This is a genomic window from Methanococcoides burtonii DSM 6242, assembly GCF_000013725.1.
Lineage (GTDB): Archaea > Halobacteriota > Methanosarcinia > Methanosarcinales > Methanosarcinaceae > Methanococcoides > Methanococcoides burtonii.
The window spans coordinates 112,354-169,480 of sequence record NC_007955.1 but is presented as its reverse complement, the minus strand read 5'-3'; the positions used below and the strand labels follow the sequence as shown (position 1 = coordinate 169,480).

Below are 57,127 nucleotides of genomic sequence, written 5' to 3'. Positions count from 1 at the left end.
GCCTGGAACAAGATAATCAAGGACAGTATCCTGCGTTACATGTCAATGAACGACCATGACATTCTTGACAGGGCAGGCTGGGACATGCACGGATTACCTATCGAAGTAAAGGTAGAAGGTGCCCTTGGTTTTGAATCAAAGAAAGACATCGAGACATATGGTGTCGGTAATTTCATTGAGAAATGTAAGGAGTTCGCACTTCGCCAGAAGGATGATATGACCGAACAGTTCCAAACCCTTGGTGTCTGGCTTGACTGGGAAGATCCTTACATGACACTTAAGGATGAGTACATCGAGGCTGCATGGTGGACACTTAAGCAAGCACAGGACAAGAACCTGCTTGAAACCGGAAAGAGAGTGGTCAACTGGTGTCCAAGATGCGAAACTGCGATCGCTGATGCAGAAGTCGAATATGAGGACCGTGAAGACCCTTCAACATATATCAAATTCAAACTAAAGGATGAAGACAACACTTTTGTTGTCATCTGGACTACGACCCCATGGACCATCCCGTCCAACATAGCTGTAGCAGTTCATCCAGAATTCGAGTATTCAAAAGTAAAAGCTATCAGTGAAAATAGTGCAACTGAGATATTGATAATCGCATCAGAGCTTGTTGAGAACGTTCTCAGAATTGGCAGATATTTAGATTATGAAATTCTCAGTACGATGTCAGGCAAAGACCTAGAGGGTACAGTTTACGAGCACCCCCTTGCAGACCTTGTGCCTTTACAGGCAGAGATAGAACACAGGATATGCAATGCAGATTACGTTACAGCAGATAGCACAGGTTGTGTCCACATTGCACCCGGACACGGTGTTGACGATTTTGAAGTTGGCGTAAAGAACGAATTCCCGATCTTCTGCCCCGTAGGCCCTAATGGTAGTTACACCCATGAAGCAGGAAAATATTGTGGAATGAACATCCTTGACGCAAACCGCGTTGTTATGGATGACCTGCTGGAGAGAGGACTTCTCATGGCCGAGAGAATGATCAGCCACAGGTATGGTCATTGCTGGAGATGTAAAACAGCTATCATATACCTTGCAACCGAACAGTGGTTCCTGAAGATAGGCGAGCTAAAGGAAGATATGCTCGAAGAGATCAAGAAGGTGAACTGGACACCAGAATGGGCAGGTTCTGCAAGGTTCAAGGATTGGATAGAGGGTGCACGCGACTGGTGTATCTCAAGGCAGCGCTACTGGGGTATCCCGATCCCTGTATGGAAATGTTCAAGTTGTAACAGCCTGACGGTTGTCGGAACCCGGAAAGAGCTTATAGAACGCTCCGGAGCAGACCCCCATATCGAGCTGCACAGACCTTATGTTGACAAAGTGACAATACCATGTGAGTGTGGCGGAACCATGAAACGTGTCGAAGATGTCTTCGATGTCTGGTTCGATTCTGCTGTTGCCTCCTGGGCAACATTGAGGTTCCCACATCAAAAGGAGAAATTCAATGAATGGTGGCCTGCCGACTTCATCACAGAAGGACATGACCAGACACGTGGATGGTTCTATTCACAGCTTGGAGCCAGTATGGTTGCATTCGGAAAAGCACCATACAAGAATGTACTAATGCACGGTTTCACTCTTGACGGCAGCGGAAAGAAGATGTCAAAGAGCATTGGCAATGTCATACAGCCCGCCGAGGTCATCGATAAGTTCGGTGCAGACACCCTTCGATCATATGTACTGTCAGCCAGTGCACCATGGGAAGACCTGAAGTTCAACTGGGATGAGCTGGCAACAGTGCACAGGACGAACAACATCCTGTGGAATGTATACAGATTCCCGCTTCCATACATGGCACTTGATGATTTCGACCCTCAGAAGGTTTCATACGAATCCGTTGAAGCTTATTTGAGAAGCGAGGACAAATGGATCCTTTCACGCATGCAGACAGTGATCGCTGAGGTCAATAAGGCAATGGATGCGAGATTACTGCACAAGGCAATGCGTTCCATCAATGAATTCGTGCTCGAGGACCTTTCAAGATGGTACATCCAGCTTATCAGACCAAGAACATGGGTCGAAGCAGACAATCCCGACAAACTGGCAGTCTACAGGGTGCTCTACGATGTGTTCGTGACCACTGCAAAGTTGATCGCACCATTCATGCCACACCTTGCAGAAGAAATGTACCAGAACCTTGTGAGGAACATTGATGAGAATGCACCTGTGACCATCCACCTCTGCGATTGGCCAGTTGTCAACGAAGCACTTGTTGACACCAGTCTTGAAGCACAGATGAAGGTCGCACGCTCTATCGTCGAGGCCTCTTCCAACGCTCGTCAGAAGGTAGGACGTAAACTCAGATGGCCGGTTTCCCGTATCGTTGTCAGTCCTACAGATGAGAACACTATTGCAGCTGTCGAAGGACTGCGCTCTGTCCTTATGGACCAGACCAATGCCAAGGATATCGAGACTACCAAGGTCGGCGAAAGCTGGAACGAGCTTGGAGTGGAATCCACACCTAACCCCGGCGCTATCGGACCGGTCTTCAAGGGAAATGCAGGTAATATCAGTGCCGCTATCGGTGCAATGGATGCTTATGACCTGAAGAAAGGACTTGCTGGCGGAGAGATGGAAATTAGCCTCGCAGACGGTACGAACGTAACCATCACCGAGAAAATGGTCAATTTCAGCGAAACAGTTCCGGAAGATGTGGGAAGTGCTGAATTCAATTGTGGAGTTGTCTTCGTTGATGCAAAGCTCACCCATGAAATAGAGTCAGAAGGATATTCAAGAGAGGTCATACGTAGAATACAGGACATGCGTAAGGAACTGGACCTTGATGTCGATGACAGTATCAGAGGTCACATACAGATCAGCGATGAAAGAGTACTCGACCTTGTTCTCGACTTTGAGAACTACATTGCAAAAGAGGTACGTGCAAACGTGCTTGTGATCGGTCTGGATGTCGAGACAACCGGAGAGCTCGCAAAGGAATGGAATGTCGAAGGCATCCCAATGACCATAGCGATCTCAAAGGAAGAATAATACGAGGGTATAAAAATGGATTTTAAAAAGTGGGAGCCAGTCTATGAAGCGATCCTCGAGGACTTCGGTTTCTCAAGGGAAGATGATCAGAATGCTGCCACCATTCTTTCCCATCTTCTGATAGGACCTAACACCGCAAGTACCGATGTACTTGAAGAGCTCATTTCTGGAAAGGATGTGCTGGTTTGTGGGAATGCACCCACACTGGCACAAGAGCTCGATCAGGTCAAGATAGAAGACCACGTTGTCATCACAGCCGATGGTGCCACTGCAACCCTTGTTGACAGAGGTATCATCCCGGCCGTTATCGTGACAGACCTTGACGGCGATGTGGAAAAAGAGATACAGGCAAACAAGGAAGGCTCAATTGCAGTCATACACGCCCACGGCGATAATATTGAACTTATCCTGAAGTATGCTCCAAGGTTCAAAAACATCATCGGCACCACACAGGCAGCACCCTTTGGCAACATATACAACTTCGGTGGTTTCACCGACGGTGACAGATGTGTTTTTCTCGCAGGCGAGTTCAATGCAGCCAGCATAACCCTGGCAGGTTTCGATTTTGACGATGAGAACGTAACTGAGATGAAATATAAGAAGCTTGGCTGGGCGAAGAAGTTGCTCGGTGTCTTGTGAGCATTTCATTCTTTTTTATTCTTTTTTTTATCAAATTAATATTTTAGGAGAATATACGAAGCATTAGTTAAAGTCTAACACAAGAAATAAACAACTTTTTCAGACAGACCCCTTGTTGATATTATTTTATGGGTCACCCATAAATATTGATAGCAATAACAATAATACAGTATATTTTATATTGTTTTAATTGTAATATTCATTAAAAATATAGTCCGATGTCACATTATAAATAAAATGACGTGCATTGTTAACTTCTAAAGAGGTTTTATGCGAACTTTAGTGATCTGCATCGACAGGGATAATGACCTGGGAGAAAAGGCGAATGTCTCCAGCCCGATCATAGGGCGGGAAGATAATATCAAAGCTGCAGTGGAACTTGCAACTGTTGACCCTGAAGACTCCGACTCAAATACGATATTCGGAGGTGTCAATGTCCTCAATGAACTACACTCAAAAGGTATCGATGCAGAAATTGTGACCTTTGCAGGGGACAAGAATGTAGGGATAATATCAGATCAGAAGATAGTTGTCCAGCTTGATGCATTCCTGGAAGAGAATGATATCACTAACGCAATCTTTATTTCAGATGGTGCAGAAGATGAAACCCTTTTACCCATCGTCCAATCACGCATCAAGATAGACTCAGTAAAACGAATAGTGGTCCAGCAGAGTGCAAATCTTGAAAGTACATACTACATCCTCAAGAACGCATTCAATGACCCGAAGATATCACAAACGTTCTTCGTACCAATTGGACTTACAGCATTGATTTATGCGATATTCCTTCTGGCAAACTATCCAGAAGGTGCTATAATTGGCATTTCAGCAGCCATAGGTGCTTACATGCTTTACCGCGGATTCAATCTTGACCAGCCTTTCGCTCTTTTAAGAGAAAGGATGAAGGGCTCCTTCTACGAAGGTCAAATGACATTTGTGACAAATACAATTGCCATAATCCTTGCAGTAATAGCCACAATGATAGGGGCAATCACGTTGTGGAAGTACTTTACCACAGGCGGTGGCTGGTATTATGGACTTATCACGTTATTTACCGTATTCATCAATGTTACCGTCTGGTGGTATGTGATAGCTATACTTTTTGCCAACATCGGAAAAATGGTTGACCTGAAAAGAAACGATCATTTTTCATTAAAAGATGTTTCTCCATCTCTATTCATTACAGCAATGGGATTGCTTTTCTGGGGTGCAAGTACCTACATACTTACAATCGGTGCATTCCCTGGTGCAACAGACTCACCCAACTTTAGCATCCAATATTTCATATATTCAGTAGTAGGAGCAATAATAATTGCTCTTGCAGGCATTAAGATATCCCAGAATGAATCCATTTATGACACAAAACGTAAGATCACGAAGGGTAAAAAGGATAAAAATAAGAACTAAACCGACAAATTACCACCCATGAGCATAGATGTAGCAATACTTGGTGGTGTCGGATCCTCTTCTTTTACAGATGGAGATACAAAGATCATAGCCACACCCTATGGAGATGTGGGTGTATCTATTATCCAGAACAATGGAAAGAGCATTGCAATGATCTCAAGACATTCCGGTGCAGCTGAACATGTACCCCCACATATGATCAATTACCGTGCGATCATCTGGGCTATCCGTGAAATTGGTGTAAAAAGGATAATCGCAACCAATTCAGTAGGCACCATGAAAGATCATCCAATAGGAAGCTTTGTCGTAACTGATGATTTTATCGACCTAAACAAAAGTCGCATATCCACATTCTACGATAAGAATACCGTTCATGTTGACATGACGGAGCCATATTGTCACATAATAAGTAAATGTCTTATGGATTCACTTGATAAAAAAGGTCTCAACTACACCAGAGGCACCTATGTATGTACCGAAGGGCCACGTTTTGAGACACGGGCAGAAATAGCAATGATGAGCACTTTCGGAGATGTTGTGGGGATGACAGGATTACCGGAAGTTGTGTTGGCAAGGGAACTGGAACTTTGCTATGCATCCATTTGTACCATCACCAATCAGGCTTGTGGAATGACCGATAACAAGATAACTGCAGATGAAGTTGTAGAAAAGTTAGCCACAACACAGGATATCCTGCTGGAAATACTATTCGATGCCATCGACAATCTTCCTATGGAAAGAAATTGTGACTGCAAAAATGCGACCAGTGGTGCACGGCTTTAAGACAATACAGACTTAACGTTAAAAGGTAGGCAACCCATAATGCCTACCCCATACATCCTTAAAATAACAGACCTATTGATCAATGATCTACTAGAACTTCAATGAACTTTCTGAACCTTTCATCATTATCTAGAGCTGAAAATTCGAATATTCTCACACAAGGATTGATAATTCCAAGAGCATCTTTTATCAAAATAATTTATTCAATATCATTAGGATCGATCTTGTTTATACCGATGATTTCTGATTCATTGATCTGCTTAATGACGAATTGCGGCAATTTATCTATATCACTGTTAAAAGTGCCTGCATCAATAAGTTATACAAGTAGGAAGGACATGTCTGAAAAAGGCAGATGTTCAAGACTTTCTCTTATCCGGGCTGGAAAAACAGGACCATCAAGCTCTAGGAACACAAATTTAGGTATAAATTCATCAGCCATATACTTTAATGCCTTTTCAACACTGAACCGCAAGCTACAGGGAGACAATCAACAAATAACTCTTGTATAGATACCTTTCGATAGGAAAGGCATCCTTGTCAAGCCTAGCATCACCTTTACCGGCAATAATAATTGCCAGTTTCCTCCCCCTTTCACCCAGATAATCCCAATCTTGCCTATTGAAGTAGTTTTCCCACTCCCCTGCAAACCACATAAAAGAATTGATCTCATGGAATTATTAGATATTTGGACCTGTTGACGTATAAACGTGACCTTCCATCACTAAAAAAGAAATGCATGAATTATGACAATGAAGCATAAATGCAGCCATATCAGATCCAGTTTAATTTATAGAATATAAAAGATATTTTGCTTCTCGGAGGATTCCAAATTAAAACATGACAGCATCTAGACCCCGTTTATGCAATAACATTTCCACCATTCATCATTAAAAGTGATATGACCAGGAAAAAAACAAAGTGAAATATTGCCGAATTATTTTGCTCATCACGCAATATCTTTAGAAGTATCGATCTGCACACCTTCTGAAATGTTGAATTTGAGAACATCTGAGTTAGGCACCATTCCACGTATCTTAGGAATTGTTAGCTTGCTTACTATATGATCAGCATTGTGGTCAACTTTTACATCGAAGATAACATCAGAAGTGTTTAACACTTCATTTTCGATCAGATCATCCTGACTTCCCTTCAATGCATAAAGGTAGGTCATACTATTGGTCTCCTTAGAGTTTTCGTAGATTATATTGGTTAGCCGTTTCAGTAGACCAGGGTTCACATTGAGATTCATGAAGAATGTAAAATTGTCAAAAATGATATTAATGTCTTCGTCACCAGCATCGTTCTGGATGTTTTGTAGATTATATTCAGTGAACTCGATTATCTTAGAGTCGATATGCTCATTGCCTACATTATCGATCATATCACCAAGTGGAGTAAAATAATACTCGCTATAGATATCGACAAATATGATGCGAGAAGGATCAAGATTCTGGTTTATTATATCCCTCTGAATATATTTAGGTCTGCGACCAGTGGTAAAATAGTATGTCTTGCGTGATTGAGTGAATTCGTAAAGGAAAACCTCTGACATTGATCGAGGGTCTGCTGAAAAATAGACCATGGAGCTAAGCGGTAAACCTCCGCCAAGACTTCGGTCCAGAACATAGATACCTGTTGGTGAAATGATAGGAGCCGTATAGACCGGAGTCTGCATTTCAGGTATTTGATTATTAGCGAAAACTTCCGACTTTGGGACAGCACATAATTCAAGTTTCCGCTTGTAAGGCCCCTCTTCCGAGACGGAGAGTTCTTGAACTGCCACTTTTTGTTGTTGAGATACTCTTGGAGTGTTTATTACTTCTACACCCATCGAAAGATTACCTGACATGTTCAATTCCTCCATACCGGCATATTCAATACGATCTTGATAGCCATATTAAAGTATGTATGTACACGCATATAAAGAACATGAGCATATGTTACCAATGTATGCGCATAGAGTGTGCAAACGTTCGAAAAACCATGATTTATATATTAGTAAATCTCTTTGAAATCAGAAAATGACATTGTGGACATTCCTAAAAGCTGAGAAGGCAAAGGTCATCGTAATGGCGATCAAGGACCGTAAAAGAGTGCCACTTCTGACCGGAGAACTTATCCTTCGCCCCTCATCTGCAGGCCCACGTCCGCACAAATTCCGCGTGGTCAAAGATGAGAAAGATGATTTAAGACCACCAGAAGAGTTCATAGAGCTTCTTAGGATCTCAGAACGCATTCTTATCGACATTGAAAGTGAAAAAAGTAGCGAAGCTGCTGTCAGGGAACTCATTACAGATTTCCATCTGGAATCGGAAGATGTGCATGTGTGCAGATTCTGCCTACTGAAAAAACAGTTCAATTTCATTAATAAAAAGTCGATCAAATATCATCACGAACTTATTTGCGAAGATTGTGCAAAGGAAGAACTTGAGATGGCACTTCGTAATGCACATAGTTATATTGGTGATGAAGCTGCAGATCGCATCCTACATATCATGCTCACCACGCGTGATCTTGACCGCACCATAGGTATGCTCAGCCCGGAAGAACTTGACCTTGAATATACACGATTCGATACGATAGAGCAACAGACACATGCCAATAAGATAAAGATAAAGGATGTCCCGCTCTCAAAAAAGCTTAAAGATATACTGCTTCAAAAATCCGATACATTCCTGCCGGTACAATCACTATCCATCGAAAAGGGATTGCTGGAGAGAAGGAATCAGCTTGTTACATCAGTTACTGCTACCGGAAAGACCCTTATTGGAGAGATCGCAGGTATTGAGAACATCTTGCATGGACATGGAAAGATGCTCTATCTGGTCCCTCTTGTGGCACTGGCGAACCAGAAATATGATCAGTTCAACAAACGTTATTCAGGGATAGGACTCAATACCTCGATAAGGGTAGGAAGTTCGAAGATAAGGACATCGAAGACAAAGAAGATGAAAAGGGGACTTGATGCCGACATTATAGTGGGTACATATGAAGGTCTTGACGTTATACTTCGTACAGGGGATGCCGATCTTCTGGGACAGATTGGTACTGTGGTCATCGATGAAGTGCATATGATAGAAGACTCTGAGCGTGGTCACCGCCTAGATGGAGTTATCGGGAGGCTCAAGTACGTTGCATCAGGTGCTCAGTTCATTTACCTTTCAGCAACTGTAGCAAAACCAAAGTTGCTCGCAAAAAGACTCAATACCGAGCTTGTGGAATATGAATACCGGCCGGTACCCATTGAAAGACATCTGCTTTTCTGCCCGGATAGCAGCAAGATAAGACTGATGACAAAGCTTGCCAAGGACGAGTATGCCAAGGTCTCTTCGAAGGGACACCGGGGACAGACGATCATATTCACAAATTCACGCCGGAACTGCCACAGTATAGCACAGGCAATATCGATACCTGCATCCCCATACCATGCAGGTCTTTCAATGGAGGAAAGAAAGAAGGTCGAAAGACGGTTTGAGAAGGGAGATATACCGGTCGTGGTAACTACAGCAGCCCTTGCTGCCGGAGTGGATTTCCCGGCATCACAGGTCATCTTTGAATCCCTGGCCATGGGCATAGAATGGCTGAACATGCAGGAGTTCCTTCAGATGCTTGGTCGTGCAGGAAGACCTGATTTCCATGACCGGGGTATTGTGGTCTTGCTTGCCACCCCTCAGAAACATTATACCAGTGAACAGACCGGTACTGAAGAGGAAGTTGCCATCAAGCTCCTGAATGGTGAAATGGAACATACGGATGTGAAGTATGGTGAAGAGGAACAGATAGAGGAAATACTGGCAACCGCTGCCGTTACTAACTCTAAAAGAGATCTGGAGACCATACACAAAAACATGCTGGCAGACTTTGAATTTAGTTCACTGCTTGCTAAATTGAAAAAGAAGAAGTTTATTACGATAAAGGATGATTCCATCGCACTTACGAAGTTCGGAAGTATTGCAGCCGGACATTTCCTTTCGATCTCAAAGGCATTCTTGATACGTGATGCAGTCCTTTCAGATCATAGAGCCATAGAGATCGTCACAAATCTCGAGTTCTTTGAGGCTGTTTATTTCAAGTATGCAGCCCAGATATCAACTGCCCTGAAGATAAATATGCCTTCGAGGGTATTTCAGGGAGCTTCAATGGATATTGTTATGGAAGGTGAGAACCTTTCGAAACTTGAAACCAAGATGCAGGATCAGATACTGGACTTTGCTGCGGATTTCCTGACGTGCGGATGCAAGGACAGCCCATTTTGCGGATGTCCTGAACATTTGTTCTCCGAGAAGATCATCAACATGAGGATGGATGGTTATGATCCTATACAGATTGTCAGGCAGCTTGAGGATAAGTATGGAATTACTGCTTATCCTGGTGATATGCTCGGTTATCTTGATGATACCATAAGGAACCTTGATGCTGTTGAGAGGATCGCGACAGTATATTCAAAGAAGGATATCGCATATTCTGCAAGGGATTTGAAAAAGCTCATTGAAGGCTGAGAAGAAGTTTGTTCTGAATGGGACAAACCCTTTTAAGCGATGTTGACAATTACTTTTCAAATAAGGCATGCTTTTGAAGGATATATTAATATGACAGAAGAAAAGACCACTCCTGAAGGGAATGTTACAAAGAAATTGAAGATAGAGGTCATTAAGCCGGAGGACTTCAAACAGACCTATGCTATTGGTGCATTAGGTGGCCACAGTCCATACGATTTTAGGATCGGTTTCTATAATGATAGTCCTAAGGGGTTTGAAAAATCTTCGAATTCACAGGTCATACAGAGGTCCATCGAGACAGAAGTGATAATGTCGCCTCTTGCCGCACTGGAACTGTCCCAGTGGCTTGAGCAGCACATTCGTGACTTTGAAGCTATGTTCGGACCCATCACGAAAGTGAAGAACCATCTACTTCCGGTAGAACAGCCAGAAGATACAGCCGAAATACAGGGATATATCTAAGAGATTACCTACTATCTACAATTTGTGGGAACGATGTTTTACTTCTAATCGGTAACCATAAATAGTAGGCAGAACACTTTACTTTTTCCGATATATAGTATTGATTATTATCTATGAATAATGATGTGAGGATACGATCTTGTTCCCAAATAAGAAAGTTCAGAAAATGATTGGATCTAAAGTACAGGTAGAGATGAAGGGCGACCAGCACATCCTTGAAGGTACGTTACAAAGTGCTGATGACTACCTTAACCTGCATCTGGTGGATACTACAGAAATTGCTGATGGACAGCGCCTACGATCTCTTGGTTCCGTTGTATTAAGAGGAAACAACATAATTTTGATCGTGCCTGTAGAGAACTAAGCTTTTATTTTCCGGAAAGAAACATGGAAATAGAAGAGAAGACTCTAAAGATCATACAGGATAGCAAGGACGGCGTTTTTCAGAACGAGCTCTGGAAGCTACTGGAGATCGATAGCCGTAAGTGCTCAAGGATACTTAACAAGTTGATCAAAGCGGAGCTTATTTCCCGCGAATCATCTGTTAATAATGGAGCTAGCACATATCTTATCAAGATAGTTGCTCCGGAAGAGGAATCTTTCGATCTGCTCCTTGCAGGAGAGATGTTCTCCCCTTGTGCAGGCTGCAGACTTGCCTGCCAACCCGAAGAATGCGAACTGTTGTCAGCATGGGTCAGCCAGCTGAACGCAGAACCCGTAGAGACAGAAGAAGAATAAATCAATCCAACCAAAAGGTATATATCCTTAATACCCCTTATTGGGGTCGCTCCAATGCGAGCGAAAAACAGCGTGCTCCGGTAGTGTAGTCCGGCCAATCATTCCAGCCTTTCGAGCTGAAAACTCGGGTTCGAATCCCGGCCGGAGCACCAAACAATCTTTTTTAAAATGTTATTAACAATACATAAACATTCTACCATTACAATTAAGCATCTTTTCTGAAAATTCCGTTAACACAGAGCCAACGGCTACAAGCATGGAAAGACACACATAACCTGAGCCTAGAGCCTCGGATAACTTATTCACTGCTTGTTCGCTATCAATACGACCTTTTTAAGACACAACCGGAAGTGTGACTGGGATGTGAACTTTCAGATCATATAGATTCATGCATGTAAGGTCCATGAGACCATATTGAACTGTCTCACAATTTGTTTTATATCGCATGTCAAACAACATTGATATGGGTAAATGAGGGGGATTTGAAAAAACCTGTAAGGTAGGACTTGAGCTTGTATTCCTCCGATCAATGGGAGTGATCACATGAAGAAAATAGTCTCTATGAATCCGGCAACAGGGGAAGTAAATGAGGAAATTGAACTTTATTCCGAAGAGAGGATCAACCGGACCATAACAAAGGCAAGAACTACTTTTCTTGAATGGAAGAACCTTGACATTTCCGAAAGAGCACATTATCTAAAAACGGCGGCAACGCAACTAAGAAAAGACAAGGATGAACTGGGCCGTATCATAACGATCGAGATGGGTAAACCCATCAAGGAGTCAGTTCCCGAAGTGGAGAAGTGTGCGTGGGCTCTCGAATACTACGCAGAAAATGCGGAGAATTTCCTTGCGCCGGAAGCTGTGGAAACCGATGCCCTGGAATCCGGGGTCTCATTTGAGCCAAAGGGAGTGATACTCAGCATAATGCCCTGGAATTTCCCGTTCTGGCAGGCCCTTCGTTTCGCTGCACCGGCACTTGTAGGAGGTAATACAGTCATACTGAAGCATGCCAGCTCCGTGCCCATGTGTGCTCTTGCAATTGAAAAGGTGTTTGCTGATGCAGGTCTTCCGGAAGGAGCATTCCAGACCCTGATTATCGACGGCAGGACCGCCTCGGAACTCATCGCAAGGGATGAGATCGCAGCAGTCACTTTCACAGGCAGTCTTACTGCAGGCAGGAAGGTGGCGGAAGCTGCAGGCAGGAATATGAAAAAGGCCGTGCTTGAGCTTGGAGGCAGTGATCCGTTCATCGTTCTTGATGATGCCAATGTAGAGATGGCCGCAAAGGCAGGAGTGAACAGTCGCTTCCAGAACGGCGGCCAGAGTTGCATTGCAGCCAAGCGTTTCATAGTTACAGAAGCTGTGGCCGATGAGTTCCTGCGTATCTTTATTGGATCCGCACGAAAGCTACAGGTCGGAGACCCAATGGACCCACAAACAGATGTTGGCCCCTTGGTCAATGCGCAACAGGTGGACATCATTGATGCACAAGTAAAGGATTCTGTGGACAAAGGTGCCGAACTCCTGCTTGAGGGGGGAAGACTTGACAGGCTAGGGTCATTTTATGCACCTGTTATCCTCAGTAATGTCAACGAGAACATGCGTGTGTTGAAGGAAGAGACATTCGGACCCGTTGCACCTGTTATCATTGTCAAGGATGAAGAGGAGGCCATACGGGTTGCAGGCAACAGCGATTTCGGGCTTGGTGCCAGCCTGTGGACCGAAGATCGGGAACATGCAATGGAAATTGAAAAACATATTGAATCCGGCATATTGTCGGTGAACTCAATGGTTGCTTCGGACCCCCGCCTTCCATTTGGCGGTGTTAAGAAGAGCGGCATAGGACGAGAACTGTATAAGTATGGACTTTATGAGTTCATGAACATCAAGTCGATAAAGGTGTATTGATATGAAAGGAAGCGAACTGTTTGTCAAGTGCCTGGAAAACGAGGGAGTGAAATATATTTTTGGTATCCCGGGAGAAGAAACACTGGATCTCATGGAGTCCCTTTCGAGATCGGACATTGAATTCATTGTGGTAAGGCATGAACAATCCGCAGCATTCATGGCGGATGTGTGCGGACGGCTAACAGGCAGACCCGGCGTATGCCTGCCCACTCTGGGTCCGGGAGCTACCAACCTCATGACCGGAGTGGCGGATGCCCATCTTGACAGAGCACCCCTTGTGGCCATTACCGGCCAGGGTTCCCTTGACAGGGCATATAAGGAATCCCACCAATTTCTGGATGTTGCAGGAATGTTCAGCAGGATAACTTCCTGGAATGCGACTGTGACCGCTGCCAACCAGATCCCGGAACTGATAGGGAAAGCCTTTGATATCGCCACGGATGTACCCGGAGCTGCTCATATTGAACTGCCTGAGGATGTATCCACTCAGGAGACCGATGCACTGCCCCTTGAGAAAAAAGAATACTCCCATTCGTGCAGCTTTGATGAGAAGGAATTGCATAAGGCCATCGAACTTATCTCGGGTGCGACCAAGCCTTTAATCATTGCCGGAAACGGCGTGATTCGCGAGAATGCTTCCCTTGAGCTGGAACAGTTTGTGGATGCAGCCAATATCGGCGTTGTTACCACTTTCATGGGGAAAGGTGCAATTCCCGCAGACAATGATCATTTTATAGGTTCCATGGGAATGTCCGAAAAGGATTACATCATATGCGGTCTGAACGCTGCAGACGTGGTAATTGCCATTGGATTCGATTCCGTGGAATACAGCCCGGACCACTGGAACATGGACCATTCAAAGAGTATCATTCATGTTCAGAACAGGCATCCTGAAATAGAGACCAGCTATATCCCGGAATGTGCACTCCTGGGCACACTTAAGACAACCCTCCGTGCAATGACCTCTGCAGTTACCCCGCAGGAGTTCCCTGACCATTATAGGAATATCAAGGCTTCCATGGAAGACGAATTACTTCGCTACAAGGATGACCCCACATTCCCGGTAAAACCCCAGCGCATTCTCTGGGAGGTCAGAAAGAAACTGGATCGCGAGGATATACTGGTCAGCGACGTGGGTGCTCACAAGCTCTGGATAGGAAGACTGTATCTAGCACTTGCCCCTAACACCGTACTGATGTCGAACGGCCTAGCTTCCATGGGATTTGGCCTACCTGCCGGCATAGCAGCCTGCCTTATACATCCTGAAAAGAAAGTCGTAACGATTGCAGGAGATGCCGGCATCCTTATGAATATCCAGGACCTGGAAACCGCTGTGAGACTGAACTGCGATCTTGTGATCATTATTTTTGACGATGCATCCTACGGTCTTATCGAATGGGAAAGCAATACTAAATTCGGAGAGTCTTTCGGCACCTCTTTCAAGAACCCGGACTTCGTGGGACTAGCAAACAGTTTTGGTGCCAAAGGAATACGCATAAACAGCGCTGACGGACTTGGTGATGCCCTGCAATCCGCCTTTAAGGAAGGAGGCGTCTGGTTGATCGACGTTCCAGTTGATTATTCAGAGAATATGAAACTTACAACAATACTGGAAGGCAAGTATTGTACTGTTTAAGCGGTTGGCGCCATGCATTTTCAGGATGAGTCATGGGCTTTTAGATTTGTAGCGGTAGCTTTGGTCGGTATGCTGGAAGTCATACTCTCTTTTGAGGGACAGTTCATATTTGAGCTTGGGGGATTTAGCCCCCTGCTTCACAATTGATACTACCTTTCTCAACTTCAGTTAAATTTTGATCTGCTTTTGACATAGGACATCATTTTAGAGAGATATTCCATGAATTATAATAGTTCCAAAATTGCCGGTAATGTCGCCATTACCAGAACGGAGAGGAGAGAATGAATAAATGGACATTTTAGGCAACATGGTTAACTTTTAATATTGTTTATTGAAGTATGTACAGACTAACAGAAGAAAGGGGGAAGAGGGAAAAAAGCCTTGTTTTTTATTGGATATCTGGGGGAGGGAGGGTTAAGGAAAGTTAAGAAAAAAATTAATGGAGACGATCATGTCCTGAAGTTGAATTAAAACTAATAAAAGTCTTTATGCCCAACTCTTCCACATAATGCATTCTTCTCCCACCAGAAATCCTAAGCCTATAAACTCCCCTAATAAGCTCTTCTTGTAGACCACCATCTAGAGCAGCTTCACTATGGTTTAAAGTTAATACTTTTGTCAATTTGCGTATGATTGTTCTTTTATAAATAGCATCATTTAGATCCAAAAAATCAGATATGAATTTATTTTTGAACTTTATATTATCGATTGAAATTTTAAATTCATTGGAGAAGAATTCCTGTTTATGACATAGCGATATTGCAACCTTAATCTTAGAATACCAGTTATCAACACTAGAAGGACACAGATCCATAAAATCAACCTTAGTATACCAGTCATCAGGATTCGAGACAAGCAAATACTCATTAGAATAACACTTAGAAGAGCAATCACAGGAACAAGTAATTGATTCGTTATTACTCGAACCAAATTTAACTGGAATTAATGTATTGCATTGACTATGTAAAATACGATGAATTAGAGTTAACCAAGATGCATGAACGGTATCTGCTAATTGTAGATTTATATCAGATTTTACCTGACATTCACCATCAGGAGGGGATTCAAAAAAATATTCCAATTCCACAATCTGCTGATAGAGGACATCTAATAAAAGATTTTCATAATAACTATCGCCCCTCCAAGGTGCCTCTTCCCAAAAAGCACATGAAAGTTCACTAGACCAACCAAAACGAAATCCAAGAAAATCGATATTATCCAGATGACTAAGCAATTCAGAAATAAAAGAATCTTGAAATATTTCATCATCCCAATCAGACAAATTACAAAATAAAAGGTTTGGATGAAAAACAGAAATCAAAATATCACATCCGCCCTTGTTTTCTTTTTTCAATTCCTTTTTGAATAATGATTCGTTTTTCATCTGCAGATTGATCAAAGAAACCTTTTGGCCAATTTACAATACCACGGTTAGAATCTATTTCAACCGGATTCAACGCAGGATAACCATCTATGTTTTCAAAAAAAAGCAAATTCGTTTTTGAAAGTAACTCATTATTATCACTTTCAAGAATTCTACGTGAAATTCTATTTACAATATGATCACTATGTGTTTCTATCAAAACTCTTTTGCCAGATAGAACCATTGAAACAAAGAAATCAGCAAGTTGCATTTGTAATTTCGGATGCAAATGTATTTCAGGCTGTTCTAAAATTAAAGTTTGACCATCACCAATTCGTAAACCTTCTACTAAAATGGGCAATATTTGACTTACTCCAAAACCAACATCTGCTAAAGTAACTTTTACATCTTTATCTTGAATTGAACTCATATTTAAGCGAATAATATCATCTTTAGCTTCAAGCTCATATTCACTAATACCCATATAGCGCAACCAACGATTGACTGCATCTTCCAGATTATCGTCATCAATGGACTGCCACTCGTTTAAAGGTTCATTATAAAAGCGATAGGGAGATATCTTCTTGTTTCCTTCAATTGATAGGATGAAAGGCGCATTCTCACCACGAATTCCGATATCAATAAATTCAGCTTCGTGAATATACCGTCGAGCTGGCTCTTCCCTTAAAGGTCCAATGTAATATAAATTAGAAAACTCAGTATGTATAAGTTCTTTCAATGAATTAATTGAATGAACAATAGGATAAAGAGCCTTAACAGAATAATCTTGTTGCTTAATAATAGGCATTAAGTTACTAAAAGAAGCTTTCACTTCGGCACCATTGTGTTTATAAAAATGGTAACTATAGTGCTTTTTGCCAATTCCAGAATTAGATCGATGGCTTATACCACACTTTGGACATACATATGATATTATGCTCTTAGGAATTGGAACTGGATCTTCAACGAAATTTAGAAAGTAACCCGATTTAATGTTTTTCCATTTTAGGTTGTATTTATCAGTAGAAATACGAGATAGACTAATGGAAGTACCATCAGAATGATTTTCTTGTAAGTCATTTGATTTTGCCAAAACATTAAAAGTGTTCACATATGGTTCCATAGCATTCGAATCTTTTAAAACTTTCAACCCAAGTTCTATATCCAACAATTTATTAGAATTATTTTCGCTACTAGAACCAAAATTAAAATCATTTAAATGATAATCAATGAATGAATACTTTTTATTCCCTCCATTTATAGCCGGAGTACTAGGAGAAATTTGGAATTTTAGCATTACCTCATTTGATAAAGTCTTGTTGTGAATTATATTAATAAAAGATCCAAGATGGGTAAATTGACCATTTAAAACTACTTTACGATATCGAGATTGACTTTCAAATGTCTGTTTGAGCATTAATAAGCTTTGAATTATAGATGACTTTCCACTACTGTTAGAGCCACAAAGCAAAGTAAGAGGCTTCAAATCAATTTTTTTCGAATCTTTCAACCCTTTGAAATTTTCAAGATGTAGTTGTTTAATCATAATTTGGTCTTGGATTAGTTATAATCGATACTATATCAAATTTTCTACAAACTTAATCACCAACACATTAGCCAAACCGAGACATAATCTTAAAAGTATCAAGTGAATCCGGGCATAAAAAGAATGAAAGAAGCCATACACCAAAAATAAAAGCAAAATAAAAGAACAGGACTGACCTTCATCAGCCCATTTCAACTTTAACAACGGTATATGCAGCTTTTTCCAAGAAGCTCAATTGTCTGTCCCATGAACTGACCGATGGCCTCTGTGGGATCATAGGTCACTTCGATTCCCATTGAATCACACAGGAGATATGTGATATCCTTTTGTTCCCCCGGAAGACTCAGACGTTTCAGGATCTTCGGAGAATTGTTTATAAAAGTTTAAGTTTTATTAAAACATAAACCTGTGAATGATGAACCCATACGATATATTACTCATTGTTAAGTTAGGAATGGGCGGAATAGCAATTGTCGGCTTATTACTATTGCTTTTGTTGATTCGTAGATTTTTCCGGTGAGATCAATGGAACCTATCAAAGTAAAAGGACTTCGAATTTTAGATTATTTCGATTCTGATAAGTTGGTTGCAAATATTGAAAAAGATTAACTTAGGGATATCTTGAGGTTTGTTTCTGGTCAGGTATGCGATACGATTTTAATGATAAAATATATCATAGACGTAATTTGGTTGAAACGATGTTCTCAGTATTGAAAAGAGAATATGGTAAATGTCTTAGAGCAAGGAAATATAGAAACCAGGTGAAAGAAATCAAATTAAAGAACTACTGAATTTAGGTATCTAAATACGATGTTGTTAAATTTATCATATTGTTCAATTGAGCATACGTGTCCACAATGCTCAATTATTTCGACTTGAGAATTGCTTATTTTCTTACTATGCCTCAAAGTGTCTTTCAAAAAAAGATGATCTTCATTTCCTGAAACATATAGGACTTGGATATCTTTGTTTAATTCATCTAACCATGTTAAACTTTTTTTCGTTTGGGGAACAAGATCCACCCATTTACAAAATTCGTCATAGCCTAATTTTTTTGCCTCATTTACAAAGATAGCTCTTGAACGTTTATGATTTTGTTTGGGCATAATTATGTAAGCAAAAAATTTGTAAAGAATCATATAATTGATAATTTTTTTAAATTTTATTGCTAAAAAAAGTAAAAATCTTGTTCTTATGTTGAATTTGATGATACCCCCACCCATTATCAATGAATTTATTTTTTCAGGATAGAGTACAGCAAATCGCAGGCATATCAGTGAACTAAAAGAAAAGCCTACAAAATGAGATGTTTTAATTTTGTAGTGATCTAATGTATTATTTATAAAGATGCATACATTATCAAGGTTAAGTTCTTCATTTATTTTATTTTTGTGCATTTCCAGCACAAGCAGATTATAATGTTTTGAAAAGAATTCTATTTGTTTCTTCCAGGTTCTTGCACTGCCTCCAAAACCATGAATAAAAGTAATCCACTCAACAGAATCACCCGTATAGTAAACTTCGGCATCAAACCTTTTTTCTTCTGCCATCGGTTATTCCTTTCTTAAATGCAAGGTACTTCAAAAATTTAGGGAAGTTTTTTTGGTTATGCTCTGGCATTTTTTTGAATAGTTCATCGGCCTTTTCCCCCCATTCTTCAGCCCTTTCAAAACTTTTCTTTGCAAGATCCTCAGGTGATTCCGGATTGGACAAATGGGTCGATCTCGCATCCCCTTCATTAACCACATCAATAATTGCCTGAGGATTATCTATTAACGGACAGGGTCTTAATGGGTTTTGTGAAAATGGTTGTGCAGCCCTGAATGCAGTGAAAAATTTAGACCTGAGAGCTTCAGCAAGTGATACTTCGTGTATGTTTGAATCTGAATAGTGACAAAATGCACAGGGTTCAACGTCCCCTTTAGCATTAATGTGAACAAAACCAATGCCTGCAGCAAGGCAACCAAACGCTAAGTGACCATTATTCCAAAAATCAATAATTACATAGTCGTGTTTTACGCAGTAATCCCTGATCTTTTCCTGGACATATGCTCTTTGTTCGGCAGTACATACCAAAGAAGTATCCGCAGTACTTCCCACTGGAATATATTGAAATAACCACCCAAACCAGGCACCTTTTTCGCGCATATAATCAAGAAATTCATCACTAGCTATGGTTTTGTAGTTTTTAGAATGATAGCAAGCTGAAAAAGCAAATGCAATCTCTCTGGACTTCAAAATATCCATAGATCTGATCGCTTTATCATAAACACCCGCCCCTCTTCTAAAATCATTCTCTTCTTTCGTCCCTTCAATACTTATAAAAACATTTAAATTCCCTAATTTAGCCATTTCATCGGCAAATTCTTCATCGATCAAAGTGGCATTCGTAAATGCTCCGAATGTCATTTTGTCATGTTTTTTGCATAATTTAAGGATATCTTCTTTCCTTAGTAGAGGTTCGCCACCTGTCATTAAGCAATCCATTATCCCTAAATTTTCAGCTTGATCTAATATATCATCAAACTTTTTATATGAAATATTATGGCCACTTTCGTAATCTTGGGACCAGCAACCCTTACACTTCAAATTGCAGTCACTGGTTGGATCAACAAGAAGAACTCTTGGAATAGAACTTTTATTTTTAAATCCATTATATAGCTCTTTTAAGGTAACGAAATTGCCCATGGTCAAATGAGTCGTTAGCCTTTTCGCTAAAAAGAATTGCTTACACCTATAGATGTAAGCTTTGTGATGCGGAAATGGAGGAATTTCTTCCTTTTTTCCATTTACCATTAAATGTTTCAGTTGCACTCCTCCAATCCTTACTTTTCAGTTACAGAGACTTTCTGAGGAATAACTCCATCAAAAACAAATTCACCATTTGAATTCGATGTTAAACTATTGATCTCAAGACCCGGAACAACCGTATAAATTCTAGGGAAGTAATCTTCCATTACACTTACGCTTTCGTCAGACATGTATTTAGTTGGAAGCGAAGCAGGTCCAAGCTTGAATGATTCCGGTTGTGCACTCAATTGGTTATTTGTAATGCTAATCTGTCCTTTGCTATAGATATTTAAGGTATTTGGTAACGGAATAGGGACATCATCTACAACATCTGAATATAGATCAGCTTTAAGCCTTTTTATATCAGCCGTACTCGATCCTTCCATAGTCCCATCAGGTGAAACTTTTACTTGCAGATCATCAAACCACCAAAATGCAGGTGCGATCTCATTTAGCAGAGCTGTTGATTCCTCTGCAGTTAAAGTAAATTCTTTTCTTTCATATTCTGAGAATTCAAAATTATAATCATGAAATGATTCTTTTGGCGCATCCTTTTTATATTCTTCTAATGCTTCGCCAGTTAGCCCTTTGTATTCGATTTCCATGCCCGTTTTTTCCAAAGCACTCAGATAATCCTCATGGGTATATTCAACCCCCAGATCTTTAGGCCCGAGTAATGAAAAACTTGCATAAGCAGAAAATACACCACCTATGATCAATAGAAAAGCTATCATAAATACATACTTAAGTTTACCCTTTTCTTCGCTCATTGTATCACCTACACATTATTCCATATCAGTCATAATAATCTACATTCTATTCTATTTAAATTAATGTCCTAATAGAGACTCGCTTAAAAGTATCAGGAGTATCCAAGAGATCATCGAGATATGATATTCTTATTTTAGAAGAGAGATAATGATATTCTTTAATCTCACAGTATCATTCAATCCAAAAAATGAAAAAATAGAAGTAATAAATTGAATTTATTAATTATTTTTGGTTTTGTTCCCAAAAAGTAAATATAAACACTTATTTTATTTGTAATGTTGCCATATTATTTTCTTGATTAATACTAGATGGAGAATAAGTATGGACTTGAAGAAAATAAACAAAACAAAGTTTATATGTACGATTGGCTTTTTGCTAATTATTTGTACAATATCTGCATCAGCAACACCTGATGCAATAATTGATAGAAGTAGAACACAATTTCCAGACATAAGTGCATCAACGATAAGTTATATTAATTCGAAATGCAACGATGTCAAATCGGACTTATTTTTGATCTCAGACATCAGTTCGATTACAGATTATCAAACAGGAGCATCAAGTGACACTGCTTTTGTTGATAATATTGATTTATTAGATGATACAACAACTACAAACGTAGTTCTTATTCATTCACATGGTGATACATTTTTGCTTAGTAGCTTTATTAAATTTAAAGATGATAGCAAACTTTACGATAACGAAGTTACAAGTGGTATGGATTCAAGAAATAGTGGATTTATTTTTGCAGGAGCATGCTCATCCGCGAAATATACAGATTTAGGAAATTCTTTTATAAATAAAGGGTTTGACACTTATTTTGGATATAAAGAAACCGTTTATACACTCCACAATGCCTTGTTTTATTCAGAATTTTTTGATTTAGGAACCTTTACAAACGTTCCAGTTTCTACAGCTGCAAGTTATGCTGCCGATGAAACTAAAGAAGAGTATGGTGATGATACATCAGTAGCAAACTATCGATTAATTGGTGATTCAACACTTTGTTTAAGGACTTAAAATAGGTGATCGTATATGAAATATTCAAATGTGTTAATAGTACTTAGTGTCATCTTATTAACGGTAGCAATGTCATTTGCCGCCGAATCATTTGGTACAATATATGAAGATAACAACGTAAAAAACTCAAAATATGTTGATGCATCAGACAAAGCATTGACTCTCACTCTGGAAAAAGCAAAAGAACAAATGAAATCTGAAAATCCCGATGTTTTAGAAAACTCAATTACCGGAGGATTAGTAGAAGATGATATTTTTGGATATATTTGGATGTTCACATCAAAAAATTTAGATGGGGGAGCAGTTCTTTCAGGAATCGATCCTTATAATGGAGATACCATTTATGTCTATAAAGAGTTAAAGAGCAGACTAAATATTGAGACTCCAACCCCTATTTCTTCAAAAGAGGCAAACGAAATTGCAAATGATTATCTCGAGAAGAAAAGCAACATTGATGGAACTATATTTTCAAGTGTAATATTCCATTCATCTACTGGAGAGAATTTACCTGCAACATATGCAGTCCATTATGATCGAGTTATTAACGGAATAAATTCATTATCCGATGGAATAATTCTAAACCTTGATGCAGAAACGGGGGAAGTTGTAAGCTATAGAAAAAGATGGAAAATGCCAGAATCTCAAGTCATGAAGATTGATACAAAACCTTCATTATCTGAAGAGGAAATCGGAAAAATATTGAACAAGCATATGAGTTCCTGGACACCTTTGTCCAAAAACGATGATGTGGAAATTCAGTCAATGGATCTGTTTTGGATAGATTACAACTATCGTGAAAACCAAGTTCACGATATTCACCTTATCCAGCGTGTTAAATTTATAGACAGCATCCGAAATGAGGAACCAATTCCAATAGCTTGGATTGATGTTCATTCTGGAGAAGTGCTATCCGTACAATATGAACTTGGTTAATTAAGAGCCAACTTCTGGCTCTTTCTTTTTTTAAAAATATATTTCCAGAATATGAGCAGAGAAACGAATCCAAAAAAGAAGAAGAAATAAACATAAAAAGTAGGATTAATTGCTGCAGGGAGAGAATCTATACTATCTGATGAATTAGAAACTGGTTTTAATATTAAATTTAATAACGCGATTATTCCAAATGATAAAGATACTATTGATGAAAAACCAAGAACTATCATAATTTTAAATTGGTTTGTTTTTTCAGGATAATTTGATTGTAATAATGCTTTTCCATCATGGGTTAATTTGTAATAGACCCATTTATTTTCATTTCTTTTAACTTCAATAAACCCAGCGTCTTCCATAATTTTGAGATTTTTTAGTAACGTTGACTTTGCACAATCCATACAACGAGACAATTCCGAAATGGTCATTTGCCGGGACACTAGAGTTTTTAATATCTTGATACGAGTATTTGTTGAAATCGCAGCAAGTTTTTTTTGATCTAAAATTATTGTATCATCATTCATAACATACGAAAATAGTGCATAAACCAGCAATATACTTTACGCAAAATTAAGATCTAGATGATTGTATTTTCCGATAGTTTGCCAGATGTATTATTTAAGAGAAATGCGATTTACTGCCGATTCGTGTAATAATTAATATGTAAAAATAGTAGACTAAATTGTAATTTTAGCAAAATTTTTAGCCCAACCTTGTTAGAAGTTGTTATGATTATTCCATTTGTTATAAGAATGATGACATGGAACTGATCTTTAGGGAGACTTCGAAGATAATTACCTTTGTTTTGATGTTTTGTAACTCTATATTGTCATTTTATAATATAATTGAAACTTTTAGACTAAATTAGTACTTTTTCACTATATATCGAAGTGTGTACATACTGAAAAATGAAAGTGTCGAAGTTAGAAGGAAGCCTGGTGTTAAACAATTAATTCACTCTTCTTTAAAATTATAAAAGCAAAAATTATGATTAAAATAACAAAGAATAATGTCAAACCGGGAGATTTTTTACTATGTACAGTGGTTTCATCAACAAGCTCACCGTCAGGATAGCCCACTCCTCGTACGATGTCTTCACTTGCTATGAGAGAAATGTTACTTTCGTTTGTCTTAATTTTTAAATCAAGTAAATAAGGATACAGATGAAAATTTTGGGTGGCAGTTGAATATTAATTTGCAACAATTTGTGCATCTTCATACGAAACATCATCATAGAAAGATAGCCATATTAATGACCATCATTTGTTATGAAATATTAGAATCTTAAACTTTTTTACCAACACCAAGAACATACCCCACATACTTCGAAGTAGATCTCTTATTCAACAGTATCCTTTTACCCCTGCTGATCTGCTTGAACCTGTTCCTTATCTTCTTGCTCGACAAAGCATATCTGGCCATTCCACTCATCAAACCCAGGGACAGCTGAGTAAATTTCCCGAGCCCGCCCATTGCCCTGATCACCAGTTTTAGTTCCTTCAGGCTCACAGACAGATGATGCCTATATACATGAACCTCGCTCAATCCCGCTCTTTCGAGTCGCTGTTCCCACTCTTCAGGAGAAGAGATGGAAAAAGGTAACTGTGTGAGCTCACCAAAGATGCGTTCAGCCTCCTGGATATCTTCCTCTATGGCTGGAGGGATATCCGCATCCCTGTACATCTCATTGATCCCCACCATGCCTCCGGGCTTCAATACACGTACGAATTCCCGGAACGCTTTATCCATATCAAGGAACTGTGCCACGAACTCAGTGATCACCACATCATAAGTACCAGGCTCAAAGGGCAGGTCATAGGCATCACCTATATGGAATTCCACTCCATCCCCAAGACCTAAGCTCTTTGCCCTCCCCTTTGCTTTTCTGATGGAGATCTCTGCAATATCGACACCAACAACAGAACAACCGAACCTTTCAGCTACAAAACATGCACTGAACCCCGTGCTACACCCAACCATCAGCACCTTGCTGGCTTTGTTGATCTGGCACAGCTCAGCCAATCTTTTCGTTGATGTCAAGCCACCCACATGAAAATATGGCACTCCAAGATAGCTCATGAAATCATAGTAGCCCAGATCTTCGATCTCTTCCATTGAAAGGTCGTTCCCTTGCATGATAGCCCCACTTTGACAGTCAACCTTCTTCAAAATAAATAAATCTAACGATATCGATACGAAATAGAGATCAATTAAAAAAAGAAAGAGTAATTGGCTTTACTGTCAGTACCCTGATAATTTAATTGTTAGCCTCCCTCAAGCTCTTAATTCTCTCAAGCTCAGCCTCAAGTTCTTGGATCTTCATTTCATCGATCTTATCTGAAAGTTCTACAAGCTCCTTATCAGCCATCTTGATCGTGCTGTGCACCTTTTCAATGATGTTCTTTTCCAGATCAAACTTCTGCTTTTTTACTTCACTCACGATGTCTTCAACAAGCATTTTGCCTTCTTCTTTGCTCATTGTTCCTGCTTCAATCTTATCTTTGACATACTCCCTGATCCTCTCTTCAGATAGTGCTGCCAGTCCTGCACCGATCAAAGCAGTTGCTCCCAATATACCTATTTTCTTCATCTTGTCCATTGATTGTCACTCCCAGTGTATTTACAAAATGTATTGAAGCAGTTTTAATATTCTATTAAAGTTGCTCATTCGGGTTGCTTGTAGGGTGTAATATGCCAGCATAGTGCAAGAGTCAATATTGCATTGATCCAGAAGCCCTGGAACACCCCGAATTACATTTCCCCACTAAAAAAAGGTGTTTTACTTAATATATACTTATTGAGAGATGCCAAGATCGTTCGATCTAACTTGGCACTGATGCGAACACGCAAATTTCAAGCCCCATTAGAGCTTTGGGAAATTTATTCTTTACTTTTTCACGGTCGATAACCTTTCTCAGGTACTCCAGTAGATTTTGATTTGCTTTTGACATAGGACATCATTTTAGAGAGATATTCCATGAATTATAATAGTTCCAAAATTGCCGGTAATGTCACCATTACCAGAACGGATAGGAGAGAATAAATAAAGGAAAGTTTTAGGTGACATTGTCACCTTTTAATATTGTTTATTGAAGTATGTACATACTAACATAAGAGAGGGGAGAAGTGGGGAAGGAAGCCTGGTGTTTTTGTTGGAGATCCGGGCTGGAGGAAGGGAGAAGAAGAAACAATGATGATATCTGTGAATGTGTAAGATATATTGAGAACACGAAAAAAATAAAACCGGAATTTGAAACACCACAGGTATACTATTCACCCCACACTCATTTGCCTGATTTTTTACAACATCATAGATCTCATTAATTGCTGCTTCAGAATATATTATCTGCCCATCATTACTATAAAGGTCAATTGCAAAATACCCTAACATTGTATTGTATCCATAGAGTACAATAGAGCCTTATGAATACAAAAATTGGCTTATTTCATCATAGGATTCATCTCGCACTTTTCTTAGAGATTTAATATATTTATTGTAACTATTCAGCCACCTTTGCGTGCTAAAATCCCCCCACCTCAATCTATTTCATCTTCTGACATGGATTTTTACGAAAAAAGCAAGTAGTAGCATTCTATTTAAGTTCACACCCAAAAAATCAATTGGTTTTGCCAAACAGGAGGTGAATGAACACGAAACGCAAAGAAATCCTAGCAGTTTATGAACAAGGTCCCGAAGCAGTTGTCACTCTTGTCACTACATTGTACGACATCATTGCTGAACAACAAAGGATCATAGAACTACAAGCTGCCAGAATAACCGAACTCGAAGAACGAGTTAAAAAGTTGGAAGAGCAACTCAAAAAAAACAGCCGAAACAGCAGTAAACCACCTTCAACTGATGTTTTTATTAATGAGAAACCAAAAACAAAAAGCAGACGAAAAAAGAGTGGAAAGAAACCAGGTGGTCAGAAAGACCATCCTGGAACTACTCTCAGAATGGTAGATGTTCCTGACGAAGTTATAATTCACAAAGTACACAAATGTAGCAATTGTGAGAGATCGCTTGAAGATTTCGAACAGCAGATCAAGAACTTCTTAATAGAATCTCCTGTGATAAATTGTGATGAAACTGGTATGAGGATAGAAGGAAAACGACAGTGGTTACATGTTGCTTCTACAAACAAAATGACATGTTATTATCCTCATCAAAAAAGAGGCTCTGAAGCAATGAATGCGATGGGAATCTTACCAAATTTCAATGGTACAGTAGTTCATGATTTCTGGAAATCATATTACAAATATGATTGTGATCATTCGATCTGTAATGCTCATCTATTGCGAGAATTAACAAGTGTAAGCGAGAACGATGATCAATTGTGGTCAAAAGCTATGAATATTCTATTATTGATGTCAAAAAATCAGTTGACCATCCGAGAAATGTCTGGTTGTATGAAACCAGAGAGAATTAAAGAGTTTGAAGATTGGTACGGCCAGATAATTCATATTGGGATAGAAGAAAATCCTCAACTTCAAGCCAAATCAAAGAAGCGAGGAAGAACTAAACAAACCACAGCAAAAAATCTGCTGGATCGGTTTATTGGTTATAAAAATGATATTCTCAGGTTTATGCATGATCTAAAAGTTCCATTTGAGAATAATCTTGCAGAAAGGGATGTGAGAATGATGAAAGTACAGCAGAAGATATCGGGTACATTCCGAAGTATGCAAGGAGCATTAATTTTCTTGCGGGTAAGAAGTTACATTTCTACTGTTAAGAAGAATCAGGTTCCTGTGATGGATGCAATTCGAAATGCAATTGCTGGAATGCCATTTATTCCAACAATTGTTTGAGCTTCTAATCTTTTTGTGTAAAGGTTGGTAATACAGGATTGACTCTAGGTAGGCTGAATAGTTACAAAATATTTACTAATGACATCAGGAGAACTCAATTTTTATTGAACTGAGGAGGTTCTGATAGACGTCATGTCTTAACGCAACACTCACTCGTAAAAAGTGGAACAATAGAATGTGCACATGGGACTCTGCCTGTACCAACTCCAGCTACCCTTGAAGTGCTCAGGAAGGGAGATGCTGATAATATCAGTACTTCACTAATATATTCTCCGTCATATAATATCTCCACATTCACCTAAAACACTTAACAATTAACCTAACTTTCAACTTTCTTCTCACCCATTCCACAATTAAATGAACAAACATATCAAACCTAAACATATCAGATTCAATCGTCTTTGGTCCTCTTTTCACTTTTATGAAATGCATTCTCTGTATTGACACCCATGCATTTTTGAAAAGAAACGATATCAGCGCATAAAAATATCTTAACATAGAGTCTTTAGAACACGTTTTATGATTTACCACATTTCGCATCCTATAAGACGATTCTATAGCAAACTTTTTCCTGTAAGTGTCACTGACTTTTCTTGGATCCCAATCAATCCCATAAACAACAAATCCAAGGTTCTCACATCCATTCTTTCCTCGCTTCCCTTTCCTGTATTTGACATCAATAGCAAGGACAAGCTCCACTTTTCCTTTTGTGCTATTCATCGTATATGTGTCACAACGCTTTTTAGTTCCATCAATAATTTCTTTTAACCTTTTTCCCATTTTAACAACAGGAACAATATGTGCAACTTCATTTTCCTGTAAAAAAGAAAAAACATCTCTTGAATAGAATTCCCTATTCAAACAAAGAACATTGATCTTGAGTTTAATCTGTTTGATTTGGTCTATAAAATATTTGAGATAATCTGTCTTAGAGTTTCCTTTTTCCACAGGAAGCACAGAAATTGTTACCCTTTCATCTTTGTCAATAATGCAAAGCGAGATGTAAGAATAGAATGAGTTCGTTGATTTTTTGGCTTGACCTCTAATCACATATCTATTATTGCTATCATCTATGCTTCCATAGTATTGATCATTCGTATAATCAATAGCAAAGTCGTGCTTTTTCTTTTGTTTGAGAGTTTCAAGTGATGATTGTAAGAGTATTTTTGTATTGTGTTCAATGAGTTGATCCAACTCGGTTTTTTGTAAATGGAATCTCATTGATGTTTCACAAGGAATCTTATGATACTGTTTATGAATTGAATGAATTGAACGATTCCATGTTGCCATGCCAAGAACACTGGCAAATAGATCTTTGCAATTGAGAGAACCATTGATTGGAATATGTATATTGTCGAGAAGAGGCTGTAAAACAGTTTTGATGAGTGGGTTGGAGTTAGTTCTAGTCGACGTAACATGGAGGGGAATTTTTAACCGTATATAAATGTGCCGTTTGATGTGGATTTATGGGGTTAAGCAAAAATTAGAGAACTACTGAATTTAGAATAAGTTATACCAATTTCTAACCAAAATCATAACATTCAAGTGTTATTCACTTACCGTAGATTCATCATAAATTTCAATATCATATTCACTTGCTAAAACTTCAATATCAATCCCTATTTTTTTATAAAATGAAACTGATCTTACCTGCATTCTGTTCCAATGGTTTTTCCAAGCTTTATCAAAGTAATCTTTTCCAAAAGATATTATTAAAATTGCTCGAATAATTCCTGCGTATGTTATTTTTTCCTTTTCAATACGTATTTTTCACTACATATTTCTAGGCACTGGTACAATTTATCTAATTGAGTCAAAAGATACTAATTTTGGTAGCTTTCTGCAGAGCCTGAGAGGAATACTTTTATATACAGTCAGATAAGAGATTTGATGTTAATGAATTTAGACTAATAAAATAAGCATATCAAAGAAGGGGGGAGTAGAATGATTGAGATGATACAGGGTTTGCCAGATAAAGTAGTAGCAGTTCGTTTAACTGGAGTGGTAAAAGGAGAGGACTATGACAATATACTGGTTCCTGTTATTGAGGACAAGGTCAAGGAGTATGGAAAGATTCGTGTGCTCTATCAACTAGGTCCAGATTATGAGAAATTTAGCCGGAAGGCGATGTTGGAGGACATGGAGCTTGGTGTGAAAAACATCACTTCATTTGACAGGATTGCAGTTGTATCTGACGTGGAATGGATGAACCATGCCATGGAACTGTTCAAATATATGATTCCCGGACAAGTAAAGACATATAATAACGAAGAATTATCTGAAGCTAAGGCTTGGATTAGTGAATAAGTTCTTTATATGCTTAATATATATAGGAAATTTGGGCTCTGTAGAAATCCTCAAGCAAACTAAGTATAGAGAACATTGAATCTAGTGATGGATTTCGAAGATAAAGGCATCAGGGTCGTTTCATTGAGCCCAAGTGAATCATGGTCTACGATTGAAGATTCTCATTATAGAAGGTTGCTTACATCATTGTTTGGATGGGTGACTGAGAATGAAAAACGGATTTTGCAGGAACGTATCAAGGTCGGTATCGAACGATATAAAAAAGAGAATGATAAGTGTGGGGTAGACCTACCAAAGAGCCTGATAAGAGGGAGGTCATGAAATATAGGAAGAAATGGTTGACATGGGCTGAGATTTCACGGGTGCTGAACATTCCTGCTAGCACGTTGTATAAGTATCGGGATATTTGGGAAGAGCGGAGCAGGGTGGATAAAGTAAGAGGTGTGGAAGGTTGAAGCTGTACATTAGGGTTCATTATAATACTTAAGTATTATGATTTTATTTATACTAATTAAATAAGGTTCTCATTAACATCGAGTGGGTAATTTTAATGTCCTGCAAATAAACATTCGCAATTATAGATAATCTCCCCGTGCAATCTTTTAATCGTGATGTGGTATTTCAATCCATTCGATTGCGATTTGCATTAGTTCTTTGAATTCTATGACGCTTGAAAGGCAGATACAAATAAATTTAGTTACCCACACGATGTTGAAGAGATCCTTAAATAATATAACGGGTGCAAAAATGCTCAAAGTGATTTTTTTTTCAGAGACACTGATAAAGTCGATTAACAAAAATAACTTTCGCCATTTCCGACTTCATACATTTGCTGCAACCCTTGTATTTGGACTGATGCTGCTACAATTGACCATTGACCATCTGTTGAATCTGAGTCCAACATTAATATGATAAACTCATGGTTATGATAGAAGGAAATGCAGTAACTCATCTGCAGGAGTTTGCAACGCCATGGCTCACATACCTTTCAGCCTTTGTCTACCTTATCGGATTCACGGGACTGCTGATTGGTACATTCCTTTTATTCGCATACAAAAAAGATGAAAAGAGCCTGCAGGAGTTCACGATTGCCTTTACACTCATCTACCTGATAGCATACCCATTCTACACATGGTTCCCTGTGTATGTAACCAGCAAAGTGTTACCTAATATGGCACCATTGCTCTATACACTTGATCCATCCATCGTATCTTTTATACACATATGTGCCCCCTCACTTAACAATTGCTTCCCAAGCCTTCATTCAGCACTTTCCTTTATGACAATGTTGATCATCATATCCCGAACATCTCATATCAGTTTTAAGGCAATTGCAGTTGTAGTTACTATTGCAATTCATTTCACGATCCTCTACCTTGGAATCCACTGGATTACAGACATGATAGGAGGAATACTGCTGGCTTTCACAAGCTACTATATTGCAACAAGATATTGTGAGCATATAGTAGAGTGGTCCGAAAAGAGAATCTGGAAGAATGGACTGGAAAGGTGAGCAGGAAGTAAAATAGGGATTAAGGAAAGGATGTCATTGAGAACGATGCCAGGGTTCTTGGCTGTCGGGATCATTGACAGCTACACAGGGGCGGATGACGAGCGGTTGAGCGTCACCTACAGGCTCACCATTGTTGGGTATGCTGAACCGAACGATGTGGTAGTATTGCTGTGCGGGATCAGGTGTGGGTTGAGAGGATGAGCACCGTCTCGGTCTGATATCAATATTGATTTAAACTGTCGGCTACATGGTAACGGAACAATGGACAATGCAGACAGGATCAGGTTGTACTTCTCCATAACCTTCAGAGCACTGCTGGCCGCCGCAGGGGTGATCGCAGTGGTCAGGAATGATTGGCTCAACCTTGTGCTGGCCCTGTTCGCCCTGACATTGACGTTTTTGCCAACGATCATCGAAAAGGAATGGGAGTTTGATTTCCCCTCACTATTCGAGACACTTATACTGATCTTCATCTACCTGTCCATATTTCCCGAAACAATGGGTCCCCTGATCCAGAGGTACTGGTGGTGGTATCTCTTTGTACACGCCCTGTCCGCGTTCGTGATAGGTGCGATAGGGTTTTCACTGGCATATCTACTGTTCAGGGAGAGGCGGACGACCACAGGTCTGACCCCTGCCATTGTTGCCGCGTTCTCGTTCTGCCTTTCATTTACCATAGCAACGATCATGGAGATCTTCATTTTTACAATGGAATTTCTGTTCGAGTTTAATGTGCAGCGGTACGACATGAGGACCACGACCCTCGATCTGATCATCTACCTGGGTATCAATCTCGCAGTAACATTATCGGTGGCGGTAGCTGGATTCGTGTATATACGGCACCACAGGGAGCACCTGCTGGATCAGGCGGTCATAAGGTTCATTGAAATGAATCCTCGGTTCTTCAAACGATACCATGAACAAACAGATCCCTCTGAGAAACTGCTGAAATTAATCAATAAGGGAGAGGGACAAAAACTGGAGTTCAAGTCCACCCTCAGGATGAATCTGCATACGTCAAAACCCGATAAACGGATCGAACACGCGGTCACAAAGACGATCGTAGCATATCTGAATTCCAATGGTGGTCATCTGCTGGTGGGTGTCTGTGATGACAAGACCATCCTGGGTATCGAGGAGGATAACTTCCAGAACAACGATAAGTTCAATCTGCATTTCACAAACCTGATAGGACGCAGTATAGGCAATGAGTTCCTGCCCTATATCGACTCGGAGCTGGTGAACGTCCAAGGTCGGTTTGTACTGAGGGTGGACTGCAGTCCCAGTGACATCCCCGTATTCTTAAAAGAGGGCGATAAGGAGGAATTCTACATACGCTCAGCGGCGGCGACCATCGAGATATCAGGGCGCAAACTCATAGAGTACATTGACCGCCGGTTCAGGACATGATGGACAGGGAAGTGGACCCCAGAAATAACCAAGGAACTTTCTCAAAGGGCTTATTTTCTTCTCCAGTATTTCGTTAGATAGAATAGAACTTGTGACAATAGTAACATATAAAAATCAGATATAAAAGAGATTATATCATTCATGGATTTTCTTTATGTACCTGCCTGTAAATAGGATTTTGCAGAGCCCATTTTCTAAGATATCTATTTGGCATCATTGTGAGGCGGCAATTTGTTCTTATTCGAATCATCGGACCACCGATATTTCAAAAACCCAGTCCAACTATCGGAAAGTTTATGTATTATTCGTGCATTTATCGAATTGTACATTGGCAGAGAACTTTGAGTAGTTTCTTGACAACTGATAAATCACTACCCTAAAATATTACATCATTTTATTGCAGATATGAAGTTTATTGAAAGGCTTTTTGGGAAAAAGCAGGAAAAGAAAGAATCGCATTATGTCGTTTTTGAATTAGTTGAGCTTTCGAGTACTGTCAAGGCTGAAATCAAAAAGCAGGAAGAAATACTCAGACCTGTTATCAAAGACAAATTCGAAGGAATAAGACTGTCCCTCGAAGAGCTGGATGAGTTAAAGAAAGATCTTCTTAAAGCAGATCCGATCGAGGGAGCAGGCAAAAGAGAGGAAAAACTTGGTGATTCGAACAGGGACAATATTGTTTATAACCTGAAGATCATCCACAATAAAGTGAAAATCCCTGGGAACAGTTCCCCTGTTGTGGCTGCTGAGTTTTACATGGATGCAAAATCCACACTAAAGATTGGCCTGGACAATACTCGCAGAAGCCTGATGTACATAAAAGTACTCTATCCGCAGGAGCACCAGAAAATAAACTAGGGACTTGCAGACCTCGAAGATGCACTTGACGAACTATATTCCTCTGTTATGGAAGGAAATGAAAGGATAGAGAATTTAATGAAGATTGCAGAAGAAGTATCAAATGTCAAAAATATCCAGAATGAGATGAAGAAAAGCACAATAAAGTTACTCGAACTGGATGAAAAATACGAATCTGCAAAGAAAGATCTATCCGATTATAATTTGAAGCTGGTGGAACTCGATAACAGTAGGGAGCTCGAGATGACAAAGGATCTTGAAAACAAGATCAGAGACCTGGATACAAAAATAGCTGATATTAGATTGGAAGCACGAAGATTATTCACACCTCTCTCAAAAGCCATTTCCAGAATGGAAAAACAGGATAAAAATGAAATATACGTGCTTTCTCTGGAGAACAGGGAGATTCTTAAGGCAATTAATGAAGATCCAGCTTATGCTATCGAATATGATCTCGGTCCATTTCTTTCAGAACTTACCAACAGGGTAGAGAGTGGAGAACTTGGCTTGAAGGATCAGATTTGTAATAAAGTTCTAAAACAGAAACAGGTACTGAATGACAAAATGAACACATCATTACTTGTTGAACAAAAAAAAGACTATCTTTCTGAAAAGGATAAACTGACCTCGGAATTAAATGGTCTCAGCATTTATCGGGAACGAGAAAAAATTGAAAAAGAGATAGAAGCTCACCAGGTCCTGATAAGGTCTGCAAATAGCAATATTCACTCGGAGAGGATGCATCTGAATAATCTCAAAGAAAATCTAGAAAGAATAAGATCGGTGCTTCTTTTAGATGTAAGGCATTTTTTTGGTGATAAGACGGATGTCAAATACTAAAAGTGGGCTCTGTAGAAATCCATTGTTTTAATAAAAATTAATGGGTGTAAAGCTCTGTAGAAAACCTATCAAAACCAACACCTCTAGACTGGAATTGAGATTATAATCAAATATCGTGCAACACATCCAACAATATTTTTAAATTTGATTATTGTCCGAATATTAAGGATTTCTACAGAGCCCAAATGATTATGTGATGGATAAAGGTTACGATTCTGAAGATATACATTCTCTTGCAAGGGAAAAATTAGAAGCAATCGCTATGATTCCTTTGAGACAGAAGAAAAGAAAGAAGATCAAAGGTAAGTACCGTAGAAAAATGAGATGGGAATTTGATGAGGAACTGTAACATAATAGAAATCTGGTAGAAACGATGTTCTCTGTCCTGGAAAGAAAATATGGCGAAGAAATTAGGGCAAAAAAGTACTGGAATCAGCTAAAAGAAATTAAATTCAAATTATTAGTGCATAACCTTGACAGGTATGTCAGGGTTATTTTTATTGTTCAAATGAGGTTTTCTACAGAGCCATAATTTGATCTACGAGTTTTATGACATTGCTTTAGCAATGTCATCGCATGTTTTGAATCGTGTACAGGTTTACCTGATATCTTAAAACCAGTGACAATAAACTTATCAGTATCAACAGAAATACTGGTTTTCAGGAATGATCTGCGTTTCTTTCCTGTTCTCCACGAATAATAGTAACTACAATGACCACTAGTAAATCCACTCGAATCAATGGCAGTAATCTCAATCTTTTCACCATGAGAATAAAAGAGCTTAAGTGTTTGCTGTAGCAATTCACTGAAATAAACAGAATTGAGTCTTGTGACAAATTTATGAAGCGTAGTAAAGTGTGGAACCTGTTAAATTCCTATTCTTGATTTGACCTCATCCATTAAATCTACAAGTTCAACAATATCTCTATAATCTTCATTCAGATATTCTTTCAATAAAACCAATGTCAATAACTGATGTTGAGTATATTTTCTTTTGGAATACTTGCAACTATAGATCTGAAGGTGTGAGTTACCTGATACAGCTAGTGCGGTATCAACAAACTTTAAATATTTGTTAGACAAAACACAATCATCCCCTTTGTGTTTTCTGTGATAAGTAATACTCAGGGGATAATCCTTTTTAAAATTTTATGTGAAAATCAAATGGAAAATAGGTTTTCTACAGAGCCAATATACGATTCAGAGAATATCCATTTTCTGATTAATAAGATCCCTGAAGCAGATTCAATAATTCTCTTAATATATAGAAATCTAAGTATAATAATGGGGATAAAAGAGAAGGTTAAGTAAAAGATTCGACGAATATACTATAAATTAAAATTGCTGAAACAGTTTTCTCAGTCCTGAAAATATATTTTTTTTAAAAAATACTGGTAACAGAGAAGTGATATTATAATGATTCAATTAGTTCTTTTAAGGCATGGAGAAAGTATCTCGAATAAAGAAAATCGTTTTACTGGTTGGGCTGATGTTGATCTATCCAACAGAGGTATTGTCGAAGCCAAAGATGCAGGAAAGATTCTCAGGGAATCCGGATTTGTTTTTGATCTGGCATTTACCTCTGTTCTAAAGAGGACAATTAAAACATTATGGATCGTGCTGGAAAAAATGGATTTGATGTGGATTCCTGTTAGAAAATCGTGGCATCTAAATGAACGACACTATGGAGCACTACAGGGATTAAATAAGGAGGAGTCTCTAAAAATAGATGGGGAAAATCAATTGCTCATTTGGATAAAAAGTTATGATACAAGACCCTCTGGACTCGAAAAAAATGATATGCGATATGCAGGCAACGATCCAAAGTACAAAGATGTGGATGGAAAAAGGATTCCGGTTAGTGAAAGCTTAAAAGACAGTGTTGAACGAGTTTTGCCATACTGGCATCATAATATAGTCCCAATAATAAAGTCAGGCAAAAAAGTACTCATAGTTGCTCATGGAAACAGTTTAAGAGCTCTTATAAAATACCTTGATGACATCCCTGATGAGGAGATTGTAAAACTTGATATCTCTACTAACATTCCACTTGTCTATGAGCTTGATGAAAATCTGAAACCCATAAAACATTATTATTTGGATAATTCAGGAGTTTGCAGATAGTTTCTATAACAACAAAGGTGTACATTTTAATTAACCCAAGCTGCAGCAATTGGTTAGATCAGGGCTAATGCTGCTGCATTTATCTTTTGAGTTTTTACAAAGCTAATATCAGATTGCAATAGATGGGGCAGCTTTACAATGGAAACCAAGGGCTTTGAATATCAGTCGCTAGTAGTATCATTATCTGATTGTATGGTATTAATTCTAGAGAATTCCGATAAACCTCGAAAACAGACGCAATATTTATAATATATTACAATAATTTTGTATTATGTCCTTAACAAACTTTGCTTTTAAAGAAGAGTACAAACGTCTTGAAAATCTCGGTGACAAGCTCTCTGAAATTGAATCTCTCATCGATTGGAAACCATTTCGTCCAATTATAGCAGAGATGTATATCAATAAAACAGAGTTCGGTGGCAGACCAAACGTTGATGAAATCGTCATGCTCAAAATGTTAGTATTGCAACAATGGCATGGACTATCTGACCCTGAACTTGAAAGACAAGCTACTGACAGAATTTCCTTTAGGAAATTCTTGGGTCATGTTAAATCAGAGATTTAACAGGAGTTGCAGATTATCAATCTGCAACAATTTCCTGCAAAAATTCCAGATCATACTACTGTTTGGGCATTTAGAGAACGAATTGCTCAATCAGGAAAAGAAGATGAAATCTGGAATGAAATGCAAAGACAACTTGATAAGAAAGGTTTGAGGATCAAACAAGGTATGATTCAGGATGCAACATTTATACATGCTGATCCAGGACATGCAAATCTTGATACTCCTCGTGGAAATGAAGCAAAGACCAGAAGATGTAAGGACGGTACATGGACAAAAAAGGCATCTAAGTCACATTTTGGATATAAACTACATACCATTGAAGATACCGAATATGATCTGATAAGGAGATATAGGACAACTACTGCCTCAGTTCATGATAGTCAGGTGGATCTTTCTGAAGAAGGCGAAGTTGTTTACAGAGATAGAGGTTACTTTGGTGCAATTTCAAAAGGATATGATGCAACTATGCAAAGGGGCGTGCGAGGTCATCCTATTGGTATTAGGGATAAGATGAGAAACAAAAGAATAAGCAGGAAAAGAGCAAAGGGAGAAAGACCTTATGCTGTTATCAAAAATGTGTTTACGTCAGGATTTGTAAGAGTAACAACGTTGGCAAGAGTAAATGTCAAAATGGCGATTACAGCATTCAGCTATAATCTCTATCAATTGAGGACAATAAGAAGAAAATCATTAGGATGAATAGCGGTAGCTATTCAAAAAAGTTGGAAAGTATATATATGAAGATTAGGACAGTACTGGAAATAGAGAGAAATACTCAAAAAATCAGCCGAAAAAATTTGCTTTGAAAAAATCAGCAGTTAATCGCAATTCTCTCTAATATGTTTTTTACCTATGAAATTTGTGGCCAATGTGACAGAGATAGCCTATCCGGATCGATAAAGAACAGGCCTGCAAGAGCAAATAGTATGAGTATGCCCACTTTTATTGAAACAATAAAAATCTCTGATCTGCCCAAGCTTTTGCACCTATGAAGTTACTGGCTGTAAAAATAAGTATTATCGCTGTAGCAAATATATTCGACCAGATATCAGGCGATCTGGATGGTAGAAAGGTCATCGCATAAAGGGAAAATCCCTTTGCATACAGCGCCAGTCCGAATATATATCCAATCCAGAGAAGAATATTTAGTCCACCGCTTAAATTTCCATCACCAAATCCCCTTATAAGAAACTCTGCAGGTCCACCTGCAGAAGGGTATCTTGCTCCTAATTTTGCATAGGAATCAGTACTTAAAAGGACTACCGTTCCCGCAATAATGAAGGATATATATACAGCATCCCCCGATATCTGAGTTACAACCCCAAATATTGAGAAAATCCCTGCACCAACCATTGCACCAACACCAATAGAAGTAGCTGACCACAACCCCATTGATTTACTTTCAGCCATTAGAAACCCATAATAAATCATGCGCATTAATTATAAAAAGTAATTCACCCAGAATACTAGTATAACATACACATTTTAAAATTTTTTCTTAGAGTATATGCTTATAGCTATTCCAAATAGTCCTACTACAATAAAAAATATAATATGACTAAAGATACCAACTTCAGATATCAGATTTCTGAGATTATTGTGGAAATGGTACCCAAGAAATATCAGAGATGGATAATAGATCAACAAAGCCAGTAGATCATAAAACAGAAATTTTCGCCATGCAACATTTGCAGATCCTGCAACAACAGGGCCAAAAAAACGAAGACCCACGATTAAACGTAATACAAAAACCGTTTTTCCATCATGGGTTTGCATTAAATTTTCATACTTGACAATCTTTTTTTCATTAATATTACGATTAAGATGCAAAAACAATTTACTGCCATTTTTACTAAGCCAGTATAGTAATATGTCCCCGGAACAACCAGCAATCAAGCTAACAACAATAACAATCCCTAGATTACCAAAACCCAGGCTAACAAAGTACCCTATAGTAAGGAGAAGAACTTCTTCTGGTAGCGGTATAAAATGGCCTAGAACAGCAAGAGTAATGAAAATTCCTGCATATGATAAATGCTCTAAATAAGGTATTGAGAACTGCCCATCTATCATTATAACTGAATAAGTAATTGCAGGCTTAATAAGTCTGGCTCTGTATAAGTCCTCAGATATGCCATAAACACAATCTTGACATATCTGTCAAGGGTGTGTATCAATATTTTTAACTTCTCATTTCTGCAGACTGAAAAGGATTAGGAGCCCAGTATATCATCCATTGTGTGGATGCCTGGTCCTGCATTATTTATCCATATGGCTGCTTTTACTGCGCCTGATGCGAATGCATTTCTGGAATGTGCCTGATGCTTGATCTCTATCCTTTCGCCATCCCCGGCAAAGAGGACTGTATGATCGCCCACGATGTCTCCTCCGCGAACTGCATGAATGCCGATCTCTTTATCCCTTGGCGCGAGACCTTCTCGTCCGTAAACAAAGTCCTTACCACCCAGAGTCTCACTGATGACCTCTGCTGCTTTCATAGCAGTTCCGCTTGGTGCATCTTTCTTCTGGTTGTGGTGGGCTTCGATTATCTCTATATCATATTCTGAAAGGTACTTTGCGGTTTCCTGAAGTATCTTGAAAAAGACATTGACACCAACTGAATAATTTGGTGAGATTACTGCTGAGGTGCCGTTTTTGATTATAGCACCTTCGATAGTGGCACGCTGTTCATCGCTGAATCCGGTAGTTCCTATGATCAGGTCAACTCCGGCTCCAGCTACTACTGGTGCGTTCGCAACGGTTGCAGGGGCAATGGTGAAATCAATGACAACATTGGTCTTTGATTCTTTCAGAACGGTTGCCATGTCCGCTACATCAGAGATGTTCACATCGAGCTTCCCGGTTTGTGCAACTTCTCCCACATCCTTGCCGATGTTCATAAGATCGAACGCGGAAGATAACTGAATTCCTTCCATCTTGATGATGTTCTCAATAATGAGCTTCCCCATTCGTCCGGAAGCACCTGTAACTCCTGCGTTTATCATTGTAGACACCCGAGTTCTTTAAGGCAATTTGCAAGAAGCTTATTATTTTCAGCACTGATCGGTGCAAGAGGTGGTCTTAAGTGACCTGCATTGAGGCCGACAAGATTCATTGCACGCTTTATTGGCACTGGGTTAGTTTCTGTGAAAAGAGCACGTATAAGTGGAGCTATTTCATAGTGCAATTGCTGGGCGGTTGCCGTGTCACCTTCGTTGAAGGCATTGACAAGCCTGCTCATCCTGTCCGGCACAATGTTGGCTACCACGGATATAACACCACATCCACCGATACTCATTATGGGCAAGGTAAGTCCATCATCTCCTGATGTGACCTTGAAATCCTCATCCATTGTGTTTTCGATTATCTGTGATGCTTTGTCAAGATTGCCGCTTGCTTCCTTGATCCCTACGATATTATCGATCTTGGCAAGCTCTGTGATAACTTCCAGTGAAATGTCCTGCCCTGTACGTGATGGCACGTTATAGAGCACAATCGGTATTTCCACTGCTTCTGCTATTGTTCTAAAATGGGATATAAGTCCCGCTTTGTTCGGTTTGTTGTAATAAGGAGATATTACAAGAGCACCTGAGGCTCCGGCCTCTTCAGCGTGTTTTGTTAGTTCCACTGCTTCAGCCGTATTGTTCGAGCCAGTGCCGGCAACTACCGGTACGTTCGCACATTCTACTGCGATATCGATGACCTCCATGTGCTCTGCCGTGGATAATGTGGCAGATTCGCCTGTGGTACCACAGACAACTACGCCGGTCACTTTGCCATTCTCAGCAAATTCGATATTCTTTATCAGACCCGTCCTGTCGATGGTGTCATCCTTCGTGAACGGAGTTATAAGCGCCGGTAATACTCCTTCGAACATAGCGTTCCACTTCCCTGACTTAAATTAATTTTGGATATCTGATCTTGCGGGTAACGTAACCTGCTACACGGTTTCTGATTACTTTGCCCTCGATAGTTGTGTATTGGGAGACGAGAAGCTTGTTCTTGTCAAAATCGGTTGTAAAAACGTCTCCATAGTTCTCGACCAGACGGAATGCAATGTTCTTGATATGTGTTTGTCTAATATTTCCCATTTAAGTATCTCCAGTAAATTTAGATAGATATGATTAAGAGTATCGCCTTATAGAAAACCTTTCCATTTATATCTTTTGGATTGGAGGTATCTTCGAGTGCTTTATTTGTAGGTGCATACTCAATTTATATCGCTCTTTCCCAGAAGGCGTTCGGTAGTGTTCGCTTCATTGAATACATTTTCGCGTACTCCTTTGCGGTTTATGTAAAGGCCTATGAACACTATCACCAATCCTATCTCAGCGTTGATCTCTACTACGATGGTGCCTAGTAGTACTACAGTGGATGCAACAATTCCTTTAATTGCTCCTTTTCTGTATGAATCTAATCTTGTGCGGCGAAATATCCTGATATCACGAAGTGTCAGGAAAAGGACTACACAATATGCTGCAATGGCTATGTATCTATACATTGTTCATTTCCTATAGCTCGATACGTTATGAATCCTCAATGTCCTTTATGGATTAAATCCTTTGCTGAATGTCTGCTAATGTGCACAACCATTTTCAATCATGTTGTTTATGATTGGGGCTGGTGAAGCTATTAAAATGATCTTTCATATTGATATGGACAGCTTTTATTCATCCGTGGAAGTAGCTGCAGATCCTAAGCTTAAAGGGTTGCCTGTGGTGGTTGGCTCTGATCCGTTGCAAGGGGTTGGCAGGGGTGTTGTAAGCACTTGTTCCTATGAGGCACGTGAGTTTGGAATAAAGTCAGCAATGGCCATATCAAAAGCATATCATCTCTGTCCTGAAGCTGTATATCTGCGTGTTAACATGCCTTTGTACAAGAAGGTCTCCAACTCCATTATGGAACTGCTTAGAAACTATTCTTCAAAGTTCCAGCAAGTAAGTGTGGATGAAGCTTATCTTGATGTTTCCTATATTGTTTCCGGGTTTGATGAAGCTAAAAAACTGGCTATGCAGATAAAAAAAGATGTCTTCCAAAAGGAGGGCATCACCTGTTCTGTCGGTATCGGTCCTAATAAGTCTATTGCGAAAATAGCATCAGATTTCCAAAAGCCCGATGGGTTGACAATAGTTAGCCCAGAGAATGTCAGGTCTTTCCTTTATCCTCTGGACGTTTCTCGAATCTCGGGTATTGGTAAAAAAACGAGTGTGATGCTGGGGCAGATGGGGATCAGGACGATCGGGGAACTTGCTATACATAATGTCCAGGATTTGCGTGAGAAGTTTGGTAAGTTCGGCCTGGTCATGCATCAGCTTGCCAATGGTGTAGATGGTCGGAAAGTTCAGGAAAGTGGGGAAATAAAATCTATCAGTAAAGAGGACACTTTCGACAAAGATACTTCTGATATGGAATATCTGGAAAGTGTGGTGGATACTCTCTCCGAGCATGTGCATACTTCCCTCTCAAAGAAGAAATACTTGTTCAAGACAGTTACAATAAAGGTCAGACTCGAGGATTTCACAACCTATACAAGAGCGAAAACACTTGCCGCACATTCCGATGACCTTGTCACTATCAGAAAAACAGCAAAAGGGTTGCTTCAGGAATTCAATGGAAAAAATAAATTACGCTTGTTGGGAGTAGGTGTCACAAAATTGGACAAGCTGGATGAAAGGCAGACCCGACTTTCGGATTTCTTCTGATTATCATAATATTTCATGGAATGAACTGGCTTAGGTCTGCAAATCCTGTAATATAAAAGATAGCTATCAATATTGGTTGGTGGAGCAGATAGATTCGCAGTGATCGTTTTCCCATATATGTTAATACCTTTATGTGAGTAAGTTCTGAAATGTCCGAAAGGATAAACTTTCTTTTGTATTGCGGATAAAGCACATTTCCTGTGAAAATACCCATTAGCATGACTCCGAACCATGGAATTAGTGGGAAATAATCGTATGATCTAAATCCTGTTGGCTGGATGCCTATCCATAACAACCACGGTTGTTCGATTGTAATTGTTCGTAATGGTATTCCGGCGATAATTGTTAAAAAAGCTGCTACCAGACTTGCAGACCGTTGCTTTAGAAATGGATATGAAAGTATTATGGCTACTCCTATGAAATGGAGCGCTCCGAATATGATAATGCCTTCTCTCAAAAAAATATAGCTTCCGGCAGTTATTGCCATCCCCCATAAAAATATCTTAGATCCTCTTTTTACATATTTTATAAATTTAGGCTTGGTCTGCTCCATCTCAAGTTGTTTTGAGAAGCTTAACGTGAGTGAGATCCCTGCTACGAATATAAATAAAAATGCTGCTGCTCTTCCTATTAGAAAAACCTCACCTGTTCGTATATCATTGTCATAGTAACCGAAATAATAAAGATCATAGAGCAGATGGAAAAAGACCATCAATGTGATGGCTATTCCTCTTAGGAGGTCGATCTCCCATTTTCTTTCATAGGTTTTTGTCATCCACTCTCCAGACTTCAATAATACCCACTTGAAATGAAATGGTTGTATCAATGATTGATTAATGCAATTGCTGTTTCAATTGTGTTTTTTCTTTTTCTTCCTGAATGCAGATGAGAGATCGACTGCGTATGTTCCATCCTGCTTGATGGCCATGACTATCTCTTCCCTTTCAAAGAGTGAGTTCAGGTTCAGTTCATAGGACCCAGGTCCGAGTATTCTTACGGACTCAACACGTTCTCCTTCTTCTTCAACTGTTTCTCTTTCCTTATGTTCAATACCGATGATGTCATCTATTTCCCTGATGAACTGTTCTGCCGGGATGTCGTCATCGACGCTGTCCACTGTCTCTGGCTGTACTTGGACCTCTTTTTCAGGTTCCATGTCCTTCACATAAAGGAACTTGTTCCAGCCACAGTTAGGGCAGCCGCTTAGAATTACTTCGGCTCCGTCTTCGAATATTTTTTCACATCGGGTACATTTGTGTGGCATCTGTTCACCGATTCCCTATTAGTTGCGATATATTTAAAGATTTATGGCATGGGATAGTTCATTATCCTCTTCTTCTCCTCTGGCGTAGGGCAAAAGTAGTTTCAGGAGGCAGGTTGTACGCAAACTTTATATGCCAGTGCGCAGTAGTAGGGTTGCAAGCGTGATTGACTCACACTGTGCATGAATAACTCACTCTTAGCGGGGTGGGGTAGCCAGGAGATCCCGACGGGCTCATAACCCGTAGACCGATGGTTCGAATCCATCCCCCGCTATTCAATCTACTATTTTTATCTATTATCTTATCTATTATTAATTTGGTTTTATATCTTTGTTCTGGTTCTATAAGTTTAAATATTTTCTGTTTTAATTACTATTGTTTTCAAAAGGTTATTAAATAAAGCTCACCTCTTTGATTCAGGAAATCACACATTATATCATACTTTATTTTATATAAATTTCACAGGATGATTATTATATGGTAATGGATAAACTCGGCAGTTCTCTTCAGGACGCTTTAAAGAAACTGGTCGGCGCTGGGCGCATCGATGAAAAAACGGTCACTGAGGTCGTAAAGGATATTCAAAGAGCATTGTTGCAGGCGGATGTCAATGTCAAGCTTGTAATGCAGATGTCCAGTCACATCAAGGAACGTGCCTTGAAGGAAGAAGTTCCGCCTGGAATGAACCCACGTGAGCATGTCATCAAGATCGTTTATCAGGAACTCATCAGTATCGTAGGCAGAAGCGCTGATATTCCTCTGAAACCTCAGACGATAATGATGATTGGTCTGCAGGGCAGCGGTAAGACCACTACGACTTCCAAACTATCCCGCTATTTCCAGAGAAAAGGACTTAAGCCTGCTGTCATTTGTGCGGACACGTTCCGTCCAGGTGCATATCAACAATTGAAGACCCTTTGTGACAAATTGAACGTTCCATTCTACGGCGAGGTAGGTAATCCCGATGCCGTGGGGATCGTGGAAAGAGGATTGGCAGAACTTGGGAAGAACGATGTCCTTATCGTGGACACGGCAGGTCGTCACTCTCTGGAAGCTGACCTCATCGATGAGATGGAACAGATCCATGAGATTGCACAACCGGATTACAAATTACTGGTCCTTGATGGTGCCATTGGTCAGCAGGCAAGCGAGCAAGCAAGGGCTTTCAATGATTCTGTGGGTATTTCCGGAGTTGTCATCTCCAAACTAGATGGTACTGCAAAAGGTGGTGGGGCATTGTCCGCTGTCTCCGAGACGAATTCCGCCATTGCTTTCATTGGTGTGGGTGAAACCCCGGACGACCTCGAGAAGTTCGAACCGGATCGGTTCATTTCCCGTCTTCTTGGTATGGGTGATATCAAATCACTGATCGAAAAGGCAGAAGAAACTCTTTCTGAAGAGGATATTGACATGGAGGCCATGATGCGGGGCCGTTTCACTCTCAAGGACATGTATTCACAGCTTGAGGCAATGAACAAGATGGGTCCTATGAAACAGATCATGCAAATGCTCCCTCTTGGTGGTATGGGTGCTAAGCTTTCAGATGATGCTTACAAGGTCACCGAGGATAAAATGAAAGGTTATCGTGTTCTCATGGACTCAATGACTGAAGAGGAACTCCTCAATCCAAGACTTCTCGGTAGTTCACGTATCAAGAGGATCTCCTTGGGTTCGGGTAGCAGTCCGGATGCTGTGCGGGAACTTCTAAAATATTATAAGATGATGCAAAACGCCATGAAGGGGCTTCGTGGTGGTAAGTTCAACATACAGAAAATGATGAAAAAGATGGGAATGTAAGTGTTGTAGTAATTAAGTAAGTTCGGAGGGATGTGCCTCCGAAGTTCCTATTTTATTATTAAATAATGATCATGGCTGTTGTTTTCTAAGCTCATTACGTGCCATCATATTCGTACCGAATACATAGACCATAATAATGAATCCGAGCCACATGAAGTGTTTCCCTATCTCGGCTTGATTAAAGAATTTGAGCAAAAGTCCTGTGCCGAGAACCAGCATGTCCGCCGTAGCTATCTTTTTGTTTCTTTTTGTAATTGCATAGTATTCCTGCTTTGCAATATTGTATTCCTTCTTTTCTGTTTTCAGTGGAGACACTTCCCTATCATATTTTTATTATCTCGTCTGCCGCTTTACGTAGTCGATTAAATATGGCAGCTCCTATTCCGTCTGTTTTTAATGTCCCATCGACAAGGATAATATCAATTTCTTTATTATCAAGATGTCGCAGACCCATAAATATACTACGGGCTGCTTGGTTAGGTTCATCTTTTTTGCCAAGTGAATATGTCACATCAGAGTTTATGGAATCCAATATCTCTTCAGTTGCAAGAAGTCCCACTCTTTTCCCTTTTTTGTGGCAATTCGTTATTAGATTCACCATTGTATTTTCAACACTCGCCGAGCTACCTTCTATGAGTATTACTTTTGTCTCAGGTGAATAATGTGTGTACTTCATTCCCGGTGATCTCGCAGTCTCGTTTCCTTCAAGGGTCTTGTCGGTATATCCAATTTCTACGTTCCCTGCACATTCTCTGATATCTTCTGCACTGACTTTTCCTGGACGCAGGATCGCTGGTATATCTCCGGTAATATCCACTACCGTTGATTCCAACCCGATTTCGACCATCCCTCCGTCTATTATTGCATCTATTTTTCCTTCAAGGTCTTGTGTGACGTGTTCAGCACTTGTGGGACTTGGTCGTCCGGAAGTGTTGGCACTAGGTGCCGCCAATGGTGTACCTGACCTTCTGATGAATTCAAGTGCAATCTCATTGGCAGGCATTCTCAAACCAACTGTGTCAAGTCCGCCGGTGGTAATTTCAGGCACTACTTTCTTTGCTTTGAGGATGAGGGTGAGTGGTCCTGGCCAGAATTCATCCATGAGCTTGAACGCAGTTTGTGATATATTCTTTGCCAGGTCGTTGCACTGGTCTTTGCTGGCAACATGGACTATGAGTGGATTATCTGCTGGTCTTCCTTTTGCTTTAAAGATCTTCTTCACGGCATCAGGATCCAAGGCATTTGCTCCAAGACCGTAGACCGTTTCTGTGGGGAATGCAACGATGCCACCTTCTTTGATGATGTCTGCAGCCCTTGTCAATTCTTCTTCGAAATTGTGGCTGTCAGCCCGAATGACCAGTGTTTTGTTACTCATAATTAATTGATGGACCTTTTCGTTTCTATATTTCCATCATTTATTGTATTCTTTGCCGTATTCGTCAATGACGGACTCTTTACAAAGGCCTACTCCGTGCCTGTGAGCGGCTCTACCTATCATATGTGCGGCAACTGGTGCTGTGAGCAGAATGAAAAAGCCAACTGTTATGGCTTTTACTCCTATGGGCTCAAGTCCTAACTTTGCCACAATACTTAACATTACTCCAAATGCACCGAGTGTGCCTATCTTGGTGGTAGCATGTAAACGATTATATACATCAGGCAAGCGGATCAATCCTACCATCCCAAGGAATACGAAGAATGCTCCTACCAAAAGTAGAAATGTGCTGATGATATCCTGAATAAGTCCTATCTCTATCAAAATACAGCCCCCTCATCAAGATATTTGGAAATGGTCACTGTTCCTACAAAGGAAATTATTGCAAGGACCAGAGCTACGTCCATGAAGAACGCAGATTCTTGCATGTATGAGTAGATGCCCAGTATAACAATTATTACGGTCGTCATTGCATCAACTGCGATAACACGGTCAGGGATCGTCGGGCCTTTGATCACTCTGTATATGCATGGTATTATGGCAATGACCATGAATGTGATCGAAATATCAAATATCAGTGAATTCATTCGAATGCCTCCAGTACATATTCTTCAAGATCATCTCTGATAGAATCACAAAGTCCCTGTGGATCAGATGCATCGATGGCGTGCACATAAAGCACTTCTTTGTTGTCTGAAACATCAATTGTCAGTGTTCCCGGGGTAAGTGTGATCGTATTGGCGATGGCAGTTATTCCCGTATTTGTCTTTGTACGAATTGGGACAGCAATTATCCCCGGTTTTATATCCATCTTTGGCTGAAGGATTATCTTGGCCATCATTATATTGGCTTTGATAATCTCTATGAAAAGGACGTAGAAGAACTTTATTAACTTCGGTATCTTCCTTATTACTTTCTTGTATGAGATCTTGTTCTCAAATCCATAGAGTGGCCTGAAAGGTCTGATCACGATAGGGCCAAGTAATGCCCCTATGAGGAAGTTGTTTAAGTTCACCGTTCCGTGGACAAAACACCAGATAAGCCCGAAGAACATCGAGTAAAGTATATATCGTTTCATCTGACCACTCTCGTCATAACTGCATCGATGTATGGTTGCGGATCGATAAGTTGTTCCGCGATCGCCTGTGCAAGAGCTATGAGCGGTTCTGCATAGACTCCGAAGATAAATACGAGAGCTGCGAGACTCACTATCGGAAGGGCTATCATCAGCGATGGTTTGTGTGAGGAATATTCGCCATATTCTTCAACGTCTCTGGTCTCTCCCCAGAACATCAACAACCATGCCCTGAACATATAGAACAGGGTGAACACTGCAAAGAACAGTGCGATGGCAACGGGTATGTAGTATTCTGCACGAAGTCCGGCATCAAAGAGAATAAACTTTGCCACAAATCCTCCCATTGGGGGAAGACCTGCAATGGACATTGCACCTATGAGGAATGCTATGCTCATAATGGGGGAAGTCTTGTTCATTCCTCCCATATGTCGCATGTCCCTTGTGCCCGCATGGTGGATTATGCCTCCGGATGTCAGGAATAACATGGACTTTGCAATGGCATGGTTTGCCATATATACAAGTGCTGCTGCCAGCGCATAGACTGAACCGATACCAATTCCAAGGAACACATACCCTATCTGGCTTACACTTGAATATGCAAGCAGTTTTTTAACATCATTTTGTCCTACTGCGGAAACCGCTCCGATTATGATGGTCACAAGTGCGAGCAGGATTATTATGGGTTGAAGCAGGAACAATGCATCCCTGAATATAAGGAAGAATATTCTCAGGATCCCATAGGCTCCTACCTTTATCATAACACCGCTAAGCATGGCACTGATTGGCGAAGGTGCTGTGGGGTGTACATCGGGGAGCCAATAATGCATTGGGAAGATGGCTGCCTTATTTCCGAAGACAACTATGAATAGCAGTGCAATGGCGTATATATGCCATGGAAGTGTTCCGGCAGCGCTCATGGTACTGATCTTGACCGACAGGTCTGCCATGTTAAGAGTTCCCACTGTGGCATAAAGGGAAGCGACTGCAATTAGCATGACAAAGGAGCCTATCATGTTCAGTATAAGATACTTGAAAGTGGCTTCCATTTTGTCGGAACTCTTTGTCACACCACCTTTTTCGTTGGCGATGACAAGTCCGCAGGAGGCTAATAGCAGTATCTCAAAGAATACGAACATGTTGAAGATATCGCCTGTGAGGAAGGTTCCGTTCAGACCAGCCACAAGAAGGTTGAACAGGGAGTGGTAGGTTGAGTTCAGTGACCTGCCTTCAATGTAATCAAGTGAATAGAGCAATGCAAGGAATGATACTATCGAGCTTAACACGACCATTCCTGAGCTTAACAGGTCTGCTACAAGCACAATTCCATATTTGCCCCATTCTCCTACTTCATAGACCTGAATTCCTCCGTTCCAGACTTGCAGGAGCAGTATGATGCTTATCAGCATCATGGCAAGCGATACCGATACATTGAGCCATTTCTGCACATTTGCATTCGAACGCAGGAATATCATAAGTGCGGACATCAGTATCGGCACTGCTACCAGGAGGATGGGCAGGTGTGTCATTGATATGTTCATCCCCACAACCTCCTCAGCTCACGTATGTCGGTAGTTCCGTATTCCTCGTATATCCTGTATGCGAGGATGAGTATGAATGCAGTCGTTGCAAGGCTGATGACAATGGCTGTAAGTACGAGTGCCTGTACGAGCGGGTCTACAAATTCGACATGTGTTCCTGCGGAAACTATGGGGGCTAATATCCCCTCTGCAATATTGTCGTTGTAGATAGTGCCTGTTACTTCTCCGCCGTGTCCTGAGCCGGTTATGATGGGTACTTTTCCATTCTCGAACACACCAGCTGATACTATCAGCAGGTTCACTGCATGGGAAAGTACTGACAGCCCGATGATGACCTTTATCATGTCTCTCCTGAGTATCAGGAATGTTCCAATCCCAAATAGTATGGATATGGTGAGGGTAAGTATAAAATTATTCATTATCGTCACCTACGTTTTTGAATATGAATAGCAGTGAACCTATCACTACAAAATAGACGCCGATGTCAAAAAGACCGGCAGATACAAGCTCGATCTCTCCGAAAAGGGGGAGGTGCACGAATTCCACGGCACTTCTGAAGAAATTGTGCCCGAACATCATGGCTGAAAATGCTGTAAAGGAGGCAAGGGTCAGGCCGAAACCAAACCATTTAGCCCAATCCGGGTTGAAGAATGTCTTTATGTCTTTCAATCCGAAGACGACATATGCAAGTGCGATCACTGAAGCGAACATAACGCCGCCGATGAATCCTCCGCCTGGATTGTTATGGCCTGCCAGGAGCAGGGAGATGGAGAACAGGATCACAAGTGGGATGCATATCTTTGTGATGGTCTTTGTTATTATAGTCGTCATTATTCCTCACTCCTGCTGTGTATAAGGTTATAGACACCCAGTGCTGCAAGGCACAATACGGATATCTCTCCCAGGGTATCGTAACCTCTGAAGTCCACGATTATGACATTGACTATATTGTGACCGCCTGCAAGGAGGAAGCTGTTATCTATGAAATAGTGGGACAGTGATGCAAAAGGATCAACTATGCCTTGTGTTGCATTGAGTAGTACTACAAATACACTTGCAGCGACGGTTATTGCAATAAGTATGTCTCTTGTGAATACCGATATGGATATCTTTTCCTTATATTTCTGGGGTATTTTGGTTATTGCCAGCAGGAATATTATGGTGGATAGGGTTTCTACTAATATCTGTGTCAAGGCAAGGTCCGGCGCTTTCAGATATATGAACAGCAGGCTGACGCCATAGCCAAGCGCTGAGAGCGCAATGATAGATGGCAGATATGTTGGTAGAATTGCTGCTGAGAGTGCCGCTACAATGAGGAGCAATAATAGTATTGCTTCATAGGGTGGTATGTCGAAGTTCAGTTGTGATGGCATTATATTGGTTGCAAGTATCGCAGCCGGGATCGCTATCAGTGCTATCATCAGCAGGAGCATGGCGCTCATGTATAGTTTTATATTTCCTGTCTGGCTTCTCGAGGAGAATCTGAATGCATTGCCTTTCGCGGAATCAACTGCACGGTCATAATAGTAATTGATGCTTATCCGGGGGTTCTTCATGTTGAAGTTATCCTGCCATGCTGCTATCCTGTCGTATTTTGTGTATATCAGGATACCCAGTATGAATGTCACGATAGTCATCATCAGAGATGCGGTGAACCCATGCCACAGCTTTACGTGCAGATGTGCAGTTTCCAGAAGGATGCCTGATACTGCCGGTTCGATGATGTAATGTGTGGGTAATGATGGGATGACTCCGAACAGTATTACGAGGAACGCCAGAAATGCCGGTGGGATCAGCATTGTCATTGGTGGTTCATGTATGTGGTGTGGGATAGCGTTTTTGTCACGTTCTCCCAGGAAAATCCCGTCAATGAGCTTTATCGAGTAGGCGAATGTGAAAACTCCTCCCAGCACAGCAAATGCGGGGATGAGAAATGTGAATATGCCGCCTATGGAGGCTCCCATCTCGATGGAAGACTCGTAGAACATTTCCTTGCTGAGGAAACCGTTAAGTGGCGGTATCCCCGCCATGGCAAGGCCGGCAATACACGCTATTATGAATGTTATGGGCATCTCACGCCGCAGACCTCCAAGCTTTCTTATGTCTCTTGTGGCTGCTTCGTGTGCCACTATTCCTGCGACAAGGAAGAGGCAGGCTTTGAAAGCGGCGTGATTGAGGAGGTGGAATGTAGCTGCTGCGACACCAATGCCAGGTTCGTGGTGTGTGGTGTATCCGTACATTGTCATCATGTATGCAAGCTGACTGATAGTCGAGTATGCGAGGATACCTTTGATATCTGTCTGCCTGAATGCCAGAAATCCGGCAACGAGCATTGTGATGATACCTGTGCCGCTTACAAGGATAAACCATGCTTCAGTTCCTGAGAATATCGGGTGTATCCTTGCGACAAGGTATATGCCTGCTTTTACCATCGTTGCAGAATGAAGGAATGCACTGACAGGCGTGGGGGCTTCCATTGCATTGGGTAGCCAGATGTAGAACGGTCCCTGTGCAGACTTGGCTGCTGCACCAATTAATATGAGTATCAGCGTTATAAGGAAAAGCTCGTGTTCTTTGATGGCGTTTATCACTTGCGGATCATTTAATATGGCTGCCAGTTCAAATGAACCGGTGATGTTTCCGAGTAGAAGGAAACCTGCAAGCATTGCAAGTCCGCCGGAGGCTGTGAGCAATAAGGATTTGGTGGCACCGTATATAGATTCGGGTTTGTGTCTCCAGTATCCGATGAGCATGAAAGATGTAATGCTGGTAAGTTCCCAGAAGATGAACAGCTGGATTGTGTTTCCGGAAAAGACCATTCCTATCATGGAACCCATAAACAGTAAGAGATACTGGTAGTATCGTGTAAGGTCTTCTGTTCTGGACATGTATCCATTGGAGTAGGACATTATCAGGACGCCTATACCGGATGCGATAAATCCGATCATCGTTGCAAGCCCGTCTGCATATATAGTAAAGTTTACTCCTGCTGAAGGTATCCAGGATATCGATCCCTGGATGATTTGTCCTTCTATTACTTCAGTTGCTGCCATGCCTATGAGGGCAAAACTGGCAAGTGCTGTGGCTGCCGCAAACCAGCCTACACGTTGCTTTAACAGCTTTTCCATGACGGGTACTAACCCTGCAAATATGAACGGCAGGAATATGGCTACCGTTATCGCATTAAATGAATCCATGTCTCCTCTCTAAGCAAAGTTCCTATATATAACTGTTTTTAATTACAGAGAATTCCGATAAACCCCTCAAACAGAAGCAATATTTATAACATATTACAATAATTTTGTATTATGTCCTTAACGAACTTTGCTTTTAAAGAAGAGAGAATTCCGATAAACCCCTCAAACAGAAGCAATATTTATAACCTATTACAATAATTTTGTATTATGTCCTTAACAAACTTTGCTTTTAAAGAAGAGTACAAACGTCTTGAAAATCTCGGTGACAAGCTCTCTGAAATTGAATCTCTCATCGATTGGAAACCATTTCGTCCAATTATAGCAGAGATGTATATCAATAAAACAGAGTTCGGTGGCAGACCAAACGTTGATGAAATCGTCATGCTCAAAATGTTAGTATTGCAACAATGGCATGGCCTATCTGACCCTGAACTTGAAAGACAAGCTACTGATAGAATTTCCTTTAGGAAATTCTTGGGCTTTCCTGCAAAAATTCCAGATCATACTACTGTTTGGGCATTTAGAGAACGAATTTCCCAGGCAGGAAAAGAAGATGAAATCTGGAATGAAATGCAAAGACAACTTAATAAGAAAGGTCTGAAGATCAAGCAAGGTATGATTCAGGATGCAACATTTATACATGCTGATCCAGGACATGCAAATCTTGATACTCCTCGTGGAAATGAAGCAAAGACCAGAAGATGTAAGGACGGTACATGGACAAAAAAGGCATCTAAGTCACATTTTGGATATAAACTACATACCATTGAAGATACCGAATATGATCTGATAAGGAGATATAGGACAACTACTGCCTCAGTTCATGATAGTCAGGTGGATCTTTCTGAAGAAGGCGAAGTTGTTTACAGAGATAGAGGTTACTTTGGTGCAATTTCAAAAGGATATGATGCAACTATGCAAAGGGGAGTACGAGGGCACCCTATTGGTATTAGGGATAAGATGAGAAACAAAAGAATAAGCAGGAAAAGAGCAAAGGGAGAAAGACCTTATGCTGTTATCAAAAATGTGTTTACGTCAGGATTTGTAAGAGTAACAACGTTGGCAAGAGTAAATGTCAAAATGGCGATTACAGCATTCAGCTATAATCTCTATCAATTGAGGACAATAAGAAGAAAATCATTAGGATGAATAGCGGTAGCTATTCAAAAAAGTTGGAAAGTATATAAATAGATACTAGCAAACTGCTGGAAATAGAGAGAAAAGCTCAAAATTTTAGCTGGAAATATTTGCTTTGAAAAAAATCAGCAGTTAATCGCAATTCTCTACAATTATAAACCATGATAAATACGTTGCCGTAATCTCTGCTCTATTTATATTATCTTGCTTGTATATACTGGATATGGACCTTTCAGCAGATCAAAAAGAACGCTATGCAAAGCACATTGTCATGAAGCAGATGGGTGAGGAGGGGCAGAAGAGGCTTCTGTCATCTCGTGTCTTGTGTGTTGGTGCGGGTGGACTTGGTTCTCCTGTTATACAGTATCTTGCTGCTGCCGGAGTTGGTACGCTTGGTATCGTGGATGATGATGTTGTGGAGATGAGCAATCTTCAAAGGCAGGTAATTCATGCGGGAAATCTCGGCAAGCAAAAAGTTTGGTCTGCAAGGCAATATGTTGAAAGGCTGGATCCTGGTATCAATGTTCTTGCATATGATATGCGTGTTGGACCTGATAATGTAGAGGGTTTAATTAAGGACTATGATGTTGTGGTTGATTGTTCTGATAATTTTGCTACACGATATTTGTTGAACGATGCCTGTGTGTTGCAGAACAAACCTCTTTTTCACGGAAGCATTTTCATGTTCGAAGGCCAGGTGATGACAATATTACCGCATGAGGGGCCCTGTTATCGCTGTATATTCGCATGTTCACCTTCTAATGATGCTGCAAAGGATGCTGGTGTCATGGGGATTCTTCCTGGGGTTGTCGGTACCATGCAGGCTACAGAGGTTGTCAAACACCTTGTGCGCCTCGGAGCACCGCTTATCGGACGCATGATCTACTACGATGCCCTCGGAATGAGGTTTGATGAAATAACTGTGCGTAAGAATCCGGAATGTCCCATTTGTGGTCTGACTCCTTCTATCACGTCTATAGATGCCGATAATTATTGATGGGGCGTTGTTTGTACATTGGCTTTAAATTAGGTTAAAAATAGGTGCTAGTGACAAAGTTTTTATAGCTTAACTCTGTTATAAGAGTTTGCTTCAAGCAACATAGTTTGAAGCAAAAACGTAACAGAAGCGTTGTTCAGGTTACAAATGTACTGGACAACTATAAGCAATATGGGCTCGTGGTCTAGCTGGTCATGACGTCGCCTTGACATGGCGGAGGTCCGGAGTTCGAATCTCCGCGGGCCCACCACAAATATTAGTATCATTCAATAGGTTTTAATAATAAGAAGACCAGTATTGGATGCTCTCAAAGCCCAGGTAGCTCAGTGGGAGAGCGCTGCCCTGAAGAGGCAGTTGTCCCCGGTTCGAATCCGGGTCTGGGCACCAGAATCAATTCACACCAGTAGTGTAGCGGTTATCACCGGGCGTTGCCAACGCTCGAACTCGGGTTCGATTCCCGACTGGTGTATATCTTTTTTTTGATTTTTATCAGACTATAAGGTTATTATGAATATCCAATTTTTGATTTGATTTTTAGTATAAGTTTAAGTGCAATTGCTTTAATAGGTATATCAATTATACCGTTTTAGCGGGGTGACGATATAATTGTTGAGTATCCACCGACTTTCTCTGCACAGATGGTCCTATGTCTTTCCTCTTCAGTAACAAGATAATTCATAGATTGCAGGAATTGTTTCCGGGTATCTTCTTCAGGAAATATCTCTTTTAGCAAATTCTCATCTGTATTTGCTATAGTTTCATATGCATCCCTTGCAAATATTTCATATTTCATTATCTCGCTGAAAATTTCATAGTAGCTTTCACCTTTAAAGTCAAATATCTTTTTTGAAATTCCGCGAGGTGCTTCCTTTGGTAGCTCAATATCAAGCACTTTCATCCATTTTTCTAATATCATTGCATGTCTGTCAGAATCACTGGATAGGATCTCAAGCGCATCCCTGAATTCTCCCTGTAGTTCGATCTTCGCTTCCCATTCAAGAGGTTGTTCCATTTCGGTTTCTACCCAATACATTCTTTGAAGGTATAATAATAA

Annotated in this window: 58 protein-coding genes, 5 tRNA genes and 5 pseudogenes (2 of these 68 running past the window's edge); 36 read left to right on the top strand and 32 right to left on the bottom strand. The window is 40.2% G+C overall.

Translation table 11 applies throughout. The features are described 5' to 3' along the window. From ileS to MBUR_RS14050, 5 genes are all read left to right on the top strand, one after another. On the top strand, positions 1–3,003 hold the 3' portion of the coding sequence (gene ileS, locus MBUR_RS00950) for an isoleucine--tRNA ligase (protein WP_011498357.1). 174 nt of this gene lie to the left of the window's left edge; 3,003 of the gene's 3,177 nt are visible here — the last part of the coding sequence; the start codon falls outside the window, past its left edge; it ends in the stop codon at positions 3,001–3,003. 15 nt (positions 3,004–3,018) lie between these two features. Further along, the gene (locus MBUR_RS00945; protein WP_011498356.1) at positions 3,019–3,642 is read left to right on the top strand and encodes a 6-hydroxymethylpterin diphosphokinase MptE-like protein; all 624 of its coding nucleotides are present in this window, start codon (positions 3,019–3,021) and stop codon (positions 3,640–3,642) included. Between the two features lie 270 nt (positions 3,643–3,912). Beyond that, positions 3,913–5,049: a DUF373 family protein gene (locus tag MBUR_RS00940; protein ID WP_011498355.1), complete on the top strand. Its 1,137-nt coding sequence runs from the start codon at positions 3,913–3,915 to the stop codon at positions 5,047–5,049. Positions 5,050–5,067: 18 nt separating this feature from the next. Further along, positions 5,068–5,832 carry an MTAP family purine nucleoside phosphorylase gene (locus MBUR_RS00935; protein ID WP_011498354.1) on the top strand — a complete coding sequence of 255 codons (765 nt, stop codon included), beginning with the start codon at positions 5,068–5,070 and terminating at the stop codon, positions 5,830–5,832. A gap of 101 nt (positions 5,833–5,933) precedes the next feature. After that, positions 5,934–6,344 (top strand): hypothetical protein, encoded by a 411-nt coding sequence (locus MBUR_RS14050; protein ID WP_198003831.1) that lies wholly within the window; start codon positions 5,934–5,936, stop codon positions 6,342–6,344. On the opposite strand, the gene MBUR_RS14675 is transcribed toward MBUR_RS14050, so the two are convergent. Both MBUR_RS14675 and MBUR_RS00925 read right to left on the bottom strand, forming a co-directional pair. Continuing rightward, positions 6,323–6,505, bottom strand: coding sequence for a hypothetical protein (locus MBUR_RS14675; protein WP_157196605.1), 183 nt, complete (start codon positions 6,503–6,505; stop codon positions 6,323–6,325). The two genes, MBUR_RS14050 and MBUR_RS14675, sit on opposite strands and share 22 nt — an antisense overlap. A gap of 276 nt (positions 6,506–6,781) precedes the next feature. After that, positions 6,782–7,684 (bottom strand): RAD55 family ATPase, encoded by a 903-nt coding sequence (locus MBUR_RS00925; protein ID WP_011498353.1) that lies wholly within the window; start codon positions 7,682–7,684, stop codon positions 6,782–6,784. Between the two features lie 172 nt (positions 7,685–7,856). Here MBUR_RS00925 and MBUR_RS00920 point away from each other — a divergent pair, with 172 nt between their 5' ends. From MBUR_RS00920 to MBUR_RS14505, 8 genes are all read left to right on the top strand, one after another. Further along, complete coding sequence (locus MBUR_RS00920; RefSeq protein WP_011498352.1) at positions 7,857–10,334, top strand: DUF5814 domain-containing protein; 2,478 nt, start codon at positions 7,857–7,859, stop codon at positions 10,332–10,334. Positions 10,335–10,424: 90 nt separating this feature from the next. Continuing rightward, the gene (locus MBUR_RS00915) at positions 10,425–10,796 is read left to right on the top strand and encodes a DUF3467 domain-containing protein (RefSeq protein ID WP_011498351.1); all 372 of its coding nucleotides are present in this window, start codon (positions 10,425–10,427) and stop codon (positions 10,794–10,796) included. 139 nt (positions 10,797–10,935) lie between these two features. Then, positions 10,936–11,160: an LSM domain-containing protein gene (locus tag MBUR_RS00910; RefSeq protein ID WP_048063118.1), complete on the top strand. Its 225-nt coding sequence runs from the start codon at positions 10,936–10,938 to the stop codon at positions 11,158–11,160. Between the two features lie 23 nt (positions 11,161–11,183). After that, entirely contained in the window at positions 11,184–11,534 is a 351-nt protein-coding gene (locus tag MBUR_RS00905) for a helix-turn-helix transcriptional regulator (RefSeq protein ID WP_011498349.1), read from the top strand. Between the two features lie 74 nt (positions 11,535–11,608). Continuing rightward, positions 11,609–11,686: transfer RNA gene (locus tag MBUR_RS00900), tRNA-Glu, on the top strand. Positions 11,687–12,077: 391 nt separating this feature from the next. Next, positions 12,078–13,445 (top strand): NAD-dependent succinate-semialdehyde dehydrogenase, encoded by a 1,368-nt coding sequence (locus tag MBUR_RS00895; protein WP_011498348.1) that lies wholly within the window; start codon positions 12,078–12,080, stop codon positions 13,443–13,445. A 1-nt stretch (position 13,446) separates the two neighbouring features. Further along, positions 13,447–15,081 (top strand): acetolactate synthase large subunit, encoded by a 1,635-nt coding sequence (locus MBUR_RS00890; protein ID WP_011498347.1) that lies wholly within the window; start codon positions 13,447–13,449, stop codon positions 15,079–15,081. A 12-nt stretch (positions 15,082–15,093) separates the two neighbouring features. After that, on the top strand, positions 15,094–15,228 hold the full coding sequence (locus MBUR_RS14505) for a hypothetical protein (RefSeq protein WP_269479027.1): 135 nt from the start codon (positions 15,094–15,096) through the stop codon (positions 15,226–15,228). Between the two features lie 289 nt (positions 15,229–15,517). Here MBUR_RS14505 and MBUR_RS00885 read toward each other — a convergent pair whose 3' ends face one another. Together MBUR_RS00885 and MBUR_RS00880 are read right to left on the bottom strand one after the other, a co-directional pair. Continuing rightward, a complete protein-coding gene (locus MBUR_RS00885; protein ID WP_157196604.1) occupies positions 15,518–16,435 on the bottom strand; it encodes a hypothetical protein in 918 nt (305 codons plus the stop codon). Next, positions 16,407–17,990 carry a DUF3696 domain-containing protein gene (locus MBUR_RS00880; protein WP_011498345.1) on the bottom strand — a complete coding sequence of 528 codons (1,584 nt, stop codon included), beginning with the start codon at positions 17,988–17,990 and terminating at the stop codon, positions 16,407–16,409. The genes MBUR_RS00885 and MBUR_RS00880 overlap by 29 nt, the downstream gene beginning before the upstream one ends. 644 nt (positions 17,991–18,634) lie before the next feature. Here MBUR_RS00880 and MBUR_RS13665 point away from each other — a divergent pair. Further along, a pseudogene (locus MBUR_RS13665) lies at positions 18,635–18,772 on the top strand (IS4/IS5 family transposase); the annotation flags it as partial. On the opposite strand, the gene MBUR_RS00875 reads toward MBUR_RS13665, so the two are convergent. The 3 genes from MBUR_RS00875 to MBUR_RS00865 are packed head-to-tail and all read right to left on the bottom strand — an operon-like array spanning position 18,767 to position 21,550. Next, positions 18,767–19,540 (bottom strand): alpha/beta fold hydrolase, encoded by a 774-nt coding sequence (locus tag MBUR_RS00875; protein WP_011498257.1) that lies wholly within the window; start codon positions 19,538–19,540, stop codon positions 18,767–18,769. The pseudogene MBUR_RS13665 and the gene MBUR_RS00875 sit on opposite strands and share 6 nt — an antisense overlap. Continuing rightward, positions 19,518–20,786, bottom strand: a complete 1,269-nt coding sequence (locus tag MBUR_RS00870; RefSeq protein WP_011498258.1) for a radical SAM protein — start codon at positions 20,784–20,786, stop codon at positions 19,518–19,520. Before MBUR_RS00870 ends, MBUR_RS00875 begins: the two co-directional genes overlap by 23 nt. A gap of 29 nt (positions 20,787–20,815) precedes the next feature. Further along, positions 20,816–21,550, bottom strand: a complete 735-nt coding sequence (locus MBUR_RS00865; protein WP_011498344.1) for a hypothetical protein — start codon at positions 21,548–21,550, stop codon at positions 20,816–20,818. Positions 21,551–21,872: 322 nt separating this feature from the next. Between MBUR_RS00865 and MBUR_RS00860 the strand changes: the two genes are divergently transcribed. Both MBUR_RS00860 and MBUR_RS00855 read left to right on the top strand, forming a co-directional pair. After that, positions 21,873–22,571 (top strand): hypothetical protein, encoded by a 699-nt coding sequence (locus tag MBUR_RS00860; RefSeq protein WP_011498343.1) that lies wholly within the window; start codon positions 21,873–21,875, stop codon positions 22,569–22,571. A gap of 15 nt (positions 22,572–22,586) precedes the next feature. After that, a complete protein-coding gene (locus tag MBUR_RS00855) occupies positions 22,587–23,504 on the top strand; it encodes a hypothetical protein (protein WP_011498342.1) in 918 nt (305 codons plus the stop codon). Here MBUR_RS00855 and MBUR_RS12755 read toward each other — a convergent pair. From MBUR_RS12755 to MBUR_RS00840, 3 genes are all read right to left on the bottom strand, one after another. Continuing rightward, positions 23,501–24,025 (bottom strand): winged helix-turn-helix domain-containing protein, encoded by a 525-nt coding sequence (locus MBUR_RS12755; RefSeq protein WP_052286169.1) that lies wholly within the window; start codon positions 24,023–24,025, stop codon positions 23,501–23,503. The genes MBUR_RS00855 and MBUR_RS12755 overlap by 4 nt on opposite strands. Positions 24,026–24,785: 760 nt before the next feature. Next, positions 24,786–25,637, bottom strand: coding sequence for a class I SAM-dependent methyltransferase (locus tag MBUR_RS00845; RefSeq protein WP_011498340.1), 852 nt, complete (start codon positions 25,635–25,637; stop codon positions 24,786–24,788). 121 nt (positions 25,638–25,758) lie between these two features. Beyond that, complete coding sequence (locus MBUR_RS00840) at positions 25,759–26,100, bottom strand: hypothetical protein (protein ID WP_011498339.1); 342 nt, start codon at positions 26,098–26,100, stop codon at positions 25,759–25,761. Between the two features lie 1,046 nt (positions 26,101–27,146). Between MBUR_RS00840 and tnpC the strand changes: the two genes are divergently transcribed. After that, complete coding sequence (tnpC, locus tag MBUR_RS00835) at positions 27,147–28,313, top strand: IS66 family transposase (RefSeq protein WP_011498338.1); 1,167 nt, start codon at positions 27,147–27,149, stop codon at positions 28,311–28,313. 146 nt (positions 28,314–28,459) lie between these two features. Further along, positions 28,460–28,549, top strand: a pseudogene (larC, locus tag MBUR_RS14670) (nickel insertion protein); the annotation flags it as partial. A 58-nt stretch (positions 28,550–28,607) separates the two neighbouring features. On the opposite strand, the gene MBUR_RS00830 reads toward larC, so the two are convergent. Continuing rightward, on the bottom strand, positions 28,608–29,603 hold the full coding sequence (locus tag MBUR_RS00830) for an ISH3 family transposase (protein WP_011498337.1): 996 nt from the start codon (positions 29,601–29,603) through the stop codon (positions 28,608–28,610). Between the two features lie 654 nt (positions 29,604–30,257). On the opposite strand from MBUR_RS00830, the gene MBUR_RS00825 reads away from it, so the two are divergent. The 4 genes from MBUR_RS00825 (at position 30,258) to MBUR_RS00815 (ending at position 32,133) form a co-directional block, all read left to right on the top strand. Further along, complete coding sequence (locus MBUR_RS00825) at positions 30,258–30,620, top strand: STAS/SEC14 domain-containing protein (RefSeq protein WP_011498336.1); 363 nt, start codon at positions 30,258–30,260, stop codon at positions 30,618–30,620. 87 nt (positions 30,621–30,707) lie between these two features. Further along, positions 30,708–30,941 carry a recombinase family protein gene (locus MBUR_RS00820; protein ID WP_048063115.1) on the top strand — a complete coding sequence of 78 codons (234 nt, stop codon included), beginning with the start codon at positions 30,708–30,710 and terminating at the stop codon, positions 30,939–30,941. Then, the gene (locus MBUR_RS13655; RefSeq protein WP_157196603.1) at positions 30,938–31,075 is read left to right on the top strand and encodes a hypothetical protein; all 138 of its coding nucleotides are present in this window, start codon (positions 30,938–30,940) and stop codon (positions 31,073–31,075) included. Before MBUR_RS00820 ends, MBUR_RS13655 begins: the two co-directional genes overlap by 4 nt. A gap of 464 nt (positions 31,076–31,539) precedes the next feature. Further along, the gene (locus tag MBUR_RS00815; RefSeq protein ID WP_011498334.1) at positions 31,540–32,133 is read left to right on the top strand and encodes a phosphatase PAP2 family protein; all 594 of its coding nucleotides are present in this window, start codon (positions 31,540–31,542) and stop codon (positions 32,131–32,133) included. 116 nt (positions 32,134–32,249) lie between these two features. Here MBUR_RS00815 and MBUR_RS14045 read toward each other — a convergent pair whose 3' ends face one another. Both MBUR_RS14045 and MBUR_RS14040 read right to left on the bottom strand, forming a co-directional pair. Further along, positions 32,250–32,606 (bottom strand): hypothetical protein, encoded by a 357-nt coding sequence (locus MBUR_RS14045; RefSeq protein ID WP_198003770.1) that lies wholly within the window; start codon positions 32,604–32,606, stop codon positions 32,250–32,252. Then, on the bottom strand, positions 32,607–32,882 hold the full coding sequence (locus MBUR_RS14040) for a hypothetical protein (protein WP_198003768.1): 276 nt from the start codon (positions 32,880–32,882) through the stop codon (positions 32,607–32,609). It abuts the gene before it with no gap. Positions 32,883–32,961: 79 nt separating this feature from the next. Between MBUR_RS14040 and MBUR_RS14035 the strand changes: the two genes are divergently transcribed. The 4 genes and pseudogenes from MBUR_RS14035 to MBUR_RS14240 form a co-directional block, all read left to right on the top strand. Then, complete coding sequence (locus MBUR_RS14035) at positions 32,962–33,543, top strand: AlbA family DNA-binding domain-containing protein (RefSeq protein WP_198003766.1); 582 nt, start codon at positions 32,962–32,964, stop codon at positions 33,541–33,543. A gap of 405 nt (positions 33,544–33,948) precedes the next feature. After that, positions 33,949–34,401, top strand: coding sequence for a hypothetical protein (locus MBUR_RS00805; RefSeq protein ID WP_011498332.1), 453 nt, complete (start codon positions 33,949–33,951; stop codon positions 34,399–34,401). Positions 34,402–34,479: 78 nt separating this feature from the next. After that, positions 34,480–35,241, top strand: coding sequence for a hypothetical protein (locus MBUR_RS00800; protein ID WP_157196602.1), 762 nt, complete (start codon positions 34,480–34,482; stop codon positions 35,239–35,241). 190 nt (positions 35,242–35,431) lie between these two features. Beyond that, a pseudogene (locus MBUR_RS14240) lies at positions 35,432–35,773 on the top strand (transposase); the annotation flags it as partial. Here the strand turns inward: MBUR_RS14240 and MBUR_RS13245 are convergent. Beyond that, positions 35,770–36,324, bottom strand: a pseudogene (locus tag MBUR_RS13245) (transposase); the annotation flags it as partial. The pseudogenes MBUR_RS14240 and MBUR_RS13245 sit on opposite strands and share 4 nt — an antisense overlap. A gap of 333 nt (positions 36,325–36,657) precedes the next feature. On the opposite strand from MBUR_RS13245, the gene gpmA reads away from it, so the two are divergent. After that, a complete protein-coding gene (gpmA, locus tag MBUR_RS00790; RefSeq protein ID WP_048063114.1) occupies positions 36,658–37,365 on the top strand; it encodes a 2,3-diphosphoglycerate-dependent phosphoglycerate mutase in 708 nt (235 codons plus the stop codon). Positions 37,366–37,636: 271 nt separating this feature from the next. After that, positions 37,637–38,629: pseudogene (locus MBUR_RS00785) on the top strand (IS5 family transposase). A gap of 243 nt (positions 38,630–38,872) precedes the next feature. Here the strand turns inward: MBUR_RS00785 and MBUR_RS00780 are convergent. From MBUR_RS00780 to MBUR_RS00755, 6 genes are all read right to left on the bottom strand, one after another. Beyond that, entirely contained in the window at positions 38,873–39,340 is a 468-nt protein-coding gene (locus MBUR_RS00780) for an APC family permease (RefSeq protein WP_052286168.1), read from the bottom strand. A 75-nt stretch (positions 39,341–39,415) separates the two neighbouring features. Then, on the bottom strand, positions 39,416–40,003 hold the full coding sequence (locus MBUR_RS00775) for a DedA family protein (protein ID WP_011498330.1): 588 nt from the start codon (positions 40,001–40,003) through the stop codon (positions 39,416–39,418). Positions 40,004–40,143: 140 nt separating this feature from the next. Then, on the bottom strand, positions 40,144–40,935 hold the full coding sequence (dapB, locus tag MBUR_RS00770; protein WP_011498329.1) for a 4-hydroxy-tetrahydrodipicolinate reductase: 792 nt from the start codon (positions 40,933–40,935) through the stop codon (positions 40,144–40,146). After that, on the bottom strand, positions 40,932–41,807 hold the full coding sequence (dapA, locus tag MBUR_RS00765) for a 4-hydroxy-tetrahydrodipicolinate synthase (RefSeq protein WP_011498328.1): 876 nt from the start codon (positions 41,805–41,807) through the stop codon (positions 40,932–40,934). Before dapA ends, dapB begins: the two co-directional genes overlap by 4 nt. 19 nt (positions 41,808–41,826) lie before the next feature. After that, entirely contained in the window at positions 41,827–42,021 is a 195-nt protein-coding gene (locus MBUR_RS00760) for a 30S ribosomal protein S17e (RefSeq protein WP_011498327.1), read from the bottom strand. Between the two features lie 119 nt (positions 42,022–42,140). Then, positions 42,141–42,431, bottom strand: coding sequence for a hypothetical protein (locus MBUR_RS00755; RefSeq protein WP_011498326.1), 291 nt, complete (start codon positions 42,429–42,431; stop codon positions 42,141–42,143). A gap of 136 nt (positions 42,432–42,567) precedes the next feature. Between MBUR_RS00755 and dinB the strand changes: the two genes are divergently transcribed. Continuing rightward, positions 42,568–43,632, top strand: a complete 1,065-nt coding sequence (dinB, locus tag MBUR_RS00750) for a DNA polymerase IV (RefSeq protein WP_011498325.1) — start codon at positions 42,568–42,570, stop codon at positions 43,630–43,632. 13 nt (positions 43,633–43,645) lie between these two features. On the opposite strand, the gene MBUR_RS00745 is transcribed toward dinB, so the two are convergent. Both MBUR_RS00745 and MBUR_RS00740 read right to left on the bottom strand, forming a co-directional pair. After that, positions 43,646–44,407: a heparan-alpha-glucosaminide N-acetyltransferase gene (locus MBUR_RS00745; RefSeq protein ID WP_011498324.1), complete on the bottom strand. Its 762-nt coding sequence runs from the start codon at positions 44,405–44,407 to the stop codon at positions 43,646–43,648. Between the two features lie 75 nt (positions 44,408–44,482). Beyond that, on the bottom strand, positions 44,483–44,896 hold the full coding sequence (locus MBUR_RS00740) for a Zn-ribbon domain-containing protein (RefSeq protein WP_011498323.1): 414 nt from the start codon (positions 44,894–44,896) through the stop codon (positions 44,483–44,485). A 197-nt stretch (positions 44,897–45,093) separates the two neighbouring features. On the opposite strand from MBUR_RS00740, the gene MBUR_RS00735 reads away from it, so the two are divergent. Together MBUR_RS00735 and MBUR_RS00730 are read left to right on the top strand one after the other, a co-directional pair. Then, positions 45,094–45,168, top strand: a tRNA-Met gene (locus tag MBUR_RS00735). 203 nt (positions 45,169–45,371) lie between these two features. After that, positions 45,372–46,691 (top strand): signal recognition particle protein Srp54, encoded by a 1,320-nt coding sequence (locus MBUR_RS00730; RefSeq protein WP_011498322.1) that lies wholly within the window; start codon positions 45,372–45,374, stop codon positions 46,689–46,691. Between the two features lie 69 nt (positions 46,692–46,760). On the opposite strand, the gene MBUR_RS00725 is transcribed toward MBUR_RS00730, so the two are convergent. From MBUR_RS00725 to mbhE, 9 genes are read right to left on the bottom strand one after another with little or no spacing between them, the layout of a single operon-like run. Beyond that, the gene (locus tag MBUR_RS00725; protein WP_011498321.1) at positions 46,761–47,006 is read right to left on the bottom strand and encodes a hypothetical protein; all 246 of its coding nucleotides are present in this window, start codon (positions 47,004–47,006) and stop codon (positions 46,761–46,763) included. Positions 47,007–47,013: 7 nt separating this feature from the next. Further along, the gene (locus MBUR_RS00720) at positions 47,014–48,066 is read right to left on the bottom strand and encodes an L-threonylcarbamoyladenylate synthase (RefSeq protein WP_011498320.1); all 1,053 of its coding nucleotides are present in this window, start codon (positions 48,064–48,066) and stop codon (positions 47,014–47,016) included. A gap of 36 nt (positions 48,067–48,102) precedes the next feature. Further along, a complete protein-coding gene (gene mnhG, locus MBUR_RS00715; protein WP_011498319.1) occupies positions 48,103–48,450 on the bottom strand; it encodes a monovalent cation/H(+) antiporter subunit G in 348 nt (115 codons plus the stop codon). After that, positions 48,447–48,713, bottom strand: coding sequence for a cation:proton antiporter (locus MBUR_RS00710; protein ID WP_011498318.1), 267 nt, complete (start codon positions 48,711–48,713; stop codon positions 48,447–48,449). The genes mnhG and MBUR_RS00710 overlap by 4 nt, the downstream gene beginning before the upstream one ends. Continuing rightward, positions 48,710–49,204 (bottom strand): Na+/H+ antiporter subunit E, encoded by a 495-nt coding sequence (locus tag MBUR_RS00705; RefSeq protein ID WP_011498317.1) that lies wholly within the window; start codon positions 49,202–49,204, stop codon positions 48,710–48,712. Before MBUR_RS00705 ends, MBUR_RS00710 begins: the two co-directional genes overlap by 4 nt. Continuing rightward, positions 49,201–50,742, bottom strand: coding sequence for an NADH-quinone oxidoreductase subunit M (locus MBUR_RS00700; protein WP_011498316.1), 1,542 nt, complete (start codon positions 50,740–50,742; stop codon positions 49,201–49,203). Before MBUR_RS00700 ends, MBUR_RS00705 begins: the two co-directional genes overlap by 4 nt. Then, positions 50,739–51,161, bottom strand: coding sequence for an NADH-quinone oxidoreductase subunit K (locus MBUR_RS00695; RefSeq protein WP_011498315.1), 423 nt, complete (start codon positions 51,159–51,161; stop codon positions 50,739–50,741). Before MBUR_RS00695 ends, MBUR_RS00700 begins: the two co-directional genes overlap by 4 nt. Then, entirely contained in the window at positions 51,154–51,573 is a 420-nt protein-coding gene (locus MBUR_RS00690; RefSeq protein ID WP_011498314.1) for a monovalent cation/H+ antiporter subunit B, read from the bottom strand. The genes MBUR_RS00695 and MBUR_RS00690 overlap by 8 nt, the downstream gene beginning before the upstream one ends. Continuing rightward, positions 51,573–53,939 carry a hydrogen gas-evolving membrane-bound hydrogenase subunit E gene (mbhE, locus tag MBUR_RS00685; protein ID WP_011498313.1) on the bottom strand — a complete coding sequence of 789 codons (2,367 nt, stop codon included), beginning with the start codon at positions 53,937–53,939 and terminating at the stop codon, positions 51,573–51,575. Before mbhE ends, MBUR_RS00690 begins: the two co-directional genes overlap by 1 nt. A gap of 207 nt (positions 53,940–54,146) precedes the next feature. On the opposite strand from mbhE, the gene MBUR_RS00680 reads away from it, so the two are divergent. The 5 genes from MBUR_RS00680 to MBUR_RS00660 all read left to right on the top strand — a co-directional run bounded on the left by MBUR_RS00680 (position 54,147) and on the right by MBUR_RS00660 (position 56,542). Further along, the gene (locus tag MBUR_RS00680) at positions 54,147–55,088 is read left to right on the top strand and encodes an IS5-like element ISMbu1 family transposase (protein ID WP_011498312.1); all 942 of its coding nucleotides are present in this window, start codon (positions 54,147–54,149) and stop codon (positions 55,086–55,088) included. Between the two features lie 211 nt (positions 55,089–55,299). Then, a complete protein-coding gene (locus MBUR_RS00675) occupies positions 55,300–56,073 on the top strand; it encodes a HesA/MoeB/ThiF family protein (RefSeq protein WP_011498311.1) in 774 nt (257 codons plus the stop codon). 173 nt (positions 56,074–56,246) lie between these two features. Then, positions 56,247–56,323: transfer RNA gene (locus MBUR_RS00670), tRNA-Val, on the top strand. Between the two features lie 62 nt (positions 56,324–56,385). Next, positions 56,386–56,460: transfer RNA gene (locus MBUR_RS00665), tRNA-Phe, on the top strand. Between the two features lie 10 nt (positions 56,461–56,470). Continuing rightward, positions 56,471–56,542 (top strand) — tRNA-Gly (locus tag MBUR_RS00660). Between the two features lie 117 nt (positions 56,543–56,659). Here MBUR_RS00660 and MBUR_RS00655 read toward each other — a convergent pair. Beyond that, positions 56,660–57,127: the 3' portion of a hypothetical protein gene (locus MBUR_RS00655; protein ID WP_157196601.1), read on the bottom strand. The gene runs 27 nt beyond the window's last position; only the last 468 of its 495 coding nucleotides appear in the window; the start codon falls outside the window, past its right edge; it ends in the stop codon at positions 56,660–56,662.

What these genes read in the sequence shown, in the direction of transcription:
- MBUR_RS00945 (WP_011498356.1), top strand. Translation starts at nt 3,019, where the DNA reads ATGGATTTTAAAAAGTGGGAGCCAGTCTATGAAGCGATCCTCGAGGAC.
- MBUR_RS00940 (WP_011498355.1), top strand. Translation starts at nt 3,913, where the DNA reads ATGCGAACTTTAGTGATCTGCATCGACAGGGATAATGACCTGGGAGAA.
- MBUR_RS00935 (WP_011498354.1), top strand. Translation starts at nt 5,068, where the DNA reads ATGAGCATAGATGTAGCAATACTTGGTGGTGTCGGATCCTCTTCTTTT.
- MBUR_RS14050 (WP_198003831.1), top strand. Translation starts at nt 5,934, where the DNA reads ATGAACTTTCTGAACCTTTCATCATTATCTAGAGCTGAAAATTCGAAT.
- MBUR_RS14675 (WP_157196605.1), bottom strand. Translation starts at nt 6,505, where the DNA reads ATGAGATCAATTCTTTTATGTGGTTTGCAGGGGAGTGGGAAAACTACT.
- MBUR_RS00925 (WP_011498353.1), bottom strand. Translation starts at nt 7,684, where the DNA reads ATGTCAGGTAATCTTTCGATGGGTGTAGAAGTAATAAACACTCCAAGA.
- MBUR_RS00920 (WP_011498352.1), top strand. Translation starts at nt 7,857, where the DNA reads ATGACATTGTGGACATTCCTAAAAGCTGAGAAGGCAAAGGTCATCGTA.
- MBUR_RS00915 (WP_011498351.1), top strand. Translation starts at nt 10,425, where the DNA reads ATGACAGAAGAAAAGACCACTCCTGAAGGGAATGTTACAAAGAAATTG.
- MBUR_RS00905 (WP_011498349.1), top strand. Translation starts at nt 11,184, where the DNA reads ATGGAAATAGAAGAGAAGACTCTAAAGATCATACAGGATAGCAAGGAC.
- MBUR_RS00895 (WP_011498348.1), top strand. Translation starts at nt 12,078, where the DNA reads ATGAAGAAAATAGTCTCTATGAATCCGGCAACAGGGGAAGTAAATGAG.
- MBUR_RS00890 (WP_011498347.1), top strand. Translation starts at nt 13,447, where the DNA reads ATGAAAGGAAGCGAACTGTTTGTCAAGTGCCTGGAAAACGAGGGAGTG.
- MBUR_RS14505 (WP_269479027.1), top strand. Translation starts at nt 15,094, where the DNA reads ATGCATTTTCAGGATGAGTCATGGGCTTTTAGATTTGTAGCGGTAGCT.
- MBUR_RS00880 (WP_011498345.1), bottom strand. Translation starts at nt 17,990, where the DNA reads ATGATTAAACAACTACATCTTGAAAATTTCAAAGGGTTGAAAGATTCG.
- MBUR_RS00875 (WP_011498257.1), bottom strand. Translation starts at nt 19,540, where the DNA reads ATGGCAGAAGAAAAAAGGTTTGATGCCGAAGTTTACTATACGGGTGAT.
- MBUR_RS00870 (WP_011498258.1), bottom strand. Translation starts at nt 20,786, where the DNA reads ATGGTAAATGGAAAAAAGGAAGAAATTCCTCCATTTCCGCATCACAAA.
- MBUR_RS00865 (WP_011498344.1), bottom strand. Translation starts at nt 21,550, where the DNA reads ATGAGCGAAGAAAAGGGTAAACTTAAGTATGTATTTATGATAGCTTTT.
- MBUR_RS00860 (WP_011498343.1), top strand. Translation starts at nt 21,873, where the DNA reads ATGGACTTGAAGAAAATAAACAAAACAAAGTTTATATGTACGATTGGC.
- MBUR_RS00855 (WP_011498342.1), top strand. Translation starts at nt 22,587, where the DNA reads ATGAAATATTCAAATGTGTTAATAGTACTTAGTGTCATCTTATTAACG.
- MBUR_RS12755 (WP_052286169.1), bottom strand. Translation starts at nt 24,025, where the DNA reads ATGAATGATGATACAATAATTTTAGATCAAAAAAAACTTGCTGCGATT.
- MBUR_RS00845 (WP_011498340.1), bottom strand. Translation starts at nt 25,637, where the DNA reads ATGCAAGGGAACGACCTTTCAATGGAAGAGATCGAAGATCTGGGCTAC.
- MBUR_RS00840 (WP_011498339.1), bottom strand. Translation starts at nt 26,100, where the DNA reads ATGGACAAGATGAAGAAAATAGGTATATTGGGAGCAACTGCTTTGATC.
- tnpC (WP_011498338.1), top strand. Translation starts at nt 27,147, where the DNA reads ATGAACACGAAACGCAAAGAAATCCTAGCAGTTTATGAACAAGGTCCC.
- MBUR_RS00830 (WP_011498337.1), bottom strand. Translation starts at nt 29,603, where the DNA reads ATGGCAACATGGAATCGTTCAATTCATTCAATTCATAAACAGTATCAT.
- MBUR_RS00825 (WP_011498336.1), top strand. Translation starts at nt 30,258, where the DNA reads ATGATTGAGATGATACAGGGTTTGCCAGATAAAGTAGTAGCAGTTCGT.
- MBUR_RS00820 (WP_048063115.1), top strand. Translation starts at nt 30,708, where the DNA reads ATGGATTTCGAAGATAAAGGCATCAGGGTCGTTTCATTGAGCCCAAGT.
- MBUR_RS13655 (WP_157196603.1), top strand. Translation starts at nt 30,938, where the DNA reads ATGAAATATAGGAAGAAATGGTTGACATGGGCTGAGATTTCACGGGTG.
- MBUR_RS00815 (WP_011498334.1), top strand. Translation starts at nt 31,540, where the DNA reads ATGGTTATGATAGAAGGAAATGCAGTAACTCATCTGCAGGAGTTTGCA.
- MBUR_RS14045 (WP_198003770.1), bottom strand. Translation starts at nt 32,606, where the DNA reads ATGAAGATCAGTATAAGTGTCTCGAATAGTGAGGGGAAATCAAACTCC.
- MBUR_RS14040 (WP_198003768.1), bottom strand. Translation starts at nt 32,882, where the DNA reads ATGTCGTACCGCTGCACATTAAACTCGAACAGAAATTCCATTGTAAAA.
- MBUR_RS00805 (WP_011498332.1), top strand. Translation starts at nt 33,949, where the DNA reads ATGAAGTTTATTGAAAGGCTTTTTGGGAAAAAGCAGGAAAAGAAAGAA.
- MBUR_RS00800 (WP_157196602.1), top strand. Translation starts at nt 34,480, where the DNA reads ATGAAGATTGCAGAAGAAGTATCAAATGTCAAAAATATCCAGAATGAG.
- gpmA (WP_048063114.1), top strand. Translation starts at nt 36,658, where the DNA reads ATGATTCAATTAGTTCTTTTAAGGCATGGAGAAAGTATCTCGAATAAA.
- MBUR_RS00780 (WP_052286168.1), bottom strand. Translation starts at nt 39,340, where the DNA reads ATGGCTGAAAGTAAATCAATGGGGTTGTGGTCAGCTACTTCTATTGGT.
- MBUR_RS00775 (WP_011498330.1), bottom strand. Translation starts at nt 40,003, where the DNA reads ATGATAGATGGGCAGTTCTCAATACCTTATTTAGAGCATTTATCATAT.
- dapB (WP_011498329.1), bottom strand. Translation starts at nt 40,935, where the DNA reads ATGATAAACGCAGGAGTTACAGGTGCTTCCGGACGAATGGGGAAGCTC.
- dapA (WP_011498328.1), bottom strand. Translation starts at nt 41,807, where the DNA reads ATGTTCGAAGGAGTATTACCGGCGCTTATAACTCCGTTCACGAAGGAT.
- MBUR_RS00760 (WP_011498327.1), bottom strand. Translation starts at nt 42,021, where the DNA reads ATGGGAAATATTAGACAAACACATATCAAGAACATTGCATTCCGTCTG.
- MBUR_RS00755 (WP_011498326.1), bottom strand. Translation starts at nt 42,431, where the DNA reads ATGTATAGATACATAGCCATTGCAGCATATTGTGTAGTCCTTTTCCTG.
- dinB (WP_011498325.1), top strand. Translation starts at nt 42,568, where the DNA reads ATGATCTTTCATATTGATATGGACAGCTTTTATTCATCCGTGGAAGTA.
- MBUR_RS00745 (WP_011498324.1), bottom strand. Translation starts at nt 44,407, where the DNA reads ATGACAAAAACCTATGAAAGAAAATGGGAGATCGACCTCCTAAGAGGA.
- MBUR_RS00740 (WP_011498323.1), bottom strand. Translation starts at nt 44,896, where the DNA reads ATGCCACACAAATGTACCCGATGTGAAAAAATATTCGAAGACGGAGCC.
- MBUR_RS00730 (WP_011498322.1), top strand. Translation starts at nt 45,372, where the DNA reads ATGGTAATGGATAAACTCGGCAGTTCTCTTCAGGACGCTTTAAAGAAA.
- MBUR_RS00720 (WP_011498320.1), bottom strand. Translation starts at nt 48,066, where the DNA reads ATGAGTAACAAAACACTGGTCATTCGGGCTGACAGCCACAATTTCGAA.
- MBUR_RS00710 (WP_011498318.1), bottom strand. Translation starts at nt 48,713, where the DNA reads ATGAATTCACTGATATTTGATATTTCGATCACATTCATGGTCATTGCC.
- MBUR_RS00705 (WP_011498317.1), bottom strand. Translation starts at nt 49,204, where the DNA reads ATGAAACGATATATACTTTACTCGATGTTCTTCGGGCTTATCTGGTGT.
- MBUR_RS00700 (WP_011498316.1), bottom strand. Translation starts at nt 50,742, where the DNA reads ATGAACATATCAATGACACACCTGCCCATCCTCCTGGTAGCAGTGCCG.
- MBUR_RS00695 (WP_011498315.1), bottom strand. Translation starts at nt 51,161, where the DNA reads ATGAATAATTTTATACTTACCCTCACCATATCCATACTATTTGGGATT.
- MBUR_RS00690 (WP_011498314.1), bottom strand. Translation starts at nt 51,573, where the DNA reads ATGACGACTATAATAACAAAGACCATCACAAAGATATGCATCCCACTT.
- mbhE (WP_011498313.1), bottom strand. Translation starts at nt 53,939, where the DNA reads ATGGATTCATTTAATGCGATAACGGTAGCCATATTCCTGCCGTTCATA.
- MBUR_RS00680 (WP_011498312.1), top strand. Translation starts at nt 54,147, where the DNA reads ATGTCCTTAACAAACTTTGCTTTTAAAGAAGAGTACAAACGTCTTGAA.
- MBUR_RS00675 (WP_011498311.1), top strand. Translation starts at nt 55,300, where the DNA reads ATGGACCTTTCAGCAGATCAAAAAGAACGCTATGCAAAGCACATTGTC.